The sequence below is a fragment of the Micromonospora sp. NPDC049044 genome (assembly GCF_040649215.1).
Taxonomy (GTDB): domain Bacteria; phylum Actinomycetota; class Actinomycetes; order Mycobacteriales; family Micromonosporaceae; genus Micromonospora.
The window spans coordinates 1-55,844 of the sequence record NZ_JBEZFA010000029.1; the positions used below are offsets into that span (position 1 = coordinate 1).

The 55,844-nt window shown below is 71.1% G+C and carries 54 protein-coding genes, 1 tRNA gene and 1 pseudogene (1 of these 56 running past the window's edge); 23 read left to right on the forward strand and 33 right to left on the reverse strand.

Annotated features, from left to right (window positions below; all coding sequences use genetic code 11):
* From AB0B85_RS22665 to AB0B85_RS22690, 6 genes are all read right to left on the reverse strand, one after another.
* A partial coding sequence (locus AB0B85_RS22665) for a serine/threonine-protein kinase (RefSeq protein WP_357410364.1) occupies positions 1 to 973 on the reverse strand: 973 nt, incomplete at its 3' end.
* Between the two features lies 1 nt (position 974).
* Positions 975 to 2,480, reverse strand: a complete 1,506-nt coding sequence (locus tag AB0B85_RS22670) for a penicillin-binding protein 2 (RefSeq protein ID WP_357410366.1) — start codon at positions 2,478 to 2,480, stop codon at positions 975 to 977.
* Positions 2,477 to 3,967: an FtsW/RodA/SpoVE family cell cycle protein gene (locus AB0B85_RS22675; protein ID WP_357410368.1), complete on the reverse strand. Its 1,491-nt coding sequence runs from the start codon at positions 3,965 to 3,967 to the stop codon at positions 2,477 to 2,479. Before AB0B85_RS22675 ends, AB0B85_RS22670 begins: the two co-directional genes overlap by 4 nt.
* Positions 3,968 to 3,997: 30 nt before the next feature.
* On the reverse strand, positions 3,998 to 5,461 hold the full coding sequence (locus AB0B85_RS22680) for a PP2C family serine/threonine-protein phosphatase (protein WP_357410370.1): 1,464 nt from the start codon (positions 5,459 to 5,461) through the stop codon (positions 3,998 to 4,000).
* The gene (locus tag AB0B85_RS22685; RefSeq protein ID WP_357410372.1) at positions 5,458 to 5,943 is read right to left on the reverse strand and encodes an FHA domain-containing protein; all 486 of its coding nucleotides are present in this window, start codon (positions 5,941 to 5,943) and stop codon (positions 5,458 to 5,460) included. Before AB0B85_RS22685 ends, AB0B85_RS22680 begins: the two co-directional genes overlap by 4 nt.
* A 6-nt stretch (positions 5,944 to 5,949) precedes the next feature.
* The gene (locus tag AB0B85_RS22690; protein WP_007454122.1) at positions 5,950 to 6,738 is read right to left on the reverse strand and encodes a DUF3662 and FHA domain-containing protein; all 789 of its coding nucleotides are present in this window, start codon (positions 6,736 to 6,738) and stop codon (positions 5,950 to 5,952) included.
* Between the two features lie 206 nt (positions 6,739 to 6,944).
* On the opposite strand from AB0B85_RS22690, the gene AB0B85_RS22695 reads away from it, so the two are divergent.
* The 3 genes from AB0B85_RS22695 (at position 6,945) to AB0B85_RS22705 (ending at position 9,013) form a co-directional block, all read left to right on the forward strand.
* Positions 6,945 to 7,030, forward strand: a tRNA-Leu gene (locus tag AB0B85_RS22695).
* Between the two features lie 64 nt (positions 7,031 to 7,094).
* Entirely contained in the window at positions 7,095 to 8,210 is a 1,116-nt protein-coding gene (locus AB0B85_RS22700; protein WP_357410374.1) for an NAD-dependent epimerase/dehydratase family protein, read from the forward strand.
* Positions 8,207 to 9,013, forward strand: a complete 807-nt coding sequence (locus tag AB0B85_RS22705) for a WecB/TagA/CpsF family glycosyltransferase (RefSeq protein ID WP_357410376.1) — start codon at positions 8,207 to 8,209, stop codon at positions 9,011 to 9,013. The genes AB0B85_RS22700 and AB0B85_RS22705 overlap by 4 nt, the downstream gene beginning before the upstream one ends.
* Before the next feature lie 67 nt (positions 9,014 to 9,080).
* On the opposite strand, the gene AB0B85_RS22710 is transcribed toward AB0B85_RS22705, so the two are convergent.
* Positions 9,081 to 10,634, reverse strand: coding sequence for a S8 family serine peptidase (locus AB0B85_RS22710; protein ID WP_357410378.1), 1,554 nt, complete (start codon positions 10,632 to 10,634; stop codon positions 9,081 to 9,083).
* Positions 10,635 to 10,849: 215 nt separating this feature from the next.
* On the opposite strand from AB0B85_RS22710, the gene AB0B85_RS22715 reads away from it, so the two are divergent.
* Complete coding sequence (locus AB0B85_RS22715) at positions 10,850 to 11,449, forward strand: hypothetical protein (protein ID WP_357410380.1); 600 nt, start codon at positions 10,850 to 10,852, stop codon at positions 11,447 to 11,449.
* Here AB0B85_RS22715 and AB0B85_RS22720 read toward each other — a convergent pair.
* The 3 genes from AB0B85_RS22720 to AB0B85_RS22730 form a co-directional block, all read right to left on the reverse strand.
* Positions 11,417 to 11,818, reverse strand: a complete 402-nt coding sequence (locus AB0B85_RS22720) for a hypothetical protein (protein WP_357410382.1) — start codon at positions 11,816 to 11,818, stop codon at positions 11,417 to 11,419. The genes AB0B85_RS22715 and AB0B85_RS22720 overlap by 33 nt on opposite strands.
* A gap of 207 nt (positions 11,819 to 12,025) precedes the next feature.
* Positions 12,026 to 12,247 (reverse strand): DUF397 domain-containing protein, encoded by a 222-nt coding sequence (locus AB0B85_RS22725; protein WP_357410384.1) that lies wholly within the window; start codon positions 12,245 to 12,247, stop codon positions 12,026 to 12,028.
* A complete protein-coding gene (locus AB0B85_RS22730) occupies positions 12,217 to 13,098 on the reverse strand; it encodes a helix-turn-helix transcriptional regulator (RefSeq protein WP_110562910.1) in 882 nt (293 codons plus the stop codon). The genes AB0B85_RS22725 and AB0B85_RS22730 overlap by 31 nt, the downstream gene beginning before the upstream one ends.
* A gap of 627 nt (positions 13,099 to 13,725) precedes the next feature.
* On the opposite strand from AB0B85_RS22730, the gene AB0B85_RS22735 reads away from it, so the two are divergent.
* Entirely contained in the window at positions 13,726 to 14,010 is a 285-nt protein-coding gene (locus tag AB0B85_RS22735; protein WP_357410387.1) for a hypothetical protein, read from the forward strand.
* A gap of 185 nt (positions 14,011 to 14,195) precedes the next feature.
* Entirely contained in the window at positions 14,196 to 14,579 is a 384-nt protein-coding gene (locus tag AB0B85_RS22740; RefSeq protein ID WP_357410389.1) for a hypothetical protein, read from the forward strand.
* Positions 14,580 to 14,587: 8 nt separating this feature from the next.
* Here AB0B85_RS22740 and AB0B85_RS22745 read toward each other — a convergent pair whose 3' ends face one another.
* Positions 14,588 to 15,406 (reverse strand): PASTA domain-containing protein, encoded by an 819-nt coding sequence (locus tag AB0B85_RS22745; RefSeq protein ID WP_357410391.1) that lies wholly within the window; start codon positions 15,404 to 15,406, stop codon positions 14,588 to 14,590.
* A gap of 151 nt (positions 15,407 to 15,557) precedes the next feature.
* Positions 15,558 to 16,238, reverse strand: a complete 681-nt coding sequence (locus AB0B85_RS22750) for a PASTA domain-containing protein (RefSeq protein ID WP_357410393.1) — start codon at positions 16,236 to 16,238, stop codon at positions 15,558 to 15,560.
* 126 nt (positions 16,239 to 16,364) lie between these two features.
* On the opposite strand from AB0B85_RS22750, the gene AB0B85_RS22755 reads away from it, so the two are divergent.
* A complete protein-coding gene (locus AB0B85_RS22755; RefSeq protein WP_357410395.1) occupies positions 16,365 to 17,762 on the forward strand; it encodes a hypothetical protein in 1,398 nt (465 codons plus the stop codon).
* A 25-nt stretch (positions 17,763 to 17,787) separates the two neighbouring features.
* Here AB0B85_RS22755 and AB0B85_RS22760 read toward each other — a convergent pair whose 3' ends face one another.
* Both AB0B85_RS22760 and AB0B85_RS22765 read right to left on the reverse strand, forming a co-directional pair.
* Positions 17,788 to 19,266: a glutamate--cysteine ligase gene (locus AB0B85_RS22760; protein ID WP_357410397.1), complete on the reverse strand. Its 1,479-nt coding sequence runs from the start codon at positions 19,264 to 19,266 to the stop codon at positions 17,788 to 17,790.
* A gap of 297 nt (positions 19,267 to 19,563) precedes the next feature.
* Positions 19,564 to 20,145 (reverse strand): YceI family protein, encoded by a 582-nt coding sequence (locus tag AB0B85_RS22765; protein ID WP_357410399.1) that lies wholly within the window; start codon positions 20,143 to 20,145, stop codon positions 19,564 to 19,566.
* Positions 20,146 to 20,245: 100 nt separating this feature from the next.
* Here AB0B85_RS22765 and AB0B85_RS22770 point away from each other — a divergent pair, with 100 nt between their 5' ends.
* The gene (locus AB0B85_RS22770; RefSeq protein WP_357410401.1) at positions 20,246 to 20,752 is read left to right on the forward strand and encodes a MarR family transcriptional regulator; all 507 of its coding nucleotides are present in this window, start codon (positions 20,246 to 20,248) and stop codon (positions 20,750 to 20,752) included.
* A gap of 203 nt (positions 20,753 to 20,955) precedes the next feature.
* Here AB0B85_RS22770 and AB0B85_RS22775 read toward each other — a convergent pair whose 3' ends face one another.
* The 3 genes from AB0B85_RS22775 to AB0B85_RS22785 all read right to left on the reverse strand — a co-directional run bounded on the left by AB0B85_RS22775 (position 20,956) and on the right by AB0B85_RS22785 (position 26,517).
* On the reverse strand, positions 20,956 to 23,628 hold the full coding sequence (locus tag AB0B85_RS22775) for a helix-turn-helix domain-containing protein (RefSeq protein ID WP_357410403.1): 2,673 nt from the start codon (positions 23,626 to 23,628) through the stop codon (positions 20,956 to 20,958).
* 132 nt (positions 23,629 to 23,760) lie between these two features.
* Positions 23,761 to 24,909, reverse strand: a complete 1,149-nt coding sequence (locus AB0B85_RS22780) for an acyl-CoA dehydrogenase family protein (RefSeq protein WP_357410405.1) — start codon at positions 24,907 to 24,909, stop codon at positions 23,761 to 23,763.
* Between the two features lie 75 nt (positions 24,910 to 24,984).
* Positions 24,985 to 26,517 (reverse strand): acyl-CoA carboxylase subunit beta, encoded by a 1,533-nt coding sequence (locus tag AB0B85_RS22785; protein WP_357410408.1) that lies wholly within the window; start codon positions 26,515 to 26,517, stop codon positions 24,985 to 24,987.
* Between the two features lie 170 nt (positions 26,518 to 26,687).
* Between AB0B85_RS22785 and AB0B85_RS22790 the strand changes: the two genes are divergently transcribed.
* Positions 26,688 to 27,248, forward strand: coding sequence for a snapalysin family zinc-dependent metalloprotease (locus AB0B85_RS22790; RefSeq protein WP_357410409.1), 561 nt, complete (start codon positions 26,688 to 26,690; stop codon positions 27,246 to 27,248).
* A gap of 54 nt (positions 27,249 to 27,302) precedes the next feature.
* Here AB0B85_RS22790 and AB0B85_RS22795 read toward each other — a convergent pair whose 3' ends face one another.
* The 3 genes from AB0B85_RS22795 to AB0B85_RS22805 all read right to left on the reverse strand — a co-directional run bounded on the left by AB0B85_RS22795 (position 27,303) and on the right by AB0B85_RS22805 (position 30,444).
* Positions 27,303 to 28,214, reverse strand: a complete 912-nt coding sequence (locus tag AB0B85_RS22795; RefSeq protein WP_357410525.1) for a hydroxymethylglutaryl-CoA lyase — start codon at positions 28,212 to 28,214, stop codon at positions 27,303 to 27,305.
* Between the two features lie 221 nt (positions 28,215 to 28,435).
* Positions 28,436 to 29,773, reverse strand: a complete 1,338-nt coding sequence (locus tag AB0B85_RS22800) for a biotin carboxylase N-terminal domain-containing protein (RefSeq protein ID WP_357410411.1) — start codon at positions 29,771 to 29,773, stop codon at positions 28,436 to 28,438.
* A 71-nt stretch (positions 29,774 to 29,844) separates the two neighbouring features.
* On the reverse strand, positions 29,845 to 30,444 hold the full coding sequence (locus AB0B85_RS22805; protein ID WP_357410413.1) for a TetR/AcrR family transcriptional regulator: 600 nt from the start codon (positions 30,442 to 30,444) through the stop codon (positions 29,845 to 29,847).
* An 82-nt stretch (positions 30,445 to 30,526) separates the two neighbouring features.
* On the opposite strand from AB0B85_RS22805, the gene AB0B85_RS22810 reads away from it, so the two are divergent.
* On the forward strand, positions 30,527 to 31,738 hold the full coding sequence (locus tag AB0B85_RS22810; protein ID WP_357410415.1) for an MFS transporter: 1,212 nt from the start codon (positions 30,527 to 30,529) through the stop codon (positions 31,736 to 31,738).
* On the opposite strand, the gene AB0B85_RS22815 is transcribed toward AB0B85_RS22810, so the two are convergent.
* Entirely contained in the window at positions 31,735 to 32,892 is a 1,158-nt protein-coding gene (locus tag AB0B85_RS22815) for an FAD-dependent oxidoreductase (protein WP_357410417.1), read from the reverse strand. The two genes, AB0B85_RS22810 and AB0B85_RS22815, sit on opposite strands and share 4 nt — an antisense overlap.
* 106 nt (positions 32,893 to 32,998) lie before the next feature.
* Here AB0B85_RS22815 and AB0B85_RS22820 point away from each other — a divergent pair, with 106 nt between their 5' ends.
* The 3 genes from AB0B85_RS22820 (at position 32,999) to AB0B85_RS22830 (ending at position 35,378) form a co-directional block, all read left to right on the forward strand.
* On the forward strand, positions 32,999 to 33,580 hold the full coding sequence (locus AB0B85_RS22820; protein WP_357410419.1) for a TetR family transcriptional regulator: 582 nt from the start codon (positions 32,999 to 33,001) through the stop codon (positions 33,578 to 33,580).
* Positions 33,581 to 33,648: 68 nt separating this feature from the next.
* The gene (locus tag AB0B85_RS22825) at positions 33,649 to 34,197 is read left to right on the forward strand and encodes a SigE family RNA polymerase sigma factor (protein WP_357410421.1); all 549 of its coding nucleotides are present in this window, start codon (positions 33,649 to 33,651) and stop codon (positions 34,195 to 34,197) included.
* The gene (locus AB0B85_RS22830) at positions 34,194 to 35,378 is read left to right on the forward strand and encodes a hypothetical protein (RefSeq protein ID WP_357410423.1); all 1,185 of its coding nucleotides are present in this window, start codon (positions 34,194 to 34,196) and stop codon (positions 35,376 to 35,378) included. Before AB0B85_RS22825 ends, AB0B85_RS22830 begins: the two co-directional genes overlap by 4 nt.
* A 50-nt stretch (positions 35,379 to 35,428) precedes the next feature.
* Here AB0B85_RS22830 and AB0B85_RS22835 read toward each other — a convergent pair whose 3' ends face one another.
* The 3 genes from AB0B85_RS22835 to AB0B85_RS22845 form a co-directional block, all read right to left on the reverse strand.
* On the reverse strand, positions 35,429 to 36,331 hold the full coding sequence (locus AB0B85_RS22835) for a sulfurtransferase (protein WP_357410425.1): 903 nt from the start codon (positions 36,329 to 36,331) through the stop codon (positions 35,429 to 35,431).
* Between the two features lie 73 nt (positions 36,332 to 36,404).
* Positions 36,405 to 36,851 carry a hypothetical protein gene (locus tag AB0B85_RS22840; RefSeq protein WP_357410427.1) on the reverse strand — a complete coding sequence of 149 codons (447 nt, stop codon included), beginning with the start codon at positions 36,849 to 36,851 and terminating at the stop codon, positions 36,405 to 36,407.
* 2 nt (positions 36,852 to 36,853) lie between these two features.
* Positions 36,854 to 37,621: an SGNH/GDSL hydrolase family protein gene (locus AB0B85_RS22845; RefSeq protein ID WP_357410429.1), complete on the reverse strand. Its 768-nt coding sequence runs from the start codon at positions 37,619 to 37,621 to the stop codon at positions 36,854 to 36,856.
* Between the two features lie 241 nt (positions 37,622 to 37,862).
* Here AB0B85_RS22845 and AB0B85_RS22850 point away from each other — a divergent pair, with 241 nt between their 5' ends.
* The 6 genes from AB0B85_RS22850 to AB0B85_RS22875 all read left to right on the forward strand — a co-directional run bounded on the left by AB0B85_RS22850 (position 37,863) and on the right by AB0B85_RS22875 (position 43,523).
* Entirely contained in the window at positions 37,863 to 39,002 is a 1,140-nt protein-coding gene (locus tag AB0B85_RS22850) for a transporter substrate-binding domain-containing protein (RefSeq protein WP_357410431.1), read from the forward strand.
* Positions 38,888 to 40,048 (forward strand): hypothetical protein, encoded by a 1,161-nt coding sequence (locus tag AB0B85_RS22855; RefSeq protein WP_357410527.1) that lies wholly within the window; start codon positions 38,888 to 38,890, stop codon positions 40,046 to 40,048. Before AB0B85_RS22850 ends, AB0B85_RS22855 begins: the two co-directional genes overlap by 115 nt.
* Positions 40,049 to 40,119: 71 nt before the next feature.
* Positions 40,120 to 41,889, forward strand: coding sequence for a proline--tRNA ligase (locus AB0B85_RS22860; RefSeq protein WP_357410433.1), 1,770 nt, complete (start codon positions 40,120 to 40,122; stop codon positions 41,887 to 41,889).
* Positions 41,890 to 41,946: 57 nt separating this feature from the next.
* The gene (locus tag AB0B85_RS22865; RefSeq protein WP_357410435.1) at positions 41,947 to 42,372 is read left to right on the forward strand and encodes a CBS domain-containing protein; all 426 of its coding nucleotides are present in this window, start codon (positions 41,947 to 41,949) and stop codon (positions 42,370 to 42,372) included.
* Between the two features lie 66 nt (positions 42,373 to 42,438).
* Complete coding sequence (locus AB0B85_RS22870; RefSeq protein ID WP_357410437.1) at positions 42,439 to 42,867, forward strand: SufE family protein; 429 nt, start codon at positions 42,439 to 42,441, stop codon at positions 42,865 to 42,867.
* 20 nt (positions 42,868 to 42,887) lie between these two features.
* A complete protein-coding gene (locus AB0B85_RS22875) occupies positions 42,888 to 43,523 on the forward strand; it encodes a DsbA family oxidoreductase (protein ID WP_357410439.1) in 636 nt (211 codons plus the stop codon).
* Between the two features lie 67 nt (positions 43,524 to 43,590).
* Here the strand turns inward: AB0B85_RS22875 and AB0B85_RS22880 are convergent, their stop codons facing one another.
* From AB0B85_RS22880 to AB0B85_RS22900, 5 genes and pseudogenes are all read right to left on the reverse strand, one after another.
* Complete coding sequence (locus tag AB0B85_RS22880) at positions 43,591 to 44,139, reverse strand: YbaK/EbsC family protein (protein WP_357410529.1); 549 nt, start codon at positions 44,137 to 44,139, stop codon at positions 43,591 to 43,593.
* 95 nt (positions 44,140 to 44,234) lie between these two features.
* Complete coding sequence (locus tag AB0B85_RS22885) at positions 44,235 to 44,429, reverse strand: hypothetical protein (protein WP_357410441.1); 195 nt, start codon at positions 44,427 to 44,429, stop codon at positions 44,235 to 44,237.
* A 79-nt stretch (positions 44,430 to 44,508) separates the two neighbouring features.
* Positions 44,509 to 45,162, reverse strand: coding sequence for a GAP family protein (locus AB0B85_RS22890; protein ID WP_357410444.1), 654 nt, complete (start codon positions 45,160 to 45,162; stop codon positions 44,509 to 44,511).
* Positions 45,163 to 45,213: 51 nt separating this feature from the next.
* Positions 45,214 to 46,605, reverse strand: coding sequence for an MFS transporter (locus AB0B85_RS22895; RefSeq protein WP_357410446.1), 1,392 nt, complete (start codon positions 46,603 to 46,605; stop codon positions 45,214 to 45,216).
* Positions 46,606 to 46,663: 58 nt separating this feature from the next.
* A pseudogene (locus tag AB0B85_RS22900) lies at positions 46,664 to 46,964 on the reverse strand (hypothetical protein).
* Between the two features lie 177 nt (positions 46,965 to 47,141).
* Here AB0B85_RS22900 and AB0B85_RS22905 point away from each other — a divergent pair.
* On the forward strand, positions 47,142 to 51,599 hold the full coding sequence (locus AB0B85_RS22905; RefSeq protein WP_357410448.1) for an HAD-IC family P-type ATPase: 4,458 nt from the start codon (positions 47,142 to 47,144) through the stop codon (positions 51,597 to 51,599).
* 36 nt (positions 51,600 to 51,635) lie between these two features.
* On the opposite strand, the gene AB0B85_RS22910 is transcribed toward AB0B85_RS22905, so the two are convergent.
* The 3 genes from AB0B85_RS22910 to AB0B85_RS22920 form a co-directional block, all read right to left on the reverse strand.
* Entirely contained in the window at positions 51,636 to 52,010 is a 375-nt protein-coding gene (locus AB0B85_RS22910; RefSeq protein ID WP_357410450.1) for a YciI family protein, read from the reverse strand.
* 240 nt (positions 52,011 to 52,250) lie between these two features.
* The gene (locus tag AB0B85_RS22915) at positions 52,251 to 52,553 is read right to left on the reverse strand and encodes a hypothetical protein (RefSeq protein ID WP_357410452.1); all 303 of its coding nucleotides are present in this window, start codon (positions 52,551 to 52,553) and stop codon (positions 52,251 to 52,253) included.
* Positions 52,554 to 52,615: 62 nt separating this feature from the next.
* Positions 52,616 to 53,215 carry a hypothetical protein gene (locus tag AB0B85_RS22920; protein WP_357410454.1) on the reverse strand — a complete coding sequence of 200 codons (600 nt, stop codon included), beginning with the start codon at positions 53,213 to 53,215 and terminating at the stop codon, positions 52,616 to 52,618.
* A 116-nt stretch (positions 53,216 to 53,331) separates the two neighbouring features.
* Between AB0B85_RS22920 and AB0B85_RS22925 the strand changes: the two genes are divergently transcribed.
* The 3 genes from AB0B85_RS22925 (at position 53,332) to AB0B85_RS22935 (ending at position 55,312) form a co-directional block, all read left to right on the forward strand.
* A complete protein-coding gene (locus AB0B85_RS22925) occupies positions 53,332 to 53,856 on the forward strand; it encodes a GNAT family N-acetyltransferase (protein ID WP_357410457.1) in 525 nt (174 codons plus the stop codon).
* Positions 53,857 to 54,124: 268 nt separating this feature from the next.
* Positions 54,125 to 54,874, forward strand: a complete 750-nt coding sequence (locus AB0B85_RS22930; protein ID WP_357410459.1) for an XRE family transcriptional regulator — start codon at positions 54,125 to 54,127, stop codon at positions 54,872 to 54,874.
* 168 nt (positions 54,875 to 55,042) lie between these two features.
* The gene (locus tag AB0B85_RS22935) at positions 55,043 to 55,312 is read left to right on the forward strand and encodes a tyrosine-type recombinase/integrase (protein ID WP_357410461.1); all 270 of its coding nucleotides are present in this window, start codon (positions 55,043 to 55,045) and stop codon (positions 55,310 to 55,312) included.
* A gap of 155 nt (positions 55,313 to 55,467) precedes the next feature.
* On the opposite strand, the gene AB0B85_RS22940 is transcribed toward AB0B85_RS22935, so the two are convergent.
* A protein-coding gene (locus AB0B85_RS22940; protein ID WP_357410463.1) for an HAD family hydrolase crosses the window boundary here: on the reverse strand, positions 55,468 to 55,844 show its 3' portion. 607 nt of this gene lie beyond the right edge of the window; only the last 377 of its 984 coding nucleotides appear in the window; its start codon lies beyond the right edge, outside the window — the gene reads right to left on this strand; its stop codon occupies positions 55,468 to 55,470.

The following is a 55,844-nucleotide window of genomic DNA, read 5'->3' on the forward strand; positions in this document are numbered from 1 at the left end:
GCGCGACAGCGGTCGGCCGCAGCCCGGCGGCCGGCGGACGGGCGCCCGGCGGACGCAACTGATGCGCCTGCGGCACCTGGGCCCGGCCCGGCGCGGCCGGCGAAGCCGGCGCAGCGGAGACCGGCCCGGCGTTGCCACCGGCCCTGGCCTGCTGGGAAAGCGCGGCCTTGAGCTGGCGGGCGACCCCGGCGAGAGCCGCGGCGCTCGGCCAGCGCGCGGCCGGGTCCTTGGCCAACGCCCGTTCCACCACCGCGCGGACCTGCGGGGGGATGTCGGCGGGCAGCGGCCGGGGCGTCTCCCGCACGTGCCGCATCGCGATGTCGAGCGGGTTGTCGCCCTCGAACGGACGCCGCCCGGCGAGACACTGGTAGGCGACGACGCCGAGCGCGTACACGTCCGAGGCCGGGGTGGCCACGCCGCCGGTGGCCTGCTCGGGCGAGATGTACGAGGCGGTGCCGAGCACCGAACCAGCGGCGGTGAGCTGGCCGACCAGGTCGGAGCGGGCGATGCCGAAGTCGGTGAGCACCAGGGTGCCGTTCGGCCGGACCAGCAGGTTGCCCGGCTTCACGTCGCGGTGCACGATGCCCTTCTCGTGCGCGGCGTGCAGCGCGTCCGCGGCCTGCGCGACAAGGGCCATCGTCCGGGCCGGGGTGAGCCGGCCGACCCGACTCAGCGTGGACGACAGCGCGTCCCCCTCGACGTACTCCATGACCAGGAAGGCGATCTGCTGGTCGTTGCCGAAGTCGTAGACGTCCACCACGCCGGGGTGGTTGATGGTGGCCATGGTGCGGGCCTCGCCGCGGAACCGCTCGGCGAAGTCCGGGTCGTCGAGCAGCGCGGGCAGCAGGCTCTTTACCGCGACCGTCCGGCCGAGCACCTGGTCGGTGCCGCGCCAGACGTCGCCCATGCCGCCGCTGGCGATCCGCTCGTCGAGACGGTAGCGGTTGCCGAGCTGCACGCCGGGGCTGAGCATGTCAGCGACCCCCGGGGTCTTGGATGGCGGCCTTCATGATCTGGCCGGCGATCCGGGCCGCCTCACCGCTGCCACCTGGGCCGGCCTCCTCGAGCATCACGCAGACCGCGGAGACCGGGTTGCCGTTCTTGTCGAGCGCGAAGCCGATGAACCAACCGTGGTCGGGCCGGTCCGGCGCGGACTGCGCGGTGCCGGTCTTGCCGCCGACCGTGTAACCGCTGATCGCGGCCTTCCGTCCGGTGCCGTTCTGGACCACGCTGACCATCATCTCGCGCAGGTCGGCGGCGACCTGTGGCTCGATGGGCTGACGCAGATCGCGCGGCTTCGCGGTGTAGTAGCTGGTGGTCCGGTCCGGGGCGAGCAGCTGCTGGACCAGATACGGCCGCTTCTGGCTGCCGTTGTTGGCGATCGAGGCGGCGATCATGGCGCCTTCGAGGGGGGTCATCCGGACGTTGTTCTGGCCGATCGAGGACTGGGCCAGGGCGGCCTGGTCGGTGCTGCCGTCCGGGTTCTGCATGTCCCCGGTCCGGCTGGCGGCGGTGGGCAGACCGTCCTCGCCGAGGTGACCGACGGTGAGGTCGTCCTCCTCGAAACCGAACTGGCGGGCCTTCTCCTTGATCGTGTCGGCGCCGAGCCGTACGCCGAGTTGCGCGAAGCCGGTGTTGCACGACTCGGTGACCGCCTCCAGCAGGGTGACCTTGGGCTCGGGGCAGATCGACTGTTCGGCGTTGCGGATCGGGGTGCCGGAGGTGGGCGGCGTCCAACTGGGGCCGGCCGGAATCTGGGTGCTCTTGCTGATGCCGTTCTCCAGTGCCGCCGCGGCGACCACGATCTTGAAGGTGGAGCCCGGTGGCAGCGTCTCGCCGAGCGCCCGGTTCTTCAGCGGTTCGGCCGGGTCCTTCTCCAGCTTGTTGAACGCCGCGGTCGCCTCGGTGCCGTTGTGGCTGGCCAGTGGGTTCGGGTCGAAGCTGGGCATGGAGACGAGCGCCTGCACCGCCCCGGTGCGCGGGTCGATGGCGATGGCCGCGCCCTTCTTCGCCCCCACCTGGTTGTTGCGCAGCTGGTTGTACGCCACGTCCTGAGCCCGCTTGGAGAGCGAGAGCAGCACGTTGCCACCACCGCTGTCGTCGCCGGTGAACATGTCCTTCACCCGGTCGCCGATCAGCTGGTCGCTGGTGCCGGCCAGGAAGTCGTTCTCCACCTGCTCGATGCCCTGGTCGGCCAGGTTGACCGGCTTGTAGCCGAGCACGTGGGCGTACTCCGCGCCGCCCGGGTAGGTGCGCAGGAACTTCAGCTTGCCGGTGGTCTCCTTGCTGGTGGCCAGCGCGGTGCCGCCGGCCTCGATGTTGCCGCGCTTGCGCTTGTAGTCGGCCACCTGGACGCGACCGTTGTAGTCGCTTGTGCGGTACTCGTCGGCCTTCTGGAACTGCACCCAGTTGAGGTTCGCGAAGAGCAGGCCGAACAGGACCATGACGACGACGCCGACGCGGCGCAGTGGTGCGTTCACGGCTTGATCACCTCCGTGGGAGCACCGTGCAGCTGCTCCGGGGCGCCACCGGTGGGTCGGGTGGCCTTGCTGGCACTCCCGCCGACCGGCCGGCGGGCTCCGTCGGAGACCCGCAGCAGCACAGCGATGAGCAACCAGTTGGCCATCAGCGACGAGCCACCGGCGGACAGGAACGGGGTGGTCTGACCGGTGAGCGGGATGAGCTTGCTGATCCCGCCGACGATCACGAAGACCTGGAGGCCGAGGGTGAACGCGAGACCACCGGCGAGGAGCTTGCCGAACGAGTCCCGGACCGCGAGCGCGGCCCGCAGCCCTCGCTCCACGATCAACAGGTAGACGACAAGCAGTGCGGAGAGACCGAAGAGGCCCAGCTCCTCACCGATGCCGGCGAAGATGAAGTCGTTCTGCACCTCGGGCAGGATGTCCGGTTGACCACCGCCCGGCCCGGCGCCGAAGAGCCCACCCGTGCCCAGGGCGAGCAGCCCCTGCACGAGCTGGTAGCCCTTGTCGGTCGGGTCGGCGAACGGGTCCAGCCAGATCTCCGCCCGGACGTAGAAGTTGGCGAACGGCCCACCGACCATCGAGCCGAGGACGTACGCGAGATAGACGCCGCCGAAGAAGAGAACCAGACCGATGAGCAGCCAACTGACCCGTTCGGTGGCGATGTAGAGAGTCACCACGAACATGCCGAAATAGAGCAGCGAGGTGCCCAGGTCCTTCTCGAAGACGAGGACCAGGAGGCTGACCAGCCAGACGCCGACCACCGGGCCGAGGTCGCGCCCACGCGGAAAGTCGATGCCGAGGAACCGTCGGCTCGCCAGCGAGAGCACCTCGCGCTTACGGACCAGGTAGTAGGCGAAGAAGACGAGCAGCGCCAGCTTGGCGAACTCACCCGGCTGGATGGAGAAGCCACCCACCCGGATCCACAGCTTCGCACCGTTGATCTCGGAGATGCTCGCCGGCAGCACCGCCGGGAGCATCACCAGCACGATGCCGGCCAACCCCAGGGTGTACGAGTACCGGGAGACCGAACGATGGTCGCGCATGATGGCGAGCAGACCTGCGGCGAGGACCACCGCGGCGAGTGTCCAGGCCAACTGCCGCCCGCCGATGCCGGCGAAGATGGCCAGGCTCTCCCGGTCGGCGACCGGCGCATCGCCCAGGTCGATCCGGCGGAGGAAGCCCACCCCGAGCCCGTTGAGCAGGGCCACGGCCGGCAGCAGTGCCGGGTCGGCGAACGGGGCGAGGAACCGGATGACCAGATGCAGACCGAGGAAGACCGCGCCGAGCGCGGCAGCGGGCATCCAGAAGTCCGGGGTGACCGTGTCCAGCAGGTTCGCCTCGACGGTCGCCCCGTACGCGGCCACCAACGCCATGGCGAGCAGGAGCAGGGACAGCTCGGCGTTGCGGCGCGACCGCGCCAGGCGTACGCCGGACTGCTCGCCCGCGGTGGCGGGCGAGGGTGCCGGTGTGGCCGCTACGGTCACAGGTGGAGTCCTTGGGATCTCAGCCGACACTCACTCAGGAGACCGGCAACCGGCCGGGTCGAGCGCCGGCGGGGCCGAATCGGAGGGCGTGTTGTCGGGCGTGGTGGACGAGCCGGTCGCACCGACAGCGGCGGTGGCACCGACTGTCGGGCTCGCGCTGGCGACCCCGTTGGAGGTCGGCGACGCGATGGTGCTCGGGCTGCCGTTCGGGCTCGGCGACGGGTCGGCCGGTGTCGGCGTGCCGCCCGCCGGTGCGGTCGGGTCGAGCGGGCAGAGTGGCTTCAGGTTGGGGTTGCTCGGGGTGTCGCTTGTCAGCTCGGCGAGCTGGCGTTCGGCGTCCGGCTCGCTCTTGGCCCGGATGCCGACCTTGACGGTGTCCTGTGCCGCGACAGTGAGGTCGTCCAGTCGGGTGCCGCTGCGGCGGTGCACCGTGGAGAGGTCCATCCCGGCGATCTGACCCTGGACGCCTCGGAAGACGGCGACCTGGCCCTCCTCGGTGGCTCCCACGTAGTACTGCCGCTGGGTGTACGTCCAGCCCGCGAAGGCCCCTCCAGCGACGATCACCAGCAGGGCTACCGCCATGGCGGCGGTCCGCACCGGGCGGCGCTTCGGCCGGTCCGATTCGTCGTCCGAGGGCGCTGGCTCCTCGGGCGCGGCCGGGCGCGGCGCGGCGAGCGCCGAGGCTCGGGCGGCTGGGGTGGAGTCGTCAGCGGAGGTCGCCATGCCGCGGTCCCGAGCGGCGGCACCGCCGACGATCGGGCTCGCCTCGACGATGTCCTGGTCGGTGGCATCGGCGATGATCACGGTGATGTTGTCCGGGCCGCCGCCGCGCAGCGCGAGCTGTACCAGCCGCTCGACGCACTGCTGCGGGTCGGGATATTCCCGCAGGGTGTCGCCGATGGTCTCGGCGCTGACCACACCCGACAGGCCGTCGCTGCAGATCAGGTAGCGGTCGCCGGGCAGCACCTGGCGCACCGAGTATTCCGGGTCGATGTCCCGGCCGTCGAGGGCCCGGGTGAGCAGCGACCGCTGCGGGTGGCTGCTCGCCTCCTCGGCGCTGATCCGGCCCTCGTCGACCAGCATCTGGACGTACGTGTCGTCCTTGGTGATCTGCGCGAACTCGCCGTTGCGCAGCAGGTAGGCCCGCGAGTCGCCGATGTGGACCATCCCCAGCTTGCTGCCGGTGAAGAGGGTCGCCGTCAGCGTGGTGCCCATCCCCTCCAGCTGCGGGTTGGCGTCCACCGTGTCGCGGAGTTGTTGGTTGGCGGTGCCCACTGCCGAACGCAACGCGTCGACGAGAGCGTCCCCGGGGACGTCCTCGTCGAGCGGCGCCATGGCACCTATGACGATGTTGCTGGCGACGTCACCGGCGGCCATGCCGCCCATGCCGTCGGCAACGGCGAGTAGCCGCGGCCCGGCGTAGACGGAGTCTTGATTACCGTCTCGGATCAGACCGCGGTCGCTGTGGGCCGCATAGCGCAGGGTCAGAGTCATGGCCGTAATTCGAGGGAAGTGCGGCCGATCCGGATCGGCACGCCGAGGGGGACGGGGGTTGGTCCGGTGACCTTAGCGCGATCGAGGTACGTGCCGTTAGTCGAGCCGAGGTCCTCGACGTACCACTGCCCGTCGCGCGCCACGAGCCGGGCGTGTCGCGCGGAGGCGTAGTCGTCGGTGATGACCAGGGTGGAGTCCTCAGCCCGACCAATGGTGATCTGCGCATCACCCAGAGTGATCCTGGTGCCGGCCAGCTGACCGGCCGTCACTACCAGCTGGTGCGCGGCTCTGCCCCGTTTCACCTTCGCCGGCTTCGCCGCCTGCCCCGTCGAGGCGCCGACCGCGCGTGGCGCGGCCACCAGACGCCCCGAGCGGGCGCCCGCGAAGAGATCCCGGCGGATCACGCCGACCACTGTGAAGACGAAGATCCACAGCAGGATCAGGAAACCGAACCGGGCAACGGTGATGACCAGTTCCGGCAAGGCGGGTCAGCCGTCCACGCGGAAGGTCAGCGTCGTCGTGCCGAGCTGGACCATGTCACCGGGGTTGAGCGCCACAGCGGAGACCCGCTGCCCGTTGACCATGGTGCCGTTCGTCGACCCCAGATCGGTGAGCACGACCTGACCACCGTCGAAATCCAACCGGGCGTGTCGCCGGGAGATGCCGACGTCGGGCAGACGCAGGTTGGCCTGGTCGCCGCGACCGATCACCGTCGACCCCATCTGGAGGGGGTAGGTGCGACCGTCGCCGGAGACCAGTCGCACGTTGCGACCGCCACCGTGCCCGGGCGGAGGGCCGTAGCCACCACCCTGGTCGTACGCGGGGTAGGCGGGCGGGCCGGCGTCGTAGCCGGGTGCCGACACCGGGGCGACCTCGCCGCCGGTGTAGACCTCGGCCGTGACACGGAACATGCCCGTGTCCAGGCCCTCACCTCGCTCGATCTCGACGATCACGTCGCCGTAGACAGTCCAGGCCTGCTCGCCGATGAACTCCGCCTGCGACTGGGCCAACTCCTGGGCCAGCGCAGCGGCGTACGGCGCCAGCCGACTGTGGTCGAACGGCGAGAGATCGATCACGTAGCGGTTGGGCACCAACGTGCGCCCACCGGCCAGGATCGCCTTGTGCGCCTCGGCCTCCCGCTGCATGGCGTTGAGGATCTCCACGGGGTGGACCACCCCTTTGAAGACCTTGGCGAAGGCCCCTTCTACCAGGCCTTCCAGACGCTTCTCGAAGCGTTGCAGCACGCTCACCGGCTCCTCCTCGGGTCCCGAGGACATGATGGTATCCGGCCGGGGCGCGCGCAGCTCACACGCCGCTCGGCCACCTGCTCCCGGCCCGTTCGGAAGGGCCGGGATTGCCGTGCTAATCTTTCGTCCGCCACGAACGGTAATCGCTCGTGGCGAGCGTCTGGGACAGCGTAGTATTCCCGAGGCCCGTTGGAGACAGCGGGCCGGGGCGGATACAGTGTTCCGGGTTGTGCCACGGGGATGTGGCGGAATGGCAGACGCGCACGGTTCAGGTCCGTGTGCCCGAAAGGGCGTGGGGGTTCAACTCCCCCCATCCCCACCACCGACGAGGGCTCCGCATACCGCGGGGCCCTTCCGTCATATCGGGGCGGGTCGGACGCCACGCTATGCTGCGATTGATTCTGTCTCCGATGGACCAGGAGTGGCGTGTGAGTGTCGCGTTGGTGACAGGGTCGGGTGGCCTGATCGGCTCCGAGGCGGTCCGGCACTTCGCCGGCCTCGGTCTGGACGTCGTCGGCATCGACAACGACATGCGCCGGTATTTTTTCGGCGAGGACGGCTCCACCTCGTGGAGCCTGGAACGGCTCGCCGGTGACCTGGGCGACGCGTACACCCACTTCGCGGTGGACATCCGGGACCGGGACGGCCTGGAGCAGGTCTTCAAGAAGTACGGCTCGGACATCGCCGTGGTGATCCACAGCGCCGCCCAGCCGAGCCACGACTGGGCCGCCAAGGAGCCGTACACGGACTTCGACGTGAACGCCGGCGGCACGCTCAACATGCTGGAGAACACCCGCCAGCACGCGATCGACGCGGCGTTCATCCACTGCTCGACGAACAAGGTCTACGGCGACCGGCCCAACAGCCTGCCGCTTGTCGAGCTGGAGACCCGGTACGAGCTGCCCGAGGACCACCGCTGGTACGAGGGCATCACCGAAGAGATGTCGATCGACCACTCGCTGCACTCGGTCTTCGGCGCCTCGAAGGTCGCGGCCGACGTGATGGTCCAGGAGTACGGGCGCTACTTCGACATGAAGACCGCCTGCTTCCGGGGCGGCACGCTCACCGGTCCGGCGCACTCGGCGGCCGAGCTGCACGGGTTCCTTGCGTACCTGATGCGCTGCGTGATGGAGGGCCGGACGTACAACCTGTTCGGCTACAAGGGCAAGATGGTCCGGGACGCGATCCACTCCCGCGACGTACTCACCGCGTTCGAGGCGTTCTTCCGGGCCCCGCGCTCGGCGGAGGTCTACAACCTCGGCGGCGGCCGGCACTCCAACACCTCCCACATCGAGGCGTTCCGGATCGCCGAGGAGATCACCGGCCGCGAGGCGCGGATCAACTACGTCGAGCAGAACCGCACCGGCGACCACCAGTGGTATGTCAGCAGCATGGCCCGGTTCGAGGCGCAGTACCCGGACTGGAAGATCACTTACGACGTGCCGATGATCCTTCGGGAGATCTACGAGGCCAACGTGGGTAAGTGGGTATTCAAGGCATGACCGCGCGGACCAAGCGCAACGTGCTCGGCGTCCTGGTCGACGCCACCGACTACGCCACGGCGACCGATGCGGTGGTGACCGCGGCGCACGAGCGGCGTCCGCTCGCGCTCACCGCGTTGGCAGTGCACGGTGTGATGACTGGGGTGCTCGATCCGGCGCACAACGCGCGGCTCAACTCCTTCGACGTGGTCACACCGGACGGGCAGCCGGTGCGGTGGGCACTCAACCTGCTGCACCACGCCGGGCTCTCCGACCGGGTCTACGGGCCGACGCTCACCCTGCACGTGCTGGCGCGCTTCGCCGACGAGGGGCTGCCGGTCTACCTGTACGGCTCGACCGAGGAGACCCTGGCCCGGTTGATCCCGGCGCTGGAGCGGATGTTCCCGGCCCTGAAGATCGCCGGGGTGGAGCCGTCCAAGTTTCGGGCCGTCCAGCCGGGTGAGGACGCCGAGATCGCCGACCGGATCCGATCCAGCGGTGCCCGGTTGGTCCTGGTCGGGCTGGGCTGCCCGCGCCAGGAGGTCTTCGCGTACGCCATGCGACCGCTGCTGGACATGCCGTTGATGGCGGTCGGCGCGGCCTTCGACTACCACGCCGGGTTGCTCCGCCAGCCGCCGCGCTGGATGCAGCGCGCCGGTCTGGAGTGGTTCTGGCGTCTCGGTCTGGAGCCGAAGCGGCTCTGGCGCCGGTACGTCATCCTCAACCCGGCCTACCTGAGTCGGCTCCTCGCCCAGAAGGTCGGCCTGTGGAAGGCCCGCCCGCCGGCCCCGGCCCACGAGCGGCCGGCCAGCTTCTCGGTCTGATCCCGATCCGCCACGGCACGAGGCCCCACCCGATCTTCCGGGTGGGGCCTCGGTCGTGGGAGACCGCTCAGACGGTCAGGGTCCAGGTGTTGATGTAGCCGGTGTCGGCCGCGTACACGTCCCGCACCTGGAGCCGCCAGATGCCGTCGGCGGCTTCACCGGAGACGTTCACCGTGTACGTGGTGTTGACGTTGTCGGCGCTGTCCGAACCGCTGTTCTTCAACCGGTACGCGCTGCCGTCCGGCGCGAGCAGGTCGATGACCAGGTCACCCCGGTAGGTGTGCACGATGTTCACCGCGACGGTGGACGCCGACGAGGCGTTGCGACCACAGCCGGAGATGGTGATGGAACTGGTCACCGCCGAGCCGGCGTCCGGGATCGACACGTCGGTGCCGTTGGTGCCGGTGCAGCCGGTGGGCGGCGGCGGGGTGCTGCCGGTGCCCACGTAGAGCAACAGGTTCGGCGAGCCGGAGCCGGGGCTGCCCACCACGTTGGGGGTCGCGTTTGCCACCAGTTGGTTGCGCACCTGGGCCGGGGTCCAGCTCGGGTTGGCGCTGGCCACCAGGGCCGCCGCGCCGACCACGTGCGGCGTGGCCATCGAGGTGCCGCTGATCGTGTTGGTCGCGGTGTTGCTGGAGTACCAGGCCGAGGTGATCGACGAGCCGGGGGCGAAGATGTCCAGGCAGGTGCCGACGTTGGAGAACGACGAGCGGGCATCCGAACTGGTCGTCGAGCCCACGGTGATGGCCTCCGTGGTACGCGCCGGCGAGGTGTTGCACGCGTTCGCGCCGCTGTCGTTGCCGGCCGCCAGTCCGTACGTGACGCCCGAGGCGATCGAGTTGCGTACGGCGCTGTCCAGCGAGCTGTTCGCGCCGCCACCGAGGCTCATGTTCGCCACCGCCGGCTTGATCGCGTTCGCGGTGACCCAGTCGACGCCGGCGATCACACCGGCGTTGGTGCCGCTGCCGGAGCAGTTGAGCACCCGTACGCCGACGAGTTGGACGGCCTTTGCCACGCCGTACGTGGATCCGCCGACGGTGCCGGCGACATGCGTGCCGTGCCCGTTGCAGTCGTCGGCCGACCCGCCGTCCACCGCGTCGTAGCCGGAGGTGGCCCGGCCGCCGAAGTCGTTGTGGGAGAAACGGATGCCGGTGTCGATGATGTAGGCGTGCACGTTGCTGGCCGTGTTGGGGTAGGTGTAGGAGCTGTCCAGCGGCAGGTTGCGCTGGTCGATCCGGTCCAGGCCCCAGGAGGGCGGATTGGCCTGCGTGCCGGAGATGGACACCGTGTGGTTCTGCTCGACGTACGCAACCGCCGGGTCGGCCGCGATCCGCGCCGCCGCGCTCGCGCTCACCGTGACCTCGAAACCGCGTAGCGCCGCGCCGTAGGTGCGGGCCACCGTGCCGCCGTGGCGGCCGGAGAGCCGCTTCGCGGTGTCGCCGACCCGGTCCCGGGCCACGGCGCTGTCCTTGAGAACGACGATGTAGCTGTCCGGCACGGCGGTGGCTCCGCCGGCGGCCCTGACCACACCGGCAGGTTCGGCGGCCAGGGCTGGCGTGCCGACGGCCAGCACCGTCGCCGTGGCCACCCCGACCAGTACGGACCTTCGTGGAAGACCCATCTCCTACCTCCCTCTGACCGGTGGTGGAACGTGACCACCGGTCCCAACATCAATCGACATTCGCCGATCCAGCTGAGGGTAAGTCAGGGATCGGATGGTTGGACATGCCGGATCGTCCATATCTCTGTGCGATGACCCCTACGGGCCGGGCTTCCGGGGCGAACGGGGGACCGGCCCGGATTCGCCGCAGCGCGATTCGGGAAAGACTCTCGAACATGGAGAGTCAGCTCACCATCCTGCTTCCGATCGCCGCCGTCTGGTTGGCCGCCGGCGTCATTGCCGACGGGCTTCCCAGGCTGCGCAACACCCGCATGCTGCGCCGGCGTACCGGATGGTTGCTGGTGTTGGCCCTCACCGGCGTGGCGCTCACCGCGGCCGTGCTCGGCGGCGGTCTGCTCAGTGCCGGCAGCGCACCTGTCGACCGGGCCGCCGCCGGGCTCGCCCTGGCCGCCGGGCCGGCGCTGGTGGCGACGGTCTGCTCGCTAGGGCGGATCCGCCGGCTCCGGGCCGGCGCGGGCGCATTCGCCAGCGCCCCCGGTACGCCCGCGCCACACGGGCTACGCGCCGCTGCGGCCCACCCGCTTGTCGGCCTGCCGTTGCAGGTGACCGCGCTGGCCACGGTGCCGGCGTTGATCGAGGCGGTCGGCACCGACCTCGGAGCCGACCCGGGTGTCACCGGGCCGGCGATCACAGTGGGCGCGCTCGCGGTGATCGCGATCGGGGTCCGGCACGCGCTGCGGCACAGCCGGTTTGCCGAGCGGGCACAGCCCGACGTGCCGCGGTCAGCGCGGACGGCCGGCCCCCTGCACGTATAGCAACTCCAGAATCGCCCTGGTCGCCTCGAACCAACGATCCAGCCACTCCGACGGCGGCACGGTGCCCTTCGGCGGCAACTCCATCAGCAGGCCGCGGAGCAGCGGATGGTCGGCCAGCGAGGCGCTGGGCTCCATCGGCCAGCCGCTTGGCGGAAACGACGGCTCGACAAGTGGGTTCGGGTCCAGCGAGGGCAGCGAGAGCGGCATGTCCACCGACTCGGCGGCCGAGGTGTCCCGCCCGCCGATCTCCTGGTCGTTCGAGACCACCTCGGTCAGTACGCTGTCCCGACGCGCCCCGCGGTACTTACCACCGAACCGCTCCGGTTTGCCCGGACCGTTGGTGAGATTGTCTGACCCGATCGTCGTCATCCGTCTCGCCTACCTCGCTCGGTTGCCGGTCGGTGTGACGGGTCGTCGACCTGCGCCGCACCGACCAGTTCAACGAGACGGGCCGGCTGTGGCGACGGGAATCCCGGCGGAACCTCGCCGACCGACCCCGAGCGACCGACCCTCGTCGGACACGGCGAGGCCTCCGTCCGGATCCGGATCCGGACGGAGGCCTCGGTCGACACTCGGTCAGACCGTGTCGAACGCACCGCCTCGGGTGCCACCGACGAAGGCGTGCCAGTCACTCGGTGCGAAAACCAGGGCCGGGCCCGTCTTGTCCTTCGAGTCCCGCACTCCGACCGCCCCCGTCACGTACGCCACCTCCACGCAGTTGTCACAGTTCGGTCCGCTCTTCGAGCTCTTGAACCATGCTGCCTGCGTCAGGTCCACGGGGAACCTTTTGGTCGCCATTTCCACAACGGCTCCTCTGCCAGTTTTGCGATGTGTGCGACGGACTCCTCTGGACGTATGGCCGCAGCGCGGATGTGATCGAAGATGAAGCTGTACTTCTGTAGTTCGTCGCTCTTCTCGAGGAAAAGCCCACCCGTGGCGTTCTCCGCGTACACAACATCCGGATCACCGGGCTCAGGGAAGCTGAGGATCGTGAAGGTGCCGTCCATGCCGGCGTGCGCACCCACCTCGAAGGGCAGGATCTGGAGCGTCACGTTCGGCAACTCGGCAACCTCGACCAACCGCTTGAGTTGGCCACGCATCACCTCGTCCCCGCCTACCGGCCGACGTACCACCGCCTCATCGAGTACCACCCACAGATCGACCGGATCGTCCTGCGTCAATAACGACTGACGGCCCAGACGGACACGCACCCTCTGGTGTACCTGATCGGCGGTGAAGTCTGGCCGAGCCGCACGGATCATCGCACCGGCATACTCCTCGGTCTCCAGCAGGCCCGGCACGACCTGCTGTTCGTACGCCCGGATCGAACTCGCCGCCGCCTCCAGCCCGACGTACGCGCCGACCAGCACCGTGCTGTACGGATGCCACCAACCTTTCTGGCGGGCCTCACGGGCGATCTGCACCAGCTCGTCGCTCTCCGCGCCGACCACTCCGTAGATCCGCAGCATGTCCCGCACGTCGCGCGGGGTGGCGGTGGTGTGGCCGGTCTCGATCCGGGAGACCTTCGACGCCGAGCACTCCAACTGCTCGGCGACCACCTCGATGGTGATCCCGGCGGACTCACGCTGGCGGCGCAGCTCGGCACCGAGCCGCCGCCTCCTGATGGTCGGACTGCGCCGCTCACTCATCGCGCAACCCGTGAGTCGCTGGTTCCCGCCGCTGGCTGCTCGACCCCACTCGGGCTACCTCCGGTCGACGCGCCACTGCCTGACACCCGCCGGTGGCGCGACCGTCGGCCGGCGAGCGTTCGCGACGAAGGGGGTGGTGCCGGTCCTCGGCCGGCCGCGACGGGCGAAACCGGCTCCCAGTGTGCCGTCCGTACGCGGAAGGCATCAATAGGCCTTTCGCGTGACTCGCTCACGTATCGGCAAAAGTCGACGTGCAACTTGCATGTAGCACGTCGCTGATGCACTCTGTCCGTATGGCACGGGTTACTCAGCGTCTCGATCCGCTTCCTCGCAGTGGCAACCACACCGGGGCGGGGCAACCGGGCACGGCGCTGGCCCGGCCGGCACGACCGAGACGTGCTCCGGGGTAATGACCCCGCCGCTGCAAGCCGGCAAGCTGCGGCGGCGGGCGCGGTTCCCGGAAGCATCCGGGTGATGGTCGGGTGGCGGCACGCCACCAGCGGAGTACGGCCCGGCCACCACCATCCGCACCACCGGTTCACGAGGCACGACCCCGTCACCGGCCGAGACGTCCCCCGTTCAGGCACCGCCGGCACAGCCGCCGGCCGATCCTCCCCAGGAGCCCATGTGCTTCCCCGCACCGGTGACGTACTGCTCGTGACTCGCGCGGCGAGTGTCCAGTTCCTCAGGCCGATCAAGTTCCGGGTGATCCGGGTGCTGGACTGGCCCACCTACGACGGTTGGCTCTGGCTCGACGGCTACGAGTTGAACGCCGCGGGCGACGCGGTCAACCGACGGTCGATCTTCGTCCAGCGGGACGGGCTGCAGCAACTGCAGGCGGCCCCGGAGCCCCGCCCGCACACCGTACGGGCCCGGCGACCGGTCACCCGTACCGCGATCCGGGTCGGCTGACCGACCCGATCCGCCGCCGGTGGGCGTGCCGTCGCCATAGAATTGGTACGCCCACCCCGGCACCGTTCCACCCGCGCGTCCAGGACCCTGACCCTGGGATGGTCATGGTCAATCAGCCCGCCCTGCGGCGGCACCACCGCTCCCGTATCGCCTATGCATGTGGACTTCTCGCTCTCCTCGGCGCGATGGTCACGGCCCTCATCCTCGTCCGCGACCCGGCGATGTCGTCCACCCGGTTGACCGCACCGGTGCCGGCACCGGAGATCACCGTGATCGACGATCATTCGCCGACGGACGACGGTCCACCGGCAGCCGAGGAATCCGACTGGATCGGCGCGGATACGCCCGGCAACCAGGTCGGCGTCACCGAGCCGACCGGATCGGCCGGGTCGGCCGCCGGTGGTGGCGCCGGCGGCCCGTCCGACGGACGTCAGCAGCTCGGCGCGGCAGCTCCGGCCGGGCACCCCGGATTGGACACCCGCCGCTCTCTGTTCTGGTCCGGGATCTTCGGCCTCGCCATCTCACTTGCCGGCCTCGGGCTGGTCGGCACCCGTCGACGAATGTGGTGACCACCGGTTCAGGGCGTGCCCGTCACCGTCGGGCTCGGTGCGGACGGGCTCACCCCGGTCGAGGGCCGGGCCTGCGAAATGATCAACAGCACCTCGTCGTCGGTCGACACCGGTGTGCCGGTGCCCGGCTCGGTGCCCACCACAGTCCCGGGCGGCAGCTCGGACGGCCGGTACACCACCCGGTAGGCAAGGCCGAGCCGGCCAAGCAACCCCTCGGCGGTGGACTGCGGCAGGCCGGCGAGCGGCGGCACCGGCACCTCGACCGGTGCGCTGGTGACCGGCGGACTGCTCGGTGCCTCGCTTGTCGGCGCGGCCGAGGTGGGCGGGGCGCTGGTCGGCGCGGCACTCGTGGCGCTGGGTGGTGGTGCCGACGGGGTGGAGCCCGGGTCGTCCGGGTCGTCGTCCTGCTTGGCGAGCACCAACCAGAGCGCCCCGCCGAGCAGGCCGGCGAGCAGCAGCGCCAGCACACCCCACAGGATCGGCAGCCACCACCGCCTGCCGCCCTGCTCCTCGACGTACCACTCCCCGGCTGCATCGTCCGGCCGGGGCGGCCGGACCTCGGCCCGCCCGGACCACGCCGGGGCGGCCAACCGCCCCGCAGGCAGCCGGGTCGTCTGCTCGGCCGGCGGAGCCGGAGTGGTCGGCGGACCCGGAGTGGTAGGCGTGGTCGGCGGGCCCGGCGTGGTCGGACCATCCGGGCGGGTGGCCGCGGCACTGTCGATCGGCATGGTCTGGTCGGGCTCCGCCCGGTCGGCCGCCGGTGGCAGTGCGCGGGTCCGGTCGTCGTCCTGCTCGTTGGCGGGAGGCTCCTGGCGGTCGTCGCTCATCGCACGTCCTTTCCCGAACCGGACAGGCGGCATGGCCCTCGACCGTCAACCTAGTCGCCAAACCTGCCATCGGTGGGGATCAGCGTGCCGAGCCGTGCACGGACCGTCACACCTTCCCGGCTGCGACGATCCGGCACGGGCTTCATCCAGCTCAGGGAGTGGGCTTCGCCGTCGGTTGTTCGGGGGCGCCCGCCCCACACCAGATGCTCACCTCGTCGTTCCACCGGGCCGAGCCGTCCTCGACCGGCTCCTGCCGGGCGACCTTCCCGCTGCGACCGCTGAGGTAACGCGGGTAGAGGCCCTCGTCGATCAACTCGTCGACGGCTTTGGCGCAGTCCTTGCCGACCACGTCCGGCACCTCGGCAGCTGGCGCCGGCCCAGCCACCTGAAGTTGCACTGTGGCGCCCCGGGCGACCTCGGAGCCCACTTCCGGTGAGGCGCTCTCGACGGTACGACCGGTTCCGCCGCCAAAGACCAGCCGCCAGCCCAGCCGCTTCTCGCGCAGCATCTCCCGGGCCTCCACGAAGTCGGCGCCGACCACCGGTGGCACGGTCAGGCCGGCGCCCTTGGTCGCGGTGGCGGAGGTCCGGACCGCCGACGGCGTGGTCCGTCCGGTGCTCGGTCGAGGCGCGGTGGCCCGGCTGGTCGGCGGGCTGGTCGTGGTCGCGGCGGCCAGCGGATCCGTCGGGGATTCGCCGCCGGCCAGCAGCCAGCCGCCGGTCGCGCCGATCGCGGCGAGCAGCACCAGGGCCAACCCACCGCCCAGCCACATGCTGGCCCGGCTTGCGCCGCCGCCCACGGCATCCTGCGGGCCCGTGTTCGTGTCCGTCATACCGCCCACCGCCTCATCACCGGCGACCGTACCGCCCGCCGCTCCATCCGCCGCACCGACGGTCCGTCCATACCGGCGGGTTGTTGCGACTCGCCGCGCCGACGACGGGACGTTACGCTGCCCCGCATGGCCAGACAGGGCTGGGGAGTGTCGATCGCGACAGCGGTCGGGGTCGCTGCCGGCGCGGGCGCCGCGCAACTGGGCTTCGGCTACGGGCTCGGCGTCATCACCTGGACACCCACAGATGCCGGCGCCAGCGACACGGCCTGGGCTGACGGCCTCGCCTGGGCCACCTGGCTCGCCGCCAGCTCCACGGTGCTCGGCGCGGTCTGCGCGCAGCGGCTGCACCAGCGCGGCGCTCCGGTGCCGGCCACACCGCCGGTGAGCGGTCCGGAGGCGACCGGGAGTTCCGACTCGGCGACCGCCACGGATCCACAGGCCGCCGACTGGCCCGACCCGGAGCCGACCGACAACCGACCGTCGCAGGTGCCCGAGGCGCGGTCCGCCGGCCAGGACAGCCTGCTGCGGCGGGTGGTCCTGGCGCTCGCCGCCGGGATCGGCGGGCTGGTCACCGTGCTGCTGATCGCCGTTCCCGCGCGGGTCGCCACCGGCGCCGACACCGGGGCACCGCAACGGACCGCCGCCGTGCAGGCGGTGCTGGGCATCCTGATCGGCGTACTCGTGGCCAGCTGGGCGCTTCGTTCCCGGGCCGCCGCGATGAACGTGATCGCGACGGCCGCCTGGCTCTGGCTGCTCGCGGTGGTCTCGGTGATCGACGGTGTACGCGTCGGACGAGGGCTGACCGGCGCGCAGCTCGGCACCTGGCAGCTTGATCCGGACCAGCCGCAGTACTGGATCTCAGGCCAGCTCTACTGGCCCGGCGCACTGTTGGCACTCGTGCCCGCGCTGCTGATCGGCGTGCTGGCCGCCCGAGGAACGGCCCGTTCGGCCGGGCACCGGGTCGGGGCGGCCGCCTCCGGGGCCGCCGGGCCGGTGCTCGTCGCGCTCGCCTACCTGACCACCCTGCCGCACTGGTCGACGCTGGGTCCCGCGCAGCTCTCCACCCAACTGATCGCCCCGTACGCGGTGCTCGCCGGCATCGGCGGGTCGGTGCTCGCCGCTGTCCTCGCCGATCGCGGCGAGCGGAGTCGGGCGGCGCACCGGGGTGGGGCTGCCTCGGCCACGAGGACCGGGCCGGGCCCGGCGGTTCAGGCCGACCCGAGCCCGGTGACCGTCGACGGGGCGACCTCGGCCGATCGTGCCGATCCGGCCCCGACCGTCGAGCCCGACTCCACGCCGTCGACGGCAAGCGTGCCGGTCGACACCGCGGGTCGGCGCGGTAGGGCCGCCACCGCAGCCCAGCCAGCCGGTACGGACTCCCCGGTGGGTGAGGCCGTCACGTCCCGGGTGCCGGCGCCGCGGACCGAGCCGGAACTGCCCGGTCCGACCGAGGTGGAGATGCCGCCGCCGGCTGCTCGGCGGACCCGCGCGACCCGCCGATCCGCCCGCCCCACCACCGACTGAACCCGACCGCCGGGCGGCGGTGGGGTCAGGGGACCGGCCAGGTGTGGACGGGTTCGTTCGCGCGCTGGAGTTCCGCGTAGCGCTTCACCATGTGGTGCAGCGCGGCGGACCGGTCCATGCCGTGCCGGCGTTCCGCCGCCCACACCGCCTCGGTCTGCCAGACGGCACCGTTGCGGCCGGTGCGGCAGCGTTGCTCGATGATGCCGAGCAGCCGGTCCCGCTGCGCCGGGGCGACCCCGAAGCCGTCCAGGCCGGCCGCGGCGGTGGGCAGCAGCCACTCAAGCACCAGCTTGGTCACCGGCACGTCACCAAGCCCGGGCCAGTGCAGCACGGCGTCGAGGCCACGTCGGGCGGCGGCCTGGAAGTTCTCCTCGGCGGAGCTGAAGGTGAGTTGGCTCCAGATCGGGCGGTCCGCCTCGGCCAGACCCCGGGCCAGCCCGAAGTAGAAGGCCGCGTTGGCGAGCATGTCCACCACCGTCGGGCCGGCCGGCAGCACGCGGTTCTCCACCCGCAGGTGCGGCCGGCCGTTCATGATGTCGTAGACCGGGCGGTTCCACCGGTAGACAGTGCCGTTGTGCAGTCGCAACTCCCCGAGCTGCGGCACGCCGCCGGCATGCAGCACCTCCACCGGATCCTCGTCCTCGCAGATCGGCAGCAGCGGCGGGAAATACCTGACGTTCTCCTCGAAGAGATCGAAGATCGAGGTGATCCAGCGTTCGCCGAACCACACCCGGGGCCGTACGCCCTGGGCCTTGAGCTCGTCGGGACGGGTGTCGGTGGCCTGCTGGAACAGCGCGATCCGGGTTTCGGCCCACAGTTGGCGCCCGTACAGGAAGGGGCTGTTCGCACCGACCGCCACCTGCACCCCGGCGATGGCCTGGGAGGCGTTCCAGTAGTCGGCGAAGCTGTCCGGTGCGACCTGGAGATGGAACTGGAGGCTGGTGCAGGCGGCCTCGGGGGCGATCGAGTCGGTGTGCGTCCGCAACTGCTCGACGCCCCGGATGTCCAGCTCGATGTCCTCGCCGCGGGCGCCGACGATCTGGTCGTTGAGCACCCGGTAGCGCTCGTTCGTGGAGAGGTTGTCCTCGACCAGGTGCCCCTCGGTGAGAGTGGGCAGGATGCCGACCAGGACGATCTTCGCGTCGGACTTGGCCGCGCGTTCGTCGGCCCTGGAGAGGCTGCCGCGCAGGTCGTGCTCGTAGTCGGCGAAGCCGGTGCCCTCGATCAGCCGGGGTTCGGCGTTGAGTTCCAGGTTGAACTGCCCCAGTTCGGTCTGGAACAGCGGGTCGGCGATGTCGGCGAGGATCTCTTCGTTGCGCATCGCCGGCTCGGCCGCCGAGTCGACCAGGTTGAGCTCGATCTCCAGGCCGGTCATCGGCCGATCGGCGTCGAACCCGAAGTCGTCCAACATGAGGGCGAAGACATCAAGGCACCGTCGCACCTTCTGCCGGTAGCGGACGCGATCATCCCGGGTGAAGGCGCCCTGCGAGACGTCCCTGCCCATGTGTCCTCCCGACAGCCGGCGCGGTCGGGATTCTTCCGTCCCGGAAAGCGCATTGTGAACCCTCCACGGTAAGAGCGCCCACCTGACCCGGGCCAGAGGCCGACGGCGGTGATCCGACATCGACCGGAGCGGGCGCACTCGTGGCGCCATCTGTACCCCGTTCGTCTACCGACCGGACGCGATGGCGGCGCGAGCCGCTGGTGACAAATACCACGACTGCGGCGTCGGCGGTGGAGACGCCACCGGGCCCACGCCGAGGTGCGGCGTGGGCCCGGTGGACCGGCGATGCGGGGCAGATCAGGCCTGGCGGACGGCCTCGCCCTCGATCTCGATCTTGATCTTGCGGCTGACCAGCACGCCCCCGGTCTCCAGGGCGACGTTCCAGGTCAGGCCGAACTCCTCGCGGTCGATCTCGGTGCTCGCGGAGAAACCGAAGATGTCCTGACCGAACGGGCTGCGGCCGACACCCTCGAACTCCACCTCCAACTCGACAGGCCGGGTGACGTCCTTGATGGTCAGCTCACCGTTGAGCACGAACTCGCTGCCACGACGGGACTTGACCCCGGTGCTGCGGAACTCGAGCGTCGGGAACTTCTCGGAGTCGAGGAACTCGGGGCTACGCAGGTGCGCGTCCCGGTCGGTCTGGGTGGTGTCGATGCTGGCCGCCTGGATGGTCGCGACGACCGACGACTGCAGCGGGTCCTCGGCGATGGTGATGGTGGCGGTCGCCTCCTTGAACTCACCGCGAACCTTGCTCACCATCATGTGCCGGGCCACGAAGCCCACCCGCTTGTGCGCCACGTCGAGGGCGTAGGTGCCAGCCGCCGGAATGGTGAGGCCGTCCCAGTCGCGGGTAACCGCATCGATGCTGCTGGTCATGCTGCTGTCCTCCAGGGGGATTGTTTAGTAGCCCAACGACTGCTGAAGCAAATGTAACCGTAACAATATTCCTCGTGTCAAGTACTGCTAGGATTAACGAGTGACCAACGTCTTCGACGATCCCCGGATCACCGCCGTCGGCCTGCTCTTCGAGGCACACGCCGGGCTGTCCGCCCGGTTCAACGCCCAACTCGAGGAGCATGGCCTCTCCGCGGTCGAGTTCGAGGTCATCACCCGACTGGCCCGCTCGCCGGGCAACCAACTACGCATGACCGACCTCGCCGCGCAGACCTCGTTGTCGACGAGCGGTGTGACCCGGGTGGTGGACCGGATGGAGCGCGACGGGTTGCTCACCCGGCGAGCCTGCCCGAACGACAGGCGCAGCTCGTACGCGGTGGTCACCGCCGCCGGGATGCAGCGGCTCAATGAGACGCTACCCGGGCATCTCCAGATGATCGAGCAATGGTTCACCGGCCAACTCGACCCGGAGGCGCTGACGGCCCTGCTCGACGGGCTGCGCCGGGTACGCGACGCCGCGCATCCGTGCGCCACCGCCGGCAGCGACGACGTCAGCCCCGAGCAGGAGGCCGCCGACACCGGGCCCTGAGCAGTCGGCGTGATGTGGTTGCCACCGGCAGAAAGACCGGCAGAACTTGTCGACGAAGCCGGACAATCCCGGCCAATCTGACTTTACGCCCCCTATGGCGGTGGCAGGCTTTCTGCACCGGGAACCACCGGGGGGTGACGGCGCGGGCGGACAGCGAGGGGTAGCACCAAGGGGGCTATTCGTCCGCGCCACTCCCCGCCCAGCTAGGGCGCTTCCGGCCCGCTCCGGGCAGCCGTCAGCGCATAGAGCAGCCCCGACTCCTGCGGCAGCAGCTGGATGCCGCTCTCCTGGCAGGCCCGTTCGAGCCGCTCCAGGGCCACCGGGTCGCCGGTGCTCGCGGCAAGTCCCACAAGCGCCTCCACCACGTCTCGACGCTCCTGACCCTTGGCGTCGGCAGCGGCGGCGAACCACTCGGCGGCCAATTCCCGGTCACCCTGGTGCAGCGCCAGGTTCCCTTCGATCAACGCGGCGAGCCCCGCCTCCGGTCCGCCACCGGACCACGCCGCGTCCGCCGAGCGTTGCCTCGGTACCACGGCCCGGTGAGCCGGCGTCTGTTCGGCCGCCTCAGCGGCTCCCGTGCGCAGCTCGGTGAGCACCTCTGTCGCTTCCTCGGCGCGTCCGTCCTGGGCGAGCGCCAACCCGATCTGTCCGAGCACCCGCCGGCGCCGTCTCGGATCACCAAGCTCGGACAACGCCACGAGCGCCCGCCGGCCCTGGTCCACGGCGTCCGCGTACCAGCCCTCCAGGCGGGCGACCTCGGCTCGATCAGCCCAGGCCAGCACCCGAAGGCGCTGCTCCCCACTCTCGGCGGCGAGCCTATCGACAGCAGCGATCCGGCGGCGGGCGGCGGCCAGGTCGCCGGTCCGGATCTCGTGCCAGGCGAGACTGTGCTGGGCCACCGCCAGATCCCGGGTACGTCCGTTACGGGCGGCCAACCGCAGCGCCGTCTCCGCCTGCTCGCGAGCCTCGTCCTGCCCACCGACGGAGATCAGCAGGGTGCCGAGAAGGTTTCGCGCCTCAAGCTCCCCGGTGACGTCGCCGGCCTGCCGGAAGATGTCCAACGCCGCACGCGCCGTCGCCAACTCCTCGGCACCCGCACCGTGCTCGGCCGCGAGCCGGGCAACCCCGAGCGCGGCCCAGCCCCGCAGGATCGGATCAGCGTCGGCGGTCCGCGGGTCCGCCAGTAGCCGCCGCAGCCACTGTCGCCCGGAGACGTCGCGCCCGCGGAGCCGCCACCAGCGGGTCAGGCACGCCGCCAGCCGCAGCGCGGTGAGCGGGTCGTCAGTGGCCGCGTGGGCCAGCGACGAGCTGATGTCACTGCTCATCTCGTCGAGCCGGTGCATCGCGGCGGGCAGCCGGGGGCCGACCAGGTGGCTCGCGGTCCGGGCCACCAGGCGCGCGATCACCTCGGCGTGCCGGCGCCGGATGCAGGTCAGCTCACCCGCCCCGGCCGCCTGCTCGGCGGCGTAGTCGCGGACCGCGTCGAGCAGCCGGAACCGGAACGGCCCGGTGCCGCGTACGCTCAGCAACCCCAGCTCGACGAGCCGGTCCAGCAGTGGCACGGGGTCGATCGCCACCGTGCCGTCCCGGTCGGCCTGGTCGCCGAGCATCTCCTCGGCCAACTCCACCGACCAGCGGTCGCCGAACACGGCGAGCTGCCGCAGCGCGGCCCGCTCGTCAGGTGCCAGCAGCAGGTAGCTGGTCGCCACCGCGTCGCGCAGGGTGACCGACACCGCCGCCGTCGAGCCGGGGTACGACTCGCTGGCATGACGGGTACGCGGGCCCGGGGTGTCCCAGCCGGGGTGGGCCGCCGGATCCGCGGGAGTGGCGAGATCGAGTACGCGGTCGCCGTACCGGTCAAGCAGCTCGTTGAGGTCGAGCAGTCGGCCCCGGGCGGCCATCAGCTCGATGGCCAGCGGTAGCCCGCCCAGCCGGCGGACCAGCGCGACAAGCGCGGGCAGCTCGTCGGGAGTGGGTGGCTCCCGGCGGACCTGGGCCAGCCGGGAGGTGAACAACGCGACCGCCGGCCACGATTCGAGGGTCGCCGCTCCGGCGCGTTCGGCGCCCGGTGGCGGCACGTCGAGCGGTGCGACAGGCCAGACCCGCTCGCCGGGCAGTCCGACCGGATGCCGCCCGGTGACAAGCACCCGCAACGAGGGCACGGCACCGATCAGCCGGTGCAGCGTGGTGGCCACCGGTCCCGGCGCGTGCTCCACCGCGTCCATCACCAGCAGCGCCGGCCGGCCGGCGAGCCGGGCCACGAGTTCGGGCAGCCGGGCCGCGCCAAGCACTGCCGTCGACACGGCGAACACGTCCGGTCCGTCCGAGCCCTCGGCGACAAACATTCCGGCCACACCGCCCGGGTGCGCGACGGCCACCAGATGTGCCACCGCCGTCGCCAGCGCGGTCTTGCCGACCCCGGCCAACCCGACCAGGCTCACCAGCCGTGGCCCGCGCTCCGTCGTCAGTATCTCGGCCAGCTCGGCAAGGTCGCGGTCCCGGCCGACGAGCGCCACCGGCGGCGGGAGGGTGGCCGGCGGGTCGGTGGCTGCCGGCGAGGCCCCGCCACCGGTCCCGAGCGCCGTGGGGGTGGTGTCCGGCCGGGAGTCGGCGCTGGAGAGGCCGCGGGCGGCGGCCAGGAACGCCGCCCGGCCGGTGCCGGTCAGCGCCAATGCCGTGGCGAGCAACTCGACGGTGGTGCGTTGCGGCCGGACCGACCGGCCGCGCTCCAGGTCACGCACGGTCCGCACACCCACCCCGGCCCGCGACGCAAGCTCGGCCTGGGTCAGGCCGGCGGCGCGTCGATGTTCACGGAGCAGCTCCGGCAGGGAGGTACGACCAGCCGGGCTCCGTGACCGATCATGATCCGGAGTCATGGCCACGAAGAGTACGGATGGACTACGACCGTCGGCAGCCGAACGTCGGGCTGCCGACGCCGGTTCGCCGATAATCCGACAGCCCTACGGTCAGCCCTGCCGGGCCGACCGGTGGGCCCACCCGGCGGACCTTCAGAGACCCAGCTCGCGGGCGATGATCATGCGTTGCACCTCGCTGGTGCCTTCGCCGATCTCCAGGATCTTGGAGTCCCGCCAGAAGCGGGCCACCGGGTACTCGTTCATGAAGCCGTAGCCACCGTGGATCTGGGTGGCCTCCCGGGCGTTGTCCACAGCGATCGTGCTGGCGTGCAGCTTGGCGATGGCGGCCTGGCGCTTGAACGGCTCGCCGGCCAGCATCCGGGCGGCGGCGTCGTAGTAGGCCAGTCGAGCGGTGTGCGCCTTCAACTCCATGTCGGCGATCTTGAACTGGATGGCCTGGTTGGCGCCGATCGGCTTACCGAAGGCGTGTCGCTCCTTCGCGTACTTGATCGACTCGTCGACGCAGCCCTGGGCGAGGCCGACCGCAAGTGCGGCGATGGCGATCCGACCCTCGTCGAGGATCCGCAGGAACTGGGCGAAGCCCCGGCCCCGCTCGCCGAGCAGGTTGGCCGCCGGCACCCGGCAGTCGTCGAACGTCAGCTCATGGGTGTCCGAGGCGGTCCACCCCACCTTGGAGTAACCGGGGGCCACCGTGAATCCGGGCGTGCCGGTGGGCACGATGATCGTCGACAGCTCCTTGGAGCCGTCCGGGTTCGTGCCGGTCACCGCCGTGACGGTGACCATGGCGGTGATGTCGGTCCCCGAGTTGGTGATGAACGCCTTGGATCCGTTGATCACCCACTCGTCGCCGTCGAGCACCGCCCGGGTCTGTGTGCCTGCGGCGTCCGAGCCGGTGCCCGGCTCGGTGAGACCGAAGCCCGCCAGCGCCTCGCCACTGAGCAGCTTCGGCAGCCAGGTGGCCTTCTGCTCCTCGGTGCCGAAGCGGTAGATCGGCATCGCGCCCAGGGAGACCGCCGCCTCCAACGTGATCGCCACGCTGGAGTCGACCCGGGCCAACTCTTCCAGGGCCAGGCAGAGCGCGAAGTAGTCGCCGCCCATGCCGCCGTGCTCCTCGCCGAAGGGCAGGCCGAACAGGCCCATCTTGCCCATCTGGCGGATCACCTCGTACGGGAAGGTGTGCTGCTCGTAGTGCTCGGCGATGACCGGGGCGACCACCTGGCGCGCGAAGTCCCGCACGCTCTCCCGCAGCGCCGCTTGTTCGTCGGTGAGCCGGAAGTCCATCTCATCCTCCTGTAAGGACGGTCCGCCGGGCGCTCGTGACGCCGGGACGGGTCGCTGTGCGGGGTGGGTCGAGGGTCAGACCGGGGTGACGCCGTGCCGGCGACGGGAGAAGTGCCGATCCTTCGTACGGGCTGCCGCGAAGCGACGGACCAGCTCGGTACGCAGGTCGTGCGGTTCGACGATGGCGTCCACCACCAGTTCGCTGGCCAGCCGGACGACGTCGATGTCCTGCTCGTACTCGGCGCGCTTGGCGGCCACGAAGGCAGCCCGCTCGGCCTCGTCCTCGATGGCGACGATCTTGTTGGCGTAGACCGCGTTCACGGCGGCCTCGGCACCCATGACCGCGATCTTCGCGCTGGGCAGCGCGATCGTGGCGTCCGGCTCGAAGCCGGGGCCGGCCATCGCGTAGAGACCCGCGCCGTACGCCTTGCGGACCACCACACAGATCTTCGGGACTGTCGCCTCGGAGATCGCGGTGATCATCTTGGCGCCGTGCCGGATGATGCCCTGCTTCTCCACCGCGCTACCGACCATGAAACCGGGTACGTCGCTGAGGAACAGCAGCGGCACGTTGAACGCGTCGCAGAGCTGCACGAACCGGGTCGCCTTGTCGGCCGAGTCGACGAAGAGCACGCCGCCCTTGAACATCGAGTTGTTGCCCAGGACCCCGACGACCTGGCCGTCGAGGCGGCCGAAGCCGATTGTCAGCTCCTTGGCCCAGAGTGCCTGGATCTCGAAGAACGAACCCTCGTCGAGCAGGCCCTTGACGTACCGCCGCATGTCGAACGCCTGCCGTTCGCTCGCCGGCACCAACGCGGCCAGGTCGGCCTTCGCGGGCGCGGCGACCGCCGGCGCGGCCGGCGGCGCCTGGGTCCAGTTCGCCGGCAGGTACGACAGGTAGGTCTTGACCACGTCCAGCGCGTCGGCCTCGGTCTTGCAGAGGAAGTGCCCCACCCCGGACTCGGTGGTGTGCACCTTGGCTCCGCCCATCGCCTCCAGGGTGGTCTTCTCCCCGGTGACCATCTCGACCATCCGGTCGGAGCCGAGGTACATGCTGGCGTTGCCGTCGACCATGGCGACCACGTCGCAGAACGCCGGAATGTACGCCCCACCGGCGGCGCTCGGGCCGAACAGCGCGCACACCTGCGGGATCGAGCCGGAGGCGCGGACCTGGTTCCAGAAGATCTTGCCGGCGCCGCGTCGGCCGGGGAAGAGGTCGACCTGGTCGGTGATCCGCGCACCGGCCGAGTCGACCAGGTAGACCATCGGCACACCGGCGCCGTAGGCGCGCTCGATGATGCGGATGATCTTCTCGACGGTGCGGGCGCCCCAACTGCCGGCCTTGACCGTGGAGTCGTTTGCCATCAGGCAGACCTGCCGGCCGTCGATGGTGGCGGTGCCGGTGACCACACCGTCGGCGGGCAGCCCGTCGGCCAGCGCGTTGGCGTAGAGGCCGTCCTCGACGAACGATCCCTCGTCGACCAGGAGGGCGACCCGCTCGCGGGCGAAGAGCTTGCCCTTCGCCGCGTTGGCCGCGTGGTACTTGTCCGCACCGCCGGACCGGGCCCGCTTGCGCAGCTGCTCCAGTGCCTCACCGTCGAGCGTCACGCCGACTCCCTCACCAGGCTGACCTGAACGATCGTTAGGCTAGCGTATCGACGCCACCGCCCGCGACCCATGAGCGAATCAGACGGTGGCACCTCAGAGCAATACATTGAAAAACATGAATGCTTGTCGCTAGGCTCCTGACACCCCCTCCTCCCGGATTGGAGTCAGCGATGACCTCACGACTCAGTCGGCTCGCGGTCGCCCTGGTGGCAACCGCAGGTGCCACCCTCGGCGTCACGGTCGCCAACCCCGCGCCCGCGTCCGCCGCGATGACCATCTGCTACAACACCAGCCAGGCAGGCAGCTACGCCGGCACCGCCAGCCAGGCCGCCTCGATCTGGAACAACGCCACCACGAACCTGACGCTCTCCGCCAACTGCGGCTCCAACCTGCGGATCTACCAGATCACCGGCGGCGGCTCGTACGCCGTGCGGACCAGCCTCGGCAACGGCCGGGTCTACATCGACACCCAGCAGGCGGCGCAGTACAGCCCGCTGCGGATCATGACCCACGAGATCGGGCACATCCTCGGCCTGCCGGACAACTACAACGGCAACTGCGCGATCCTGATGTCCGGCGGCAGCGCCGGCACCAGCTGCACCAACCCGTACCCGAGCACCACCGAGGCGAACCGGGTGAGCAGCCTCTTCGCCGGCACGTTCAGCGCCACCGACCGTAGCGCGGACGTCTTCCGCGACAGCTGGCCGAGCGTGCTCACCCCGGCGAGCTGACCGAACTGGCACGTGGAAGGGGCCGGCGCGCGCGCCGGCCCCTTCGTCGCGTCCTCAGCTCGGCAGCGGCGTCAGCCGGGTGCGTGGGCCCGCGCGCAGCACCCCGGACGGCAGCTTCTTACCGAGCAACTCCTCGGCCAGTTCCGCCACCTCGATCAGCGCCGCCAGGTCGACGCCGGTGTCGATGCCCATGTCGTGCAGCATGTGCACGGCCTCCTCGGTGGCCAGGTTGCCGCTGGCCCCCGGCGCGTACGGGCAACCACCCAGACCGCCGACGCTGGCGTCGAACTCGGTGACCCCCAGCTCCAGCGCGGTCAACAGGTTGGCCAGCGCCGTACCCCGGGTGTTGTGGAAGTGCAGCAGTACCGGCACGTGCGCGTTGCGGTCGCGGACCGCGGTCACCAGCTCGCGGACCCGGCGTGGGGTCCCCATTCCGGTGGTGTCGCCGAACGCGACCCGGTCCGCGCCGTCGCGGACCACCCGGTCCACGATGCCGGCCACCCGCCGCGGGTCGATGTCCCCCTCGTACGGGCAGCCGAAGCTGGTCGCGATGATCACCTCGACCTGCGCGGAGGCGCCGTGCAGCAGGTCGATCAGCTCGGCGATGTCGTCAAGTGACTCGTCGGTGGACCTGTTGACGTTGCGCCGGTTGTGCGTGTCGCTGGCCGAGACCACCACCTCGATCTCGGTGAAGCCGGCCGCCAGGGCACGCTGGGCGCCCCGGGTGTTCGGCACCAGCGCCGAGTAGCGCACCCCGTCGGCCCGCACCGACCGCCGCCACACCTCGTCCGCGTCGGCCATCTGCGGGATCGCCTTCGGGTGCACGAACGAGACAGCCTCGATCCGGCGTACGCCGGTGGCGGAGAGCGCGTCGAGCAGCCGCACCTTGGCGTCGGTCGGGATCGGGTCCTCGTTCTGCAACCCGTCCCGGGGGCCGACCTCACGGATCGAGACGGAATCTGGCAACTGGCTCATCGGTCACCTCGCTGTGACGTCGGATCGGGACGGGGGGTCGGGTGCCCTGCCCGTCCTTTGCACTGCTTCAACTGACGCAACACCGATCGTCCGGTATCCGGACGTCCACTGTTGCGTCCAGGTAAGCAGAGCAAAGGGCGCGGATGCCAGTGCCGCCGCGCCGCCGCGAGGGCAGCGCGGCGCACGACCGGCGGTGTGCGACCGCCCGGGACTCAGCGCATGCGGGAGACGATCGCGGTGTCGTACACGCCGGAGAGGAACTCGTCGTTCTCCAGCAACTCGGCGAAGAAGGGCAGGTTGTTCTTCGGGCCGACTATCTGGAAGCCGGCGACCGCGTCCCGAGCGCGGGCGATCGCCTCTTCGCGGGTGTCGCCGCTGACGATCAGCTTGGCCAGCAGGCTGTCGTAGAACGGCGTCACGGTGTTGCCCTCGGTGTAGCCGGAGTCCACCCGGACGCCCTCGCCCGCGGGCTCCACCCAGGTCGTGACCTTGCCCGGGCCGGGCAGGAAACGCTTCGGGTCCTCGGCGTTGATCCGCAGTTCGATGGCGTGCCCGCGCGGCGCGAGCGCGTCCGGGTCGAACGTCGGGGCCAGCCCGGACGCCACCCGCAACTGCTCCTCGACCAGGTCGATGCCGTAGACGTACTCGGTCACCGGGTGCTCCACCTGCAGCCGCGTGTTCATCTCCAGGAAGAAGAACTCGCCGGAGGCCGGGTCGAACAGGCACTCCACGGTGCCCGCGTTGCGGTAGCCGACCGCCTCGCCGGCCCGCACCGCCGCGGCCAGGAGCCGGGACCGCAGCTCGGGTGAGACCGCCGGTGACGGGGACTCCTCGACCAGCTTCTGGTTGCGCCGCTGCACCGAGCACTCCCGCTCGCCGAGCGCCACCACCCGGCCGTCGGCCAGGCCGAGGATCTGCACCTCGACGTGCCGTACCCGGGGGAAGAACCGCTCGATCAACACCGAACCGTCACCGAACATCCGCTCGGCGAACGCGCGCACCTTGTCGTACTCGGTGCGCAGCGCGGCCTCGTCGACGGCGACGCCCATGCCCATACCGCCGCCACCGGCCGCGGCCTTGACCATCACCGGGTAGCCGATCTCGGCGGCGGCCGTCACCGCCGCGCCCAGGTCGGCGGCCGGATCGGTGGTGCCGGGCGCGACCGGAACGCCGGCCGCCGCCATCAGGTTCCGAGCGTTGATCTTGTCGCCCATCGCGGAGATCGCGTCCGCGCCGGGCCCGACCCAGATCAGGCCGCTGGCCTCGACGGTACGGGCGAACTCGGCGTTCTCCGACAGGAAGCCGTACCCGGGGTGGATGGCCTGCGCGCCTGTCGATTTGGCGGCGGCGAGGATCGCCTCGGTGTTGCGGTAGCTCTGCGCCGGGGCCGGCGGGCCGATGAGGACCGCCTCGTCGGCTTCGGCGACAAACGGCAGGTCGGCGTCGGCCTCCGAGTACACAGCGATCGCGCGGATGCCGAGCCGCTTGGCGGTCCGGATGATCCGGCGGGCGATCTCGCCCCGATTGGCGACCAACAGTGACTCGATCATGTTTCCTCCCGGCGTCCGGATGTTGGGACGATGTCAGGGAATCACGACCGGCGTGCTTCTGACGAGTCGGCTCAGGCGAGCAGTGCGGCCAGGGTCGCCCCGCGCAGCAGCTCGGCACGACGCCGCCGATCCACCTCGCCACCGAGGAACGGGGTCGAGTTCATCAGGCCAAACGCGGCGTGCGCCAGCACCCGCGCCTCACCGTCGGGCATGCCCGGGTGCAGCGCGGTGAGCACTGTCACCCACTCCTCCACGTAGAGCCGTTGCAGACGGCGGATGCGCCGCCGCGGCTCCTCCGGCAGGCGGTCCAGCTCGTGCAGGTGCAACGCGATCACCGCCGGGTTGGCAAGCGCGAACTCGACGTGGAAATCGATCAGCGACTCCAGCACCTCGCGCGGACCGTCCGGGTGCCCGGCCGCCCGTTCCCGCCCGCCGGCCAGCAGACCCTCGCTCACCGGGATGAGCGCGGCAGCCAGCATCGCCTCCTTACCGGCGAAGTGGTGGTAGAGCGCCGGACCGGTGACCCCGGCGGCCGCGCCGATGTCATCCATCGACACACCGTGGTAGCCACGGGCGGCGAACAGACCGACCGCGATCTCCAGAATCTCGTCCTTGCGGGACCTGCGCCGGCCCGTACCCGCCGCACCCCGTGCCTGCTGCTCCACCGTCACCCGGCAAGCCTAGACCGCGAACTGCCTGCGGTGGAGGACAGCGGCTTGACCCTCGACCCGGTTGACCCCGCACGGTCGCCGGATGACCTCCACCGCTCTCGGCCGGGATTTCCGGCTGCTCTGGTCCGCCGCCGTCTCGTCCAGACTCGGCGACGCGCTGCGTACGCCGGCGCTCGCCCTGCTGGCCGCGACGGTGACCCGCGACCCCCGGATCATCGCCGCGGTCACCGTCGCCGGTCAGCTGCCGCCACTGCTCTTCGGCCTGCTCGGCGGCGTGTACGCGGACCGCTGGGACCGCCGTCGGACGATGGCCCTGGTCGACGGCGTACGCGCCGCGGTGGTGGCGGCGCTGGCCGTGGCGGTCGCCCTCGACCGGGTCGACGTGGCGGTGCTGCTGCTCGCCGCGTTCCTCCTCGCCGCGCTCGGCTCGCTCTTCGACTCCGCCTCGTTCGCCCTGCTTCCGGCCTTGGTGCCCGCGGATGCGCTGCCCCGGGCGAACGGCCGGCTTCAGGCCGGGTCCGCGGTGGCCGGCGGTTTCCTCGGCGCACCCGCCGCCGGTGTCCTCTTCGCCGTCGCCCCGGCCCTGCCGTTCGCTCTCGACGCCGTCACCTTCGCCGCCGCCGCCCTGCTCGTACTGGCACTGGCACCAGGGCCGGTGCCGAGCCCGAACGCACGGCGCGGTTCGGTGCGAGGTGAGATCGCCGAGGGGGTGCGCTGGTTACGCGGCCACCGGACACTGTGGCGGGTCACAGTGCTCGCCGCCGCCTGCAACCTGGCGATCAGCGGGATCATGGCGGTGCTGGTGCTCTACGCGCTCGACGTGCTGCGAGTGCCGCCCGCCGGGTACGGGCTGTTCGCCGCCGCCGCCATCGTCGGCGGTGTGGCGGGAGCGCTCGGCGCGGGTCGGCTCGCCGCCCGGGTCGGCACCCTGCCGGCGCTGCGCGCCGTGCTCGCCGCGCAGACCGTGGCGCTCACCGGGTTCGCGCTGGCTCGCCATCCGGTGCCGGGCGGCCTCGCGTTGGCCGTCTTCGCCGCCGGGTCAGTGGTGTGGAACAGCCTGTCCGCGTCGTACGGGCAGCAGCACGTGCCGGCCGGCCTGCTCGGTCGGGTCGGTGCGGCCCAGCGGATGGTAGGTCTGCTCACCGCACCGGCCGGGGCGGTGCTCGCCGGCCTGGCCGCCGGGGCGTACGGCACGGTGCCGGTGGCGGGCGCGGCAGCTGTAACGTTCGCGCTTGTCACCCTCACCGCGTGGCGGACACTGCGGTCGGCGACGCCTGCCGTGCTGAGCCCCTAGCTGGGCGTCGACGTCCGGTGGGACAGCCCGGACAGCCGTAGCGCGACCCTCCGGCGGGCGGGCGGCAGGGCACCCAGCAGCCGGATCAGCACGTCCCGGGCAGGTCGGCGAGCCGGCGAGACGGTCGCCAGACGGGTCAGCCCGGCGGCGAAACTGAGCACGTCCTCGGCCATCGGCCGCTGCCCGGTGCTGTAGTCGTCGAGAAGCGATTCCGGGCCGCCGTCGAGCACGTCCGCCACCGCGGTGCCGAGGGCCACCGCGTCGCAGATGCCGAGGTTCATGCCCTGACCACCGGCCGGACTGTGCACGTGCCCGGCATCCCCGGCCAGCAGCACCGGCCCGGCCCGGAAGGTGTCGGCGATCAGGTGATGCACCCGGAACCGCGAGCCCCAGAGCACCTCGGTCACCCGGTCGGGTCGTCGCGCCGGGCCGCGCTCGTCGAGCAGCGTCTGGAGAAACGCCGCATCGGGATCCGCCGGAGCCGCCGCCACCGCCGCCACCAGTCGGACCACTCCGTCCGGCAGCGGCGCCCAGATCAGCGGGCCGGACCGGGCGAGGAAGAGCGCCACCTCGTCGACGGGCAGGACGCTGTCCACCCGCACGTCGGCGAGCACGAAGGACTCCTCGTCGCGTGGGCCGGTGAACACGATGCCGGCCGCCTGCCGGACGGTGCTGTGCAGGCCGTCCGCACCGACCACGTACCGGGCGCGCAGCGCGGCCCCGTCCAACTGCGCGAGCACCCCGTCACCGGTCGGGGTCAGGCCGGTCAGCCGGTACGGCCGTCGTACCTGGACGCCGAGGGCGGCGAGCTGGGTGCTGAGGACCGCCTCGGTGACCGACTGCGAGACCAGCAGCGCGTAGGGGAAGCGGGACGGCAACTCGTGGAACGGCACCGTCAGCAACACCCGGTCCCGGTCGCGGACGGTGAAGCGCGGCGACCGCACCCCCTGGGCGACGAGCGGCGCGGCGGCGCCGATCCGGTCCAGCACCTCCAGGGTGTACGCGTGCACTACCGCCGCACGGGAGGTCGTCGGCGGTACTGCCAGTTGGTCGAGCACTGTCACGTCGATCCCGCGGCGGGCCAACGTCAGCGCGGCGGCGAGACCGGTGGGGCCAGCTCCCACCACCAGCACATCGGTGCTCAACGGCAGCATGGCCACCTCCGCAACAACGTTGCCAACAATTGTTGGCAAACACCTGTTGGCAACGCTAGGTCGCTGCTGATTGTGTGTCAACAGGTGTTGGCATACGGTCGTCGACATGACCGCGTCCGCCGAATCGCGCCACCCCCGGCGCTCCGACGCCACCCGGGCGACCATCCTGCGAGCCGCCCGGGAACGCTTCGCGGCGGACGGATACGAGCGCGCCACGATCCGGGCCATCGCCGCCGACGCCCAGATCGACCCGTCGATGGTCATGCGCTACTACGGCAGCAAGGAGGGGCTCTTCGCGGCGGCCGCCGAGTTCGACCTCCGCCTGCCCGACCTGACCGGGGTGCCGCCCGCGCGCCTCGGCGAGATGCTGATCCGGCACTTCCTCGCCCGCTGGGAGGGCGACGAGACGCTTGTGGCGCTGCTCCGGGCCGCGAGCACGAATCCGGGAGCCGCCGAACGCATGCGCGGCATCTTCGTCGATCAACTCGCCGCCGCGGTGGCCGCCGTCGGCACCGACCCGGCGACGACGGCCCGCCGGGCCGGTCTGGTGGCCAGTCAGATCCTCGGCCTGGCGTTCACCCGCTACATCGTCCGCCTGCCACCCGTTGTGGACACACCAGCGGAGGAGTTGGTCCCCTGGATCGCACCGACGCTGCAGCGCTACCTGACCGGGGTGCCGGAAGACTGACCCAACCTTTTACGCCTCCCCGTGCGTTTGCCAGGTGACGCGCAACGCGACTGCCGGGAGGAGGGCGGATGGCACCGACGGGACGCGACGGCCGCGACGGCTACCTCGCCTTCGTGGAGAGCCACCAGCACCGGCTGCTCCGGGCGGCCTATCTGATCTGCGGCAACAAGCACCAGGCCGAGGATCTGCTCCAGGACGCCCTGCTCAAGCTGGCACTGCGCTGGAATTCCGTCCGGGACGGCGACCCCTCCGCGTACGTGCGGACCATCCTCTACCGGGACGCGGTGTCGTGGTGGCGTCGACGACGGCGGGAATGGCTGAGCGCCGCCCCACCGGACCGGGTGATTCAGGACCGGGACGGCGCGCTGCGGCTGACGCTGCACGACGCACTGAGCCTGCTGCCGCCCCGGCAGCGGGCCGTCCTGGTGTTGCGCTACTACGAGGATCTGACCGAGGTGGCCACCGCCGAGGCCCTCGGGGTGACCGTCGGCACCGTGAAGAGCCAGTGTCATGCGGCGCTACGCCGCCTCCGCGAGGTCGCCCCGGACCTCGCCCGGGACGCCCAGCCGCGGCAGGGCTCGGCCGATCTGACCGCCGGCCTGGAGGTGAACCCGTGAACGAGCAGGACCTACGCCAGCTGCTGACGACAAGCGTCGAGGACGTCCTGCCGAGCCAGCCGGCAGCGGCCGCCTGGGACCGGGCTCGGCGCAAGCGGCGTACCCGACGGGCCGTCGGCGTGGTCGCCCTGACCGTGGCTCTCGTCGGCGGTGGCACGGTGCTGGCCCTGCGACCGCCCGACCCACCGCCGAACCACTCGGTGGCGCCGACCCCGACGGTGGTCCCCACGAACACCGGTCCCGTGCAGCGCCCCCCGGCCGAGCTGACCTTCCCACCCGATCCGCTCGCCCGGCTCGGCGGCCCGGCAACGGTGCCGCTCTCCGCGCGGCCGGTCCAGCGGGCGCTTGCGCTGTTCCAGCCCACGGACGAGGGAAATCTGGCGATCGGCCCGGTTCGGGTGCTCGGCGACGACGGCGTGGTACGCAGCCTCGACGTGCTGACGCTGGCACCCACCCGGGACGCGAGCGGCAACGAGGCGCCCGCCGTGAAGCCGGGCGTGCTGTCGCCGGACGGCCGGTCGGCGGCGTTCGCGCAGACCAAGGAGTTGGTAATTGTCGACCTCACCACCGCGGGGGTACGCCGGATTCCCCTCGACGGCTATCTGGAGCTCGTTGTCTGGGCGCACGACCGGGTGCTTGTCGGGGGCGAGGACCGGACGTACGCGGTGGACCGGGTCACCGGGACGGCGAGCCGGATCGACGTGTCGGCCTGGGTGCTTGCCGCACCCGATCCGGCGGGCAGCAGCGAGGCGGCGCTTGTCGAGCTGATCGGCGACCGGGACGACCTGACACTGCGCAGCCGCACCGCACGCGAGGCGACGATCCGTTCCGAACAGCGGATCACGGGCGACCGACTGCCCCCGCCGTACCAGATCAACGAGTTCTACGGCCGGGGCTGGCTGCACGGCGAGCGGCTGGCCAGCGCGGCCTGGATCACCAGCGGTGAGATCGACGGCGCCGAGGGGACAGCGGTGCTGGACGCGCGGACCGGTGCGGTGTCCCACCTGCTCGACCTGGGTCGGGAGCGCGCCAAGGGCTGCTGCGAGGTGCTGGGCTGGGACGACAGGGGTGCCGTGCTGCTCCGGCTGGAACCGGCCGCCCTGGCCCGCTGGAACCCGGAGACCGGCGAGGTCACCGGCATCATCCGCGACCTGCGCGGGGTGATCGCACTCGCCAACTGACAGCCGTCCCCGCGCGATCGGGGCAATCGCGCGGGGACGGCCGCACCACGTCAGGAGGCGAGGCCGCCGGGCTGGTCACCCTTGACCACAGGGGCCCGGACCAGGTTGCCCCACTCGGTCCACGAACCGTCGTAGTTGCGCACCTGCGGGTAGCCCAGCAGGTGCCGCAGCACGAACCAGGTGTGGCTGGACCGCTCACCGATCCGGCAGTACGCGATCACGTCGTCGTCGGGGCTCAGCCCGAGCTGGTCGGCGTAGATCGCCTTCAGTTCGTCGGCGGACTTGAACGTGCCGTCCTCGTTCGCTGCGGACTTCCACGGCTTGCTCACCGCACCGGGGATGTGCCCGCCCCGCAGCGCGCCCTCCTGCGGGTAGTCCGGCATGTGCAGCGTCTCGCCGGTGTACTCACCCGGCGACCGGACGTCGACCAGCGGGCGGCCGGCGGCGATGTGCGCCATGACCTGCTCACGGTAGGCGCGCAGCGGCGCGTCGTCGCGCAGCGGCACCGGGTAGTCGGCACGCGGGCGAGCCGGCTTGTCGCGGGTCACCTCGCGGCCCTCGGCGATCCACTTCTGCCGACCGCCGTCGAGCAGCCGCACGTCGGCGTGGCCGAAGAGCGAGAACACCCAGAGGGCGTACGCGGCCCACCAGTTGAAGTTGTCGCCGTAGAAGACGACGGTGTCACCCCGGCCGATGCCCTTCGCGGCGCACAACTCGGCGAACCGCTCGGCATCCAGGTAGTCACGGGTCACCTGGTCGTTCAGCTCCAGGTGCCAGTCGACCTTCACCGCACCGGGAATGTGACCCGATTCGTAGAGCAGCACGTCCTCGTCGGACTCGACAACCACGAGGCCCTCGTCGCCCAGGTGCTCGGCCAGCCACTCGGTGGTGACAAGCCGTTGCGGGTCCGCGTACGACTGAAGGCGGGGATCAGGATCATTCGGCACTGACATGATCCCCAAACTACGCCGTGATCCGGTCCGCCGAACGACCATCGGAGTGCGACTCAGCGCACGTGCGGCGCTCTCAGGCGCGGCGGTGCGCGATCCGACCGGCGACCACCGTCACCAGGCAGACCTCGTCGGCGGTGTGCACCGCGAGGTCGGCCCGCGCACCCGGATGGAGCGTGGGCGGCAGCGCGGCGGGCAGCACGAGCAGCTCACCCCTGTCGACGGCGACCCGTACCGCCGGGTCGGTCAGGTGCTCCACGAGCACCGCCGTCACCCCGGTCCGCAGCACCGCGTGCACCCGCTCGCGCGGGGTGGGCGCCGCCGGCAACGGGCCGTCGTGCAGCAGGCCCGGCCCCAGAATGCCGGGCCAGTGGCGGACCCGGACACCCGGGTACGTCGTACTCAACTCGGCAAGCGGACCGATGGCCTCGATGCGGTCACCGGTCACCAGCACCGCGTGATCGGGCTGCGGCGCATCGCCGGCGTTGCGCCGCAGCAGTGGCGCGGTGTGCAGTGTGCGCACTGTCAGTCGACGATCGGCCCGAGCGACGGGCGCTTCGCCGTCACCCGGTCACCTGACGACCGGCCGGTCAGCCGGCGCTTCAGCCAGGGCGCGAGGTGCCGACCGGCCCACCGCACGTCGGCGGCCCGGGCGGCCAACCACGGCGACGGCGCCGGGTGCGGCGGGACCATCAGCCACTCCTCGTCGCAACCGACCCCGAGCGCGTTCAACACCTGCCCGGCGACCCGCCGGTGGCCGGCCGGGGAGAGGTGCAACCGGTCGGTACTCCACAACATCGGGTTGAGGAAGGTGTCGTCGGCGTACAGGTCGACCATGATGGCGCCGTGCCGCTCGGCGGTCTCGCCGACGGCCTGGTTGAGCAACTGCACCCGGGGGGCGACGAGGCGCTGACCGGGCAGCCGGGCCATCACGTCGGCGAACCGGAAGAGCAGCACGTCCGCACCGCCCGAACGTAGCTGCCGGACCACCTCGTCGAAGCGGGACACCAGCGTGTCCGGGTCGAAGGTGCGGCGCAGCACGTCGTTGCCGCCGGCCGCGAAACTGATCAGGTCCGGCTTCATCGCCACCGCCGACGGCACCTGCTCGGACACCACGCTCGGGAAGAGTCGCCCCCGGATGGCCAGGTTGGCGTACCCGAAGTCGGGCCCCGCCTCGGCGGCGAGCCGGGTCGCCACCAGGTCCGCCCAGCCCCGGTAGGTGCCGTCCGGGTACGCGTCATCCATGCCTTCGGTGAAACTGTCCCCGACCGCGACAAAACTGCGCCAGCGCACCCGCGCCCCCTCACACCCACTCGTTGCCTGCGGCGACCAGTCTGTCACCGGAGGCATTGCGGGTAGTGCCCCGACAGGGCGACGTGGCGGAGGTCATGGGGCCACCGGATCATCCGGTCACTGGATCAGAGATCGGTCAGACGCTACTGTCGCCAATCCGGCTGATGGCGCACTGCCGTGGCTCGCGCCCAGGCCCCACAATGGGGGCCGATCACCGGTCCGAGCGGCGGGGAGGGCCTAGTTGAGCCAGGCAAGCGAGCCGAGCCCTCCGGGACCGACCCCGGCGGCGACCCCCTCACCACGCACCGCACGGACCCGCCAGATCCGCCTCGTCGGGCTCGTCGTCGCGCTGGCCGTCCTGGCCGCCGCCCTGGTGCCGATCGTCCTCGCGATGGGGCCGCCGACCCGTGACGAGTTGCTGGAGAAGGCCGGCCTCAAGGGCAAGCAGCAGCTCGTCATCGGGGTGAAGGACGACCAGCCGGGCATTTCGCAGCGCCTCGGGAACAACGTCTGGAAGGGCTTCGACGTCGACATCGCCTACATGATCGCGGGCTATCTCGGCTTCGACCACTCCCAGGTGCGCTTCGTGCCGATCGAGAGCGAGGACCGGGCCCGTCGACAGGCCCGGGACAACGACGGGTTCGTCATCGTCGACCTGGTCATCGCGTCGTACAGCATCAACGACAAGCGCCGGGAGGAGGGCGCCGTCTTCTCCGCCGCGTACCTGCACACCGAGCAGTCGGTGGTCACCCTGAAGAGCTTCAAGGGGCCGGTGAGCAGCCTGGAGGATCTGCGCGGGCTGACGGTCTGCTCGCTGACCACCTCGACGTCCATCCAGCGCCTCGGCGAGGCCGGCGCCACGCCGGTGGGCCGCAACCGGATCAGCGAGTGCATCCAGGAGCTGTACGACGGCAAGGTGCAGGCCGTCACCACCGACGCGGCGATCCTGGCCGGCTTCGTCACGGCCGACCAGCCGGGCGACGACGGTCAACGCTTCCCGGTGACCCTCAAGAACGCGAAGCCGTTGCAGCACTGGGACATCGGCTCGTCGCCGCAGGAGCGGTGGGGTGTCAACGTCGGCCCCAACCAGGCCCTGCTCGACCTGGTCGACCTGGCGCTCTACGAGTCGGCCAAGGACGAGGAGAACTCGACCTGGGAGAACGCGTACAACGCCAACCTCCGTTGGCAGCAGAAGTACAACCTCCCGCAGCCGGTCGCGGAACAGCAGCAACCCGACGCGAGGAAGGTGGAGGTGCGACAGTGGCCGTGGGAGAGGATCGCGCTACCGCCCCCGGCGCACCCCGGTTCGTCACCAGCTCCGGTGAGCTTCGCCGCCCGCGCCGGATGGCGGGGGCGCGGCAGGCGCAACAGTGGCTGCTGACCCTCCTTCCCGCCTTTCCGGTCCTGCTCCTGGTGCTGCGACTGTGGCAGCTCAGCCAACAGGACATGTCCACGATGCTGCTGCTTGTGCAGTACGTCAGCCCGCTCGGCCTGCTCAGCGCTCTGCTGATCGCCCTGGTGTGGGCGTTCCCCGTCGTCGTACTCACCTTCGGGGTGCTCGGTCGGCTGCTGCGGCTCAGTGCTCCTGACCGGTTCGACCCGGAACGGTCACTACTTGCCTCCGGGACGGCACGTACCCCGGGCTGGGTGATCAGCGCCGCGGTCGCGCTGGGGGCGCTCACCTGGCAGCTCCGCTTCCTGCCGTCGCTGCTGATGCTCGCCCTCTGGCTGCTCGCGTTGCGCACCCGCTACCTGCACCCGGACCAGCCGACCCGGGTCCTGCTGGTGAGTGTGGCGCTGCCCCTCGCGGCGGCGGTGCTGGCGTACAGCGTGCTGGGGCCGGCGATCTGGACGGCGTACCAGGATCGCGAGTTGGCCACCGCCGCACTGCTGGCGGTGCCACCCGCCGCCACCGTGCTGCTCACCGGCCCGATACCCGGTTGGATCGCCCCGGCGCTCACCCACGGCCTGGCGTTCACCGTCGCCGCGGTGCTCCCGGTGGTGATGGGCGCGGTGTTCCTCCGGGTGCCGCTGTTGCCCACCGTCGCGATCGAGGTGGTGCCGACGGAGCCAACCAGGACCACCCCGGCCGCCACAGCCACGCCGGGCGACGGCGCGCTGGACCCGGGCACCACCTCCGGTCCGACACCGGACGACGACGCCGGACCGGAGGTGGTGCTCGGCGCGCTCATCGCGGTCACCGACACGTCGACGATCGTGCTGGACCGGGCGGCCACCGTGCGGTTCCTGCCGAACGGTTGGGTCGAGTCGCAGGTCCTCTGTCCACAGGTGACGGCCGTGCCCTACAGCCTCGTGTCGGTGCGTGGTTGGCCGGTGGAGGAGACCGCGCTCGACTGGATGATGCCGCGCCGGCCGGTTACCGATCCCGACGTCCGCTGTGAGGGCCGACTGCCCAGCGCGCGGTGACCCGGCGGGTCCGGCGACGCCACTGACGAATTGGGTCGCTCGGCCGGTCCGCACGGCTCTACGCTGCGCGCATGCTGCTGCGCATGTCGACCCTGCTGCTCCGGACCCTGCGCGAGGACCCGGCCGACGCGGAGGTGCCGAGCCACCGGCTTCTCCTGCGCGCCGGTTACATCCGTCGCGCCGCGCCGGGCGGCTACACCTGGCTGCCGCTGGGCAAGCTGGTGCTGGACCGGATCACCGACGTGGTGCGTGGCGAGTTGTTCGCGATCGGCGACCAGGAGGTGCACTTCCCGGCATTGCTGCCCGCCGAGCCGTACCGGACGAGCGGCCGGTGGACGGAGTACGGCGACCTCCTCTTCACCCTCGCCGACCGGCGCGGCGTGGAGCACCTGTTGGCGCCCACCCACGAGGAGGTGGCGGCGCTGCTGGTCAAGGACGTGTTCACCTCGTACCGGGACTTCCCGGTGACGCTGTTCCAGGTGCAGACGAAGTTCCGCGACGAGGCGCGCCCCCGCGCCGGGGTGCTGCGCGGCCGGGAGTTCCTGATGAAGGACGCGTACTCGTTCGACCTGGACGACGCGGGGTTGCGGGACGCGTACGCCCGGCACCGGGCGGCGTACCAGCGGATCTTCGACCGGCTGGGCCTGGAGTACAGGGTGGTGCACGCGATGTCCGGTGCCATGGGCGGCTCGGCGTCGGAGGAGTTCCTGGCCTCGACACCGGTCGGTGAGGACACCTTCGTCGGCTGTACCGCCTGCGACTACGCGGCGAACACCGAGGCGGTGGTCACCCGGGCACCCGCCGCGAGCGATCCGGCCGCGCCGCCGGCCGCCGAGGTGTACGACACCCCGGAGACCCCGACCATCGCCGGCCTGGTGGAGCTGGCCAACGCCCGCAGGCTGGGCGGCCGGGACGGCTGGACCGCCGCGGACACGTTGAAGAACGTCGTGTTGACCGTTCGTCAACCGGGTGCCGAGCGGGCCGAGTTGCTGGTGATCGGGCTGCCCGGTGACCGGGAGGTCGACCTGAAGCGGCTGGGCGCCGCGCTGGAACCGGCCCAGGTGGCCGTCTTCGACGAGTGGGCCGCGCATCCGGAGCTGGTCCGCGGGTACCTCGGCCCGCAGGTGCTCGACAAGCTGGGCATCCGCTACCTTGTCGATCCGCGGGTGGTGTCCGGCTCGGCCTGGCTGACCGGGGCGAACGAGCCGGGGCGGCATGCGACCGACGTGGTCTGCGGGCGGGACTTCACGCCCGACGGCACTATCGAGGCCGCCGAGGTACGCGCCGGCGATCCCTGTCCCGACTGTGGCGACGGCGAGCTGACCATCCGGCGGGGCATCGAGATCGGGCACATCTTCCAGCTCGGTCGCCGGTACACCGACGCGTTCGCTGTCGACGTGCTCGGACCGGCCGGCAAACCGGTCCGGCCCACAATGGGTTGCTACGGCATCGGCATCTCCCGGGCGGTCGCGGCCATCGCCGAGCAGCACCACGACGACCGGGGGCTGGTCTGGCCGGCGGCGGTCGCGCCGTGCGACGTACACCTGGTGGTGGCGGGCAAGGGTCCGCAGCTCGACGCGGCGCTGGAGCTCGGCGGACGGCTCGCCGCCGCCGGCCTGCGGGTGCTTGTCGACGACCGCACGCACGTCTCGGCCGGGGTGAAGTTCACCGACGCTGAGCTGATCGGCATCCCCCGCACCGTCGTGGTCGGCCGCCGACTCGTCGACGGGTACGTCGAACTGCGCGAGCGGGCCGGCGACGGGCGCACCGAGCCGCCGTTGGCAGGGCTGGTGGACCGGCTCGTCCACGAGGTGCGCGCGGAACGCGAGAACCTGGTGTAGCTGCCGCGTCAACGGGTAGTGCAGTTGGATCGGGTGTAAACGTCTTCGGAGGCTCTCATGACCGGTTACCGGGTCAGTGACGTGATGACCAAGCAGGTGGTGTACCTGCCGGCGGAGACCACCCTGGACGAGGCGGCCAGGGTGATGAAGGAGGCGGACATCGGCGACGTGGTGGTCACCGACGGCGCCAGTCTGGCCGGCATGCTCACCGACCGGGACATCGTGGTGCGGGCCGTGGCGGAGAACAGCTCCCCCGCGGCCACCACCATCGGCTCGATCGTCACCCGCGAGGTGGTCATGATCGAGCAGCACTGCACGGCGGGCGAGGCGGCGACGCTGATGCGGGACCGGGGGATCCGCCGGGTGCTGGTCTGTGACAGCGATCGCAAGCTGGTCGGGATCGTCTCGCTCGGCGACCTGGCCATGCAGCTCGACCCCACCAGCGCGTTGAGCGAGATCAGCGAGCAGTCGCCCACCGTCTGAGGCAGGTCGGGCCGGCACCGGTCGGCTTGCGGGAGGCGCTCCGCCCGACGGCGGTAGCCTCGACGCATGGCTGACATGCCGGCCCGATTGGCCGAGATCGTCGACGAGTTCGCCGCCGCGCCGCGCGACCTGGTGCTGGAGATGCTCCTGGAGTACGCGGACGTCATCCCGGTGCTGCCGCAGGGTGCCGTCGAACGCGAGGGCATGGAACAGGTGCCCGAGTGTCAGACGTCGTTCTTCCTGCGTGCCAAGGTGACAGCGGAGGGCACCGTGGCGACGGTCTTCGACTGCCCGCCGGAGGCGCCGACCACCCGGGCGTTCGCCGGCATCCTCGCCGAAGGGCTGGCGGGCGCGAGCCCGGAGCAGGTGCTTGCCGTACCGGACGACCTCTATCAGCGGATGGGCCTGGCCCAGGCGATCAGCCCGCTACGGATCCGCGGCGGCACGGCGATCCTGGGCCGGCTCAAGCGTCAGGTGCGGGAACAACTCGGCTGACCACGAGGTTGCCACCGATCATGGAGATCGAGATCTACGCGGACGTCATCTGCCCGTGGTGCTACATCGGCAAGCGCCGCCTGGACGAGGCCCTCGCCAGCTACGACGGTGAGGTGACGGTCCGCTACCGGCCGTTCCAGCTCGACCCGTCGCCGGTGCCCGAGCCTCTTCCGCTGGTGGAGGCGCTCGCCGGCAAGTTCGGTGGTCCGGAGCGCGCCCGGCAGATGGTCGATCACGTGACCCAGGTCGCGGCGGGTGACGGTCTACGGCTGGACTACGACCGCGCGGTGATCGCGAACACGTTCGACGCGCACCGGCTGGTCTCCTACGCCACCGACCACGGGCGGGCGGCCGAGATGGTGGAGGCGCTCTACCAGGCGCACTTCAACCGGGGCGTCGATGTCGGCTCCCGGGAGGCGCTGGCCGCGCTGGCCGGTGACATCGGTCTGGACGCGGCCGACGCACGACGATTCCTCGACTCCGACGAGCGCGTCGCCGACGTCGAAGCCCAACTGGCCACCGCTCGGGACCTCGGCGTCACCAGCGTGCCGATGTTCGTGCTGGCCGGGAAGTACGCGGTCGCCGGTGCGCAGGAGGTGCAGACGCTGCTCGCCGCGCTCACCGAGGTCGAGCAGCGCGAGACTGCGGCGCACTGAGCCATCGGGACGCCGGCATCGATGATCACAATGTTTCACGTGCAACAACATCGATGCCGGCCACTGGTCAGGCCGGCCTGGCCAGCCCTTCCACCACCTGCGCGCCGGGCAGCGCACCCAGCGCCGGGCCCGGCAACGCGATCTTGCTGTGCCGTACGCCCGACCCGATGATCACGTGCGGGGTGGCGATGACCCGCGAGTCGACAAGGATCGGCCACTGCGCCGGCAGCCCGATCGGGGTGATGCCGCCGTACTCCATCCCGGTCAACGCGACCGCGTCCGCCATCGGAGCGAAGCTCGCCTTGCGGACGTCGAGCGCCCGCCGGGCCACCCCGTTCACATCGGCTCTGGTGGTGGCCAGGACGATGCAGGCCGCGTAGCGGACCACACCCTCACGCTTGCCCGCCACCACGACACAGTTGGCCGACACGTCCAGCCCCACCTCGTACGCCGCGCAGAACGCGGCGGTGTCGGCGAGCTCGGCGTCGATCGGCGCGACAAGCACCTCGTTGACGTCCACCGGCGCGTCGGCGGGCCACTGCGCGACGGCTTCCGCCACCGGCGGGGCGAGCAGGTCCAGGCGGGCGCGGGCGGGTTCGGTCTTCAGCGTTCCCATCACGGGTGCGATCCTCGCATCCGCCACGCTGAACCGCCCGGCGGCACCCGGACCACCAGGGGACGCCACCGGTCCGGGCCGAACCGATCCGGTACTCAACTGCCGGCGAGGAACGCGTTGTCGCGCATGAAGGAGCGGTCGCGGGCGGCCGCCAACTCCTCCTCGCGCCGGGCCCTGGCCCGTTGCAGCTCCAGGTCCTCCATCGCGTGCCGGACACCCAGCCGGATCACGCCGTAGAGGAAGACGAAACCGAAGACGTAGAGGATCACCGTGGTGACGACAGCGAACATGGCGTCACCGTAAGACGAACGTGAACCGTTGTTGCTCTCATTTCCACCCCGTTCCCCCGTACGTGTGTGGCGAGGCGGTTCACCCCGAGCGGATCAGATCCAGCACGGTCAGCAGCGCGAAGAATGCGATCACGATCTCGTTGACGAGCCAGGAATGCCCCTCGGCCCACTCCCGCATCCGGGTCAGGGCCCGGGCCGCGCTGTCCCCGAGCAGCAGCAACGCCAGCAGGGGCAGGGCGAGCAGGAGCACGGTGAGCAGCACGAACGGCACCAGGTGCCACCACGCCAGGTCGTGCCGGGCCACGCTCGCGCCGACGGCGGCCATTGTCAGGTCGTCGGTCGGTGTCACGACGAAGAGCAACGCGCCCAGTCGCATCGCCGCCCGAGGTTCGGCACGTTCGATGCTCTTCAACCATCTGGGCGGCCCGGACCGGTTGCGCCGGACCCACACCACGACGGCCAGGCAAACAAGCAGCGCGAGAATCACCAGGTCGATGGCGGGACCGCGATCGACCTTGCCGGCCACGGCACTGGCGTCGGCGGCCAATCCACCCAACCAACGGGTGAACAGCCAGCTCACCGTCACTCCGGCCGTGACCACCAGGCCGGCCCCGGCGAGGAAGCCCAGCGACGCCGCCCGGGGCCGGTTCGACGAGGCCAGGAAGACCGCCACGACCAGCTGGGATCCGGCGACCATCACCACGGCGAGCGGCAGGACGGTCAGGAAGCTCATCGCCCGTCATCCTCCCGGCCCGGCGGGTTCGGCTGCGGCCGTTTCCCCGGATCACCCGGAGTGGCGAGGTGCTCCCGAGCCCACCACGACCCGGCCGGCCAACAGCGCCCCGAGCAGCGCGAGGCCGGCCGCCACCGCGAGGGTCAGCGTGTAACTCGCCGGGCCGGGCGCGCTGCCCGCCGCCAGCACGGCCCCGGTCAGTGCCAGCACTGTCGCCGCGAAGAGCGAGTCGCCCAGTTGCAGCGACGAACTGTTGCGGCCCTGCTCGCCGGGGGCGGACAGCTCCAGGGTGAGCACCGACAACGACGGGTAGAGCAGTCCCATGCCGAGGCCGGCGACCGCCCAGCCGACCACCGCGACGCTCACTGGCAGCTCCGGCCGAACGGCGAGCGCGACAGTGGCGGTGCCGAGCGTGATGCAGGTCAGCCCGGCGCGCGGCAGGCTGGCCCGGGACGCCGGCACCGGAATCCGACCCTGCAACCAGGAGCCCACCGACCAGGCCAACGCGCCGACAGTGAGGACCAGCCCCGCCGCGGTCGGCGAGAGGCCCCGCTCCCGGGAGAGCATCAACGGGATGACCACCTCGGCGCCGACGAAGGCCGCCGACGCCAGCCCGCGCAACCCGACGACGGTCGGCAACCCGCGAGCCGCCCGAAGGAAGCCGGCCGGTAGCAGTCGCGGCGCACAGACCAGCAGGCCGGCCACGGCGATCACGATCAACACCAGAGCGAAGGTGCCGCGCTGCTGGCCCCCGATGTGCAGCAGCGCGGCACTCACGGCGGCACCGCACGCCCAGCCGATCCGCGCCACCGCCCCGGCCGGCGGACCGGTCGCCACGCTCCGACCCAGCGACCGAAGGCCCGGGTGGATCAGCAGGACCGCCGGCACGGCCACCGCCGGGACCGCCAGGAAGACCCACCGCCAGCCCAGGTACTGCACGATCAGGCCGGCGACCGCAGGCCCCACAAGTGACGGTACGACCCACGCCGCCGCGAAAGCCGCGAAGATCTTGCGGTGCAGCTCCTGCGGGTACGCCTGCCCGACGATCACATAGAGCGCCACCGAGAGCAGCCCGGAGCCGAACCCCTGCACCGCCCGCCCGACGACAAGCACACCCATCGCGTGGGCGGTCCCCGCGATCAGCAGCCCCACCACGAACCAGGCGACGCCGTGCCACATCGGACCTCGCGGGCCTCTGGCGTCGCACCAGATGCCGGAAACCACCATGGCCAGCACGCCGGTGGCGAACGGGCCACCGAACGCGATCCCATACAGCGCGACCCCGTCCAGGCTGCGGGCGACGGTGGGCATCGCCGTACCGACTGCCAACGCCTCGAACGCGAGCAACGAGATCAGCGCGACGCTCCCCACCGACATCGCCCGCAGCCGGGGTGCGAACAGCCCGGCTGCGGCGGGTATGGCGGGGGCGACGGTGCTCGGCATGGACCGAGCATGCGACCTCAACCCGCATTCAAGTCAATCGGCGGTGACCCGGCTCTCGTCAGGCGTCCTGCAACGCCCTCCCGAGCCCGCGCGCCAGTCCGGAAAAATGCTGGTCCGCCAGGAGGTGACCGGCGGTGATCACCACAGCGAGCGGCCACTCGATGAGCTGCAGGGCGGCAAGCACGCCGATCCCGGTGTAGTAGAGGACCTTGTCGGGTGGCGGCAGCGCCACCTCGCCCAGCATTGGTAGGTCCATCCGCCGGCTGTACATCTGGACGTTCGCCTGCGAACCACTGAGGTGTCGCGTCAGCATGCTCATTCCGGCCTCCCCATCTCCGGTGATTGTCATCGGATTCCACAGGTCCACCCGTCCATGCTTCGGCAACGACGGAAAGTTCCACCACTCGACGGGCATAACGGACGGCAGGTCGGGAAGCCAGGCCGCCGGACGTGCGGCGGCGGGAGGACGAGATGGCCAAGGTCAGGACCAGCGGCAGCAGGGAGCCGGGCCGGCGCCCGTCCAGCCGTACGCCTCGATGACGGCGGCAGGTCGCGCTGCCGGCCGCATCCTGCCGTCCTTCGGCGTGCACCTGGTCGGCGGGGCGTCCCGGACCGTCGGGTCGGCCGCGACCCGGCTGACCCGGTCCCTCGGGCTCGCCCGGCGTCGGGTCTGGTCCCGTCCCGGTCGACACCACATCGAGGTGCACGGAGTGTGCCAGGAGGGCGGCGACCGGCTCGCCCGGCAGGTGGAGGGCGCGCTGGAGCGGATGCCCGGGGTGGCCTGGGCCAGGGTGAACGCGCCGTCCGGGCGGGTCGTGGTGGCCGTGCGTGCCCCCGAACCCAAACTGGACGACCTCATCGCAACGATCAGCCGCGTCGAGTGGACCTGCGACCACGAACCCGACCCCGAGGTCCCACCCCCGCACCCCCCGGAGGAGGGCCCCCACAACCCGCGCACCCTCGGCGCGCTCGCCTCGGACGCGCTGGGTCTGACCCTCTGGGCGGCCACCCGGATCCTGCCGTTCGCACCGTTGCCCGCCGAGGTGGCCGGCGCACTGGCCGCTGTCGACCTGCAACCGAAGCTGCACGCGTTCCTCGGCAAGGCGTTGCGCTCCGACCCGCGCGCCGAGGTCCTCTTTCCGCTGGCCGAGGCGGTGGTGCAGGGCCTGACCGGCCGCTGGACCGGCATCGTCCTCGACGGCGCCCAACGGCTCGTGGAGTGGGGCGAGGACCGGGCCCAGTTCTCCGCCTGGGAGAAGGCCGAACCGCGGTTGACCGGCGACCCCGAGCGGGCCGTCGCCCGGTGGCCGATAGCCGACCGTCCCCGACCGAAGCCGCACGGCGCGGTCGAGCGGTACATCAACCGGGCCCTCGCCGGCGGTACGGCGGCCGGCGCGGCGGCGCTGCCCTTCGCCGGGCGCAAGCGGGCCGCCGCGCTGGGCCTGTCCGCACTACCGAAGGCGCCCGGCAGCGGACGCGAGGGGTATGGCGCCCAACTCGGCCGGATGCTGGCCCGGCGCGGGGTGATCGCGATGGACCGCAGTGTGCTGCGGGAGTTGGACCGGATCGACACGCTCGTGCTGGACGCCGCGGTGCTCGGCTCGGACCGGGGCGTGCTTGCCGATCTGGCGCCCGTGCCCGGTGCGGACGTCGACCAGGTGGCGGAGCGGGCGTTCGCGCTGTTCGACCCCGAGGATCCGGCCGGGGCCCGGGCGGCGGACGGCTGGCGGCTCGGGCCGTTGGACGAGATGCCGGCTCACGACCCCGTACCGGACGGCGACCGGCTGCGCTCGGCCGGCGGCCACCTGCTCGGCCTCGCCCACGGTGACCGGCTGGCCGCCCTGTTGCGGGTCGAGCCGGAACCCGCGCCCGGCGTCGACGATCTGCCCGCCGCCGCCCGGCACGCCGGACTGCGCCTGGTGGTGGCCGGCGGCGACGAGCAGCGGTACGGCTTCGCCGACGCGCTGCTGCCCGGCGGAGACCAACTGGCCGAGTCGGTCCGCGCGTTGCAGCGCGACGGCGCGGTGGTGATGCTGGTTTCGGCGGACCGCAAGGCGCTCGGGGCGTCCGACTGCGGCCTGGGGTTCGCCGCACCGGAGGACCTACCGCCGTGGGGCGCGCATCTGCTCGTCGGCGCCGACCTGCGGGTGGTGGCCCTGGTGATCGAGGCGACCGGGGTGGCTCGGCGTACGGCCCAGCAGAACATCAGGCTGGCCATGGCGGGCACCGGTCTCGGGGCGCTGGGCGCGTTGACGGCCCCGCCGACCGAACTGCCCGGCCGGTCACTCGTCGCTGTGAACGGCGCGGCCGGGTTGGCCTTCGCCAACGGGGTCTGGCAGGCCCGCAGGCTGCACGACCAGTCGGACACCCCGGCGCCTGTGACAACCGCCTGGCACCTGATGCCGGTCGGCACCGTGCTGGACCATCTGCGGACCACGCCCGACGGCCTGGCCAGCGCGGAAGCGCAGCGCCGACACCAGGCCGCCGGCGGGAACGGCGGCACCGGCGCGGGGAGCGGGGGTCTGCTGCGTGCCTTCGTGGACGAGCTGTCCAACCCGCTCACCCCGGTGCTCGCCGCCGGGGCGGTGCTGTCCGCCTCGTTCGGATCGCTCGTCGACGCCGCCCTGGTGGGCAGCGTCGTCGGCGGGTCCGCCCTGATCGGCGCGGTGCACGAACGCAACACCGAACGGTCACTTGCGGAGCTGCTGTCCCGGTCGGCGGTGACCGCGCGGGTGCGCCGGGACGGCGCCGAGCAGGTTCTCGCCGCCGAGGACCTGGTCCTCGGGGACGTCATCGCCCTGGAGCCGGGCGACTCGGTGCCCGCCGACTGCCGCGTCCTCGAATCGGTGGGCCTGGAGGCGGACGAATCGTCGCTGACCGGCGAGTCGTTGCCGGTCGCCAAGTCCAACCGGCCGGTGGTGGCCGCCGCCATCGCCGACCGGCACTCGATGCTCTACGAGGGCACCACCGTCGCCGCCGGCCACGGCACCGCCGTGGTGGTCGCGACCGGGTCGGACACCGAATCCGGCCGCAGCCTGGCACTGGTTCGACAGGCCCCCCCGGCAAGTGGGGTGGAAGCCCGGCTCGGTTCGTTGACCAGCGCGGCCATCCCGTTGGCCGCCGGTTCGGCGATAGCGGTGGCCGGCGCGGGCCTGCTGCGGGGCGTACCCCTTGCCGAAACGGCGGCGACCGCGGCGAACCTCGCCGTGGCGTCGGTGCCGGAGGGGCTGCCGTTCCTGGTGAGCGCGGCGCAGTTGGCCGCCGCCCGGCGGTTGGCCGAGCACGGCGCGTTGGTGCGCAATCCGCGCACCATTGAGGCGCTGGGTCGGGTGGACGTGCTCTGCTTCGACAAGACCGGCACCCTCACCGAGGGCCAGTTGCTGCTCGCCGGGGTCGGCGACGGCGTGGGCGATCGGTACGCCTCGGTGGACCGGCTGGACGACCGGCTCCGGCTGACACTTGCCGCGGCGCTGCGCGCCACCCCCGCCGCAGCCAACCCGGAGGAGTTGGCGTTGCAGACCGACCGGGCGGTCCGGCGGGGTGCCGGGGTGGCCGGGGTGGTGGAGCAGACCGGTGCGGCGGGCTGGCGGCCTGCCGGCGGGCTGCCGTTCGAACCGTCCCGCGGCTATCACGCGAGCATCGGCGAGACCGACGGTCGCCTGTTGTTGAGTGTCAAGGGTGCCCCGGAGACAGTGCTGCCGCGTTGTTCGGCTCGGCGGATGGACGGCAGTCAGCAGCCGCTGGACGACGCCGGCCGCGCGGAGCTGGAGCGGGTGCTCGCCGATCGGGCCGGAGCGGGAAACCGGATCCTGGCCGTCGCCGAGTGCCAGGTGGACCACTCGAAGGTGACAGACGCCGACGTGCGAGGGCTGACCTTCGTGGGTTTCCTGGCCCTCGCGGACGGGGTCCGGGAGAGCGCCGCCCCGGCCGTCCGCCGGATCCGGCAGGCCGGCGTGCACACCATCATGATCACCGGTGACCATCCGGCCACCGCCGAAGCCATCGCGGCCACCATCAGCGAGCACGACGAGCAGCGGGTGGTCACCGCCGGTGAACTCGACCAACTGGACGACGACGCGCTCGCCGACCGGCTGGCCCACACCGACGTGGTGGCCCGCTGCACGCCCACGCACAAGGTGCGGATCATCCAGGCGTTGCAGAAGTGCGGGCGGACCGTGGCGATGACCGGTGACGGTGCCAACGACGCGCCGGCGATCCGGCTGGCCGACGTCGGCATCGCCCTCGGCCAACGGGGCACCCCGGCGGCGCGGGCCGCAGCCGACCTGGTGGTCACCGACGACCGGTTGGAAACCATCATCGCCACCCTGATCGAAGGGCGGGCCATGTGGTCGTCGGTGCGGCACGCGCTCAGCATCCTGGTCGGCGGCAACCTCGGCGAGATCGCGTTCAGTGTGCTCACCGCCGCGGCGACCGGCCGCTCCGCGCTCACCGGCCGCCAACTCCTGCTTGTCAACCTGCTCACCGACCTGGCGCCGGCGCTGGCCATCGCGGTCCGGCCACCCGCGTCGGACCGCACCGACGCGCTGCTCCGGGAAGGCCCGGACACGGCGCTCGGCGAGAGCCTGACCAGGGAGATCGGCCTCCGGGCGGCAGCGACAACGCTTGGCGCGACAGCCGGCTGGACGTTGGCCCGCTACACCGGACGCCGCCAGCGGGCCGGAACTGTCGCCCTCGTCTCCCTGGTCGGCACCCAACTCGGACAGACAATCCTGGCCGGCGGCACCAGCCCGGCAGTGCTCGCCTCCACGGCGGCGTCACTGGGTGTGCTCGTCGTGGTGGTGCAGACGCCGGGGGTGAGCCAGTTCTTCGGCTGCACCCCGCTCGGACCGGTGGGCTGGACCATCGGGGCCGGCTCGGCGCTCGGCGCGACCTTCGCCAACGGCGCGCTCACCAAGCTGATGGCACACGTGCCCTCGGTCCGACCCGACACCACAGCGGCGGACGGAGACGGCACGAGGGGTGCCGAGAACTGAGCCGCGAACCATCGGCAGGCAGACCCCGTCGCGAGGTCACCCCCGACGATCAGCCGCGCGGATCATCGCCGCTGTCTCCGGGTCGGGCATGAGTTCCCGGACCTCCTGGGCGCAGCGGCAGCCGACGGCCAGCTTGGCAGCCCACGCCAGCGCCTCCTCGCGGGTGGCCACCTCGACGACCGCGAACCCGCCGACGACCTCCCGGGTCTCCGGGTAAGGGCCGTCGGTGACCGTACCGTCGGTGGACACGATGCTCGCCTGCTGCCGTTCGAGTCCGCCGCCGAACACCCACACGCCGGCGGTCACGGCCTCCTGGACCACCGCGTGCGAGGACTTACCCACGTCCGGCATCTCCTCGGCGGGGATGTGGTCCATCGCGCCATCATTGAACGAGATCAGGTACTGCGGCATGCTCGCGACTCCCAGGTCCCGGCGGCCACCCTCCGGCCGCCTCTCATCTTCACTACGAACGACGTGCCCGGGATTCGACGCCGCACCGGAAAATTTCTGCGGAATCTTCGCCGGCCCGGCGCTCGCCGTGTCCGTCGCCCGAGCAGATCGCGCCCGCACGGGGTACGTCAAGGGACTCGGCTGGCGGCAGGCCTTCCCGGTGGCCCGCTACCTGCGGCCCGCCGGACCTGTCGGTGGCCGCTAGCTGTGCCCGACGCCGCCTGTCGAATCCTGGACGACGTCGCCTGACGACTCAATCAGGTCGATGAAGCGACGCAGCATGAGCCAGGGGACCTCACCGCTACAGCTGACCATCACGTCGCCTGCCGGGCGCGGTGTGAACGGCCCATCGTCCCGAGTCGCGTCTGGAATCGTGACGATGAGGCAGGGCCCGGTCCCCGGTGCTCCGGTCAGTCCGACCAGCTCGTACTGCCACGCGTCGTCAGGCAGGCTGTAGAACGAGTTGATCTCGTAGAGCCGACCGTCGTGCTCCCAGATGTCCACAGCAGCAGGATCACACGCTCGTGCGCACAGGGCAGTCCGTCACTGGTGGCCGCTGGCCGATGTCAGACGGGCCGCCACTCGTCGTGGGCGTCGAACTCGCCGAGGGAGTCCTCGGTCCAGCCCAGGTCACGCCAGGTGCCGGTGCCGTCCAGCGGGCCCTCGTGGAGCAGCTCCACGTAGCTGCCGCGATGGGTGGCCAGGCGTATGCGTTCGCCGCGACTGAAGAAGAACATGGAGAGGGCCACGTCGGGGCGGCCGTCAATGATCTCCATGCCAAGAACACCCTTCCACGTCAACTGGAACCCGGACGTGGGGACGGCCGGGCCACGCAGCAGACAGGAGAAGGCGTCCTCCATCTCGGTGAGGTTGACCAGCTCCACCTCCTGGTCGAAGTGGACGGACAGGCTGTCGACGAGCGCGGCGACCTCCACCCGCCATCGTCGGGACCCTTGACCTGCCTGTTCGTCATGTCCTTCGGCAACCGTCATGGCCAGTCCTGTTCTTCCCAGCGCTTGCGATTCGGATGGATAACGTCGTTGACCGGGTGCGGCCGATCCGCGACACAGGTGGTCGCCGCTCACCGGGGGCGTCTCCGCCCTCTGGGCGATCATGCCGTACGCGGTGATCACGGAGTCCGCCTTGCCCGCCTCGGTGATCGCCACCGAACGATCGCTGTAGTAGGTGTCCGCGCCCGGCCCATGCCGACCGGAGGTCGCCAGCAGGCCGGGGCCAGCCCGGCCGGACCTCGTGACACGGGCTCGTGCTGGATCATTGGTTCATGACGAGCCGGGAACACGGGGATCTGCAGTTCGTTCGTGCGACGTCAGCCGAGGTGGCGCAGGTCGTGGCGGTGCTCGACCACGCTGCGGCTTGGCTGATGGCCTCTGGCATCCGGCAATGGCCCGATAGATTTGACACGGAGTGGATAACGCCGTCCGTCGAACGCGGAGAGACCTGGCTGGTACGGGCCGGCGGTCGTGCGGCGGGAACGGTGACGTTGGACTGGTCCGACCCTCTGTGGAGCGACTGCGCCGGCAGAGCTGGATACGTGCACCGCATGGCGGTGGAACGGTGGGCCGCGGGTACAGGACGCGCCATCGTGGCCTGGGCTGTCGATCAAGCGCGCCTCCGAGACGCCGTTGCGCTGCGGCTCGACTGCGTGGCCGCCAATCCTGGGTTGCGGGCCTACTACGAGGCCATTGGCTTTCACCACCGCGGTGATGTCGAAGTCGGGGGTGCACCGGGTCAGCGCAGCGACGGCGGCATGCGAACGCTCGTCAGTCGTTACGAGCTACCGCTCTGACGACATCCGCCTTCTGGCCCCGCCGGAGGCATGCCTTGATCTCATGGAGCCAGCAATGCAGCCCACCAAGGGCTGTGATCCGACAACAGATCCGCGACACTCGTCCGCCAACTGAGGTGCGACAGATCCAGCGACCTAGAGGCGGCAGGTTGGCCGCCGACGAAACGTCCTGTCGTTGTCGTAGCCGAGGACAGTGCGTTGCCGTCCGGCGCCACGAGGGGTTGTTGGCCTGGCAGGCTCGAGAGTCTGCTGCTTACAGTTGGCTGCTGTGATGGAGTTGCCTGGTTTCGACGTGCTGTTAGGGCGACTGCTGGCGCATAGGCGGGCCGATCCGGCAGCGGTGGCGCGGGCTGCGGGTGTGTCCGTACCGGAGCTAGACGCCGTGCTGGCCGGCGGCCACGTCAATGCCCTTTTGCTGCGTCGTGTGGCACCTGCGTTGGGCTTCCACGCAGCGGACCTGTTCGTGATCGCCGGTCATGACGTGCCGGCCGACCTGGCTCCCGCAAGGGGCACCCGTCCGTGGCAGGTCGGGCACGTGATGCAGTCGGCCATGCGCCTGTACGGCAAGCGTTTCGACCGGCTGCACGAGTTCATCCGCTCACTTCCGGTCGTCCTCCCTGCCGAGCCGCTCCCGCCGCCGGCGCGATCTCCGGCAGGGCCCGGCGCGCTGGTGCTGGGTTTGCTGGCCAATCGGAACATCCGCCCGCACATCGCACAGCTGCTGTGCCGCGTAGGCGGTGGACCGTATGTCTCAGACTCGACGATCTACCGCGTGGTACGTGGCGAGTCGGCGTTAACTCCGCAGTACGTCACCGCATTCGCGGCTGTGCTGGGTATTGCGGCCGGCGACCTGACCGCCCTGACCGGCATCGGTCCACCTGTCGACACCGCACGGTTGCACCCTCGCCGGGCAGAACTGGCCGCGGTGGCCTGGGACGCAAGGCGGTTGAACAGCGAACAACTTTCGCAGGTTCAGGAACTCGCGTTCGACCTGGCACGAGTTGGCGGGCGGAGGTAGGACGGCCACTGCCCGCCAGGCGATGAGACCGAGTCCAGGTGAGCTCCAATGCATCGACGCATGCCCGAGGGCACACTGCCATAGCCACGATCAGCACGCTGAGGTGTCGCAGATCAGCTGGCGGAAACGTGTCGCACATGTCGACGGAGGACAAGCCCACCAAGGGCTGTGTCCGTCAAGGGAGATGCTTGGCACTCGCGTCCCACCAGACGCTTGCCGCTGTTGTTCAGGACCACGCGCGGTAATCCGTTCACGGACCGGACGTGGTCGAACGAGTGGGTCAAGTGGCGGGACAAGGCGGGATGGCCCAAGAAGCACGGGAGGTTTCACGCGCTGCGGCACCTCTTCGCCACGACGCTGATCACCAATCACGCCGAACCACAGAATGTGCAACGGCTACTCCGTCACCAGACGCTACGGATCACCTTGGAGACATAAGTCCACTGGGGGCCTCGGCGAGAGTGGCGGCGCGGTGTCATCGGTGATGTCCTGCGGGCTGCGGGGCACCGCCGGTAGATGCCAACCAAGGGAAGATCATTGCTGGGCTGTGCCGAATCTGCGCCCGATGATCTCGAACTTATCTCTGGTACAGCTCACAGGCTGTGTGTGGTGGGCCGGAGGTACCACCATGCGAACCGCACCGCCACGATCGCAGGCGATCCGCTGACCCTGAAGTTGCCCGGCTCAGGAACCTCGGGGCGTGCGCGGTGATTCCGACACGACCCGCCGAACCGTCGTGAGGCCCGAAACGCCTGCGGCCGGCGGCTGGTCCGGATGACCTTCGGCGGAGGCCTCCCTCGGAGTACTCGAACGGCGGCCACGACGTCCGTGACGGTGCGGTTAGGCGGGGCCAGCTCCGCTGGCCAGTCCTTTCCTCGGCTGACCCAGAGGGTGGCAAGCCCTGCCGCGCGGCCACCCTCGACATCCAGCACCGGGCTGTCACCGATCGCCCAGCCCCCGCCGGACAGAT

Bases quoted from the DNA above. Each gene is read 5' to 3' on its own strand.
- AB0B85_RS22755 (WP_357410395.1), top strand. From the start codon at position 16,365: ATGGCCAGACAGGGCTGGGGAGTGTCGATCGCGACAGCGGTCGGGGTC.
- AB0B85_RS22740 (WP_357410389.1), top strand. From the start codon at position 14,196: ATGGTCACGGCCCTCATCCTCGTCCGCGACCCGGCGATGTCGTCCACC.
- AB0B85_RS22890 (WP_357410444.1), bottom strand. From the start codon at position 45,162: ATGAGCTTCCTGACCGTCCTGCCGCTCGCCGTGGTGATGGTCGCCGGA.
- AB0B85_RS22765 (WP_357410399.1), bottom strand. From the start codon at position 20,145: ATGACCAGCAGCATCGATGCGGTTACCCGCGACTGGGACGGCCTCACC.
- AB0B85_RS22865 (WP_357410435.1), top strand. From the start codon at position 41,947: ATGACCGGTTACCGGGTCAGTGACGTGATGACCAAGCAGGTGGTGTAC.
- AB0B85_RS22760 (WP_357410397.1), bottom strand. From the start codon at position 19,266: ATGGGCAGGGACGTCTCGCAGGGCGCCTTCACCCGGGATGATCGCGTC.
- AB0B85_RS22715 (WP_357410380.1), top strand. From the start codon at position 10,850: ATGGAGAGTCAGCTCACCATCCTGCTTCCGATCGCCGCCGTCTGGTTG.
- AB0B85_RS22680 (WP_357410370.1), bottom strand. From the start codon at position 5,461: ATGACTCTGACCCTGCGCTATGCGGCCCACAGCGACCGCGGTCTGATC.
- AB0B85_RS22910 (WP_357410450.1), bottom strand. From the start codon at position 52,010: ATGCCGCAGTACCTGATCTCGTTCAATGATGGCGCGATGGACCACATC.
- AB0B85_RS22745 (WP_357410391.1), bottom strand. From the start codon at position 15,406: ATGAGCGACGACCGCCAGGAGCCTCCCGCCAACGAGCAGGACGACGAC.
- AB0B85_RS22885 (WP_357410441.1), bottom strand. From the start codon at position 44,429: ATGTTCGCTGTCGTCACCACGGTGATCCTCTACGTCTTCGGTTTCGTC.
- AB0B85_RS22720 (WP_357410382.1), bottom strand. From the start codon at position 11,818: ATGACGACGATCGGGTCAGACAATCTCACCAACGGTCCGGGCAAACCG.
- AB0B85_RS22810 (WP_357410415.1), top strand. From the start codon at position 30,527: ATGACCTCCACCGCTCTCGGCCGGGATTTCCGGCTGCTCTGGTCCGCC.
- AB0B85_RS22710 (WP_357410378.1), bottom strand. From the start codon at position 10,634: ATGGGTCTTCCACGAAGGTCCGTACTGGTCGGGGTGGCCACGGCGACG.
- AB0B85_RS22700 (WP_357410374.1), top strand. From the start codon at position 7,095: ATGCTGCGATTGATTCTGTCTCCGATGGACCAGGAGTGGCGTGTGAGT.
- AB0B85_RS22730 (WP_110562910.1), bottom strand. From the start codon at position 13,098: ATGAGTGAGCGGCGCAGTCCGACCATCAGGAGGCGGCGGCTCGGTGCC.
- AB0B85_RS22875 (WP_357410439.1), top strand. From the start codon at position 42,888: ATGGAGATCGAGATCTACGCGGACGTCATCTGCCCGTGGTGCTACATC.
- AB0B85_RS22690 (WP_007454122.1), bottom strand. From the start codon at position 6,738: ATGTCCTCGGGACCCGAGGAGGAGCCGGTGAGCGTGCTGCAACGCTTC.
- AB0B85_RS22880 (WP_357410529.1), bottom strand. From the start codon at position 44,139: ATGGGAACGCTGAAGACCGAACCCGCCCGCGCCCGCCTGGACCTGCTC.
- AB0B85_RS22705 (WP_357410376.1), top strand. From the start codon at position 8,207: ATGACCGCGCGGACCAAGCGCAACGTGCTCGGCGTCCTGGTCGACGCC.
- AB0B85_RS22725 (WP_357410384.1), bottom strand. From the start codon at position 12,247: ATGGCGACCAAAAGGTTCCCCGTGGACCTGACGCAGGCAGCATGGTTC.
- AB0B85_RS22835 (WP_357410425.1), bottom strand. From the start codon at position 36,331: ATGTCAGTGCCGAATGATCCTGATCCCCGCCTTCAGTCGTACGCGGAC.
- AB0B85_RS22905 (WP_357410448.1), top strand. From the start codon at position 47,142: ATGACGGCGGCAGGTCGCGCTGCCGGCCGCATCCTGCCGTCCTTCGGC.
- AB0B85_RS22750 (WP_357410393.1), bottom strand. From the start codon at position 16,238: ATGACGGACACGAACACGGGCCCGCAGGATGCCGTGGGCGGCGGCGCA.
- AB0B85_RS22825 (WP_357410421.1), top strand. From the start codon at position 33,649: ATGGCACCGACGGGACGCGACGGCCGCGACGGCTACCTCGCCTTCGTG.
- AB0B85_RS22790 (WP_357410409.1), top strand. From the start codon at position 26,688: ATGACCTCACGACTCAGTCGGCTCGCGGTCGCCCTGGTGGCAACCGCA.
- AB0B85_RS22775 (WP_357410403.1), bottom strand. From the start codon at position 23,628: ATGACTCCGGATCATGATCGGTCACGGAGCCCGGCTGGTCGTACCTCC.
- AB0B85_RS22800 (WP_357410411.1), bottom strand. From the start codon at position 29,773: ATGATCGAGTCACTGTTGGTCGCCAATCGGGGCGAGATCGCCCGCCGG.
- AB0B85_RS22820 (WP_357410419.1), top strand. From the start codon at position 32,999: ATGACCGCGTCCGCCGAATCGCGCCACCCCCGGCGCTCCGACGCCACC.
- AB0B85_RS22815 (WP_357410417.1), bottom strand. From the start codon at position 32,892: ATGCTGCCGTTGAGCACCGATGTGCTGGTGGTGGGAGCTGGCCCCACC.
- AB0B85_RS22860 (WP_357410433.1), top strand. From the start codon at position 40,120: ATGCTGCTGCGCATGTCGACCCTGCTGCTCCGGACCCTGCGCGAGGAC.
- AB0B85_RS22870 (WP_357410437.1), top strand. From the start codon at position 42,439: ATGGCTGACATGCCGGCCCGATTGGCCGAGATCGTCGACGAGTTCGCC.
- AB0B85_RS22925 (WP_357410457.1), top strand. From the start codon at position 53,332: ATGACGAGCCGGGAACACGGGGATCTGCAGTTCGTTCGTGCGACGTCA.
- AB0B85_RS22780 (WP_357410405.1), bottom strand. From the start codon at position 24,909: ATGGACTTCCGGCTCACCGACGAACAAGCGGCGCTGCGGGAGAGCGTG.
- AB0B85_RS22895 (WP_357410446.1), bottom strand. From the start codon at position 46,605: ATGCCGAGCACCGTCGCCCCCGCCATACCCGCCGCAGCCGGGCTGTTC.